Source organism: Roseovarius sp. CAU 1744, assembly GCF_039839345.1.
Taxonomy (GTDB): Bacteria; Pseudomonadota; Alphaproteobacteria; order Rhodobacterales; family Rhodobacteraceae; genus Roseovarius.
Genome location: NZ_JBDOQV010000002.1, coordinates 170037 through 226676, shown reverse-complemented (window position 1 = coordinate 226676; position 56640 = coordinate 170037). Strand labels below are relative to the sequence as shown.

General features: G+C 63.2%; 53 protein-coding genes and 2 pseudogenes (1 of these 55 cut by a window edge). 26 read left to right on the top strand and 29 right to left on the bottom strand.

Translation table 11 applies throughout. From position 1 onward, the window contains the following. The first annotated feature begins 617 nt into the window (after nt 1-617). The 3 genes from AAFO92_RS05010 to tpiA are packed head-to-tail and all read left to right on the top strand — an operon-like array spanning nt 618 to nt 2156. Complete coding sequence (locus AAFO92_RS05010; protein WP_347533559.1) at nt 618-980, top strand: SUF system Fe-S cluster assembly protein; 363 nt, start codon at nt 618-620, stop codon at nt 978-980. A gap of 29 nt (nt 981-1009) precedes the next feature. Further along, nucleotides 1010-1360, top strand: coding sequence for an iron-sulfur cluster assembly accessory protein (locus tag AAFO92_RS05005; protein WP_347533558.1), 351 nt, complete (start codon nt 1010-1012; stop codon nt 1358-1360). Between the two features lie 40 nt (nt 1361-1400). Then, nucleotides 1401-2156, top strand: coding sequence for a triose-phosphate isomerase (gene tpiA, locus AAFO92_RS05000; RefSeq protein WP_347533557.1), 756 nt, complete (start codon nt 1401-1403; stop codon nt 2154-2156). Between the two features lie 120 nt (nt 2157-2276). Here the strand turns inward: tpiA and AAFO92_RS04995 are convergent, their stop codons facing one another. From AAFO92_RS04995 to AAFO92_RS04970, 6 genes are all read right to left on the bottom strand, one after another. Then, nucleotides 2277-3653, bottom strand: a complete 1377-nt coding sequence (locus tag AAFO92_RS04995; protein ID WP_347533556.1) for a TRAP transporter large permease — start codon at nt 3651-3653, stop codon at nt 2277-2279. Further along, nucleotides 3653-4318, bottom strand: coding sequence for a TRAP transporter small permease (locus tag AAFO92_RS04990; RefSeq protein ID WP_347533555.1), 666 nt, complete (start codon nt 4316-4318; stop codon nt 3653-3655). Before AAFO92_RS04990 ends, AAFO92_RS04995 begins: the two co-directional genes overlap by 1 nt. Before the next feature lie 90 nt (nt 4319-4408). Continuing rightward, nucleotides 4409-5410 carry a DctP family TRAP transporter solute-binding subunit gene (locus AAFO92_RS04985; RefSeq protein WP_347533554.1) on the bottom strand — a complete coding sequence of 334 codons (1002 nt, stop codon included), beginning with the start codon at nt 5408-5410 and terminating at the stop codon, nt 4409-4411. A 311-nt stretch (nt 5411-5721) separates the two neighbouring features. Continuing rightward, nucleotides 5722-6951 carry a sigma-54 dependent transcriptional regulator gene (locus tag AAFO92_RS04980; RefSeq protein ID WP_347533553.1) on the bottom strand — a complete coding sequence of 410 codons (1230 nt, stop codon included), beginning with the start codon at nt 6949-6951 and terminating at the stop codon, nt 5722-5724. Further along, nucleotides 6948-8702 carry an ATP-binding protein gene (locus tag AAFO92_RS04975; RefSeq protein ID WP_347533552.1) on the bottom strand — a complete coding sequence of 585 codons (1755 nt, stop codon included), beginning with the start codon at nt 8700-8702 and terminating at the stop codon, nt 6948-6950. Before AAFO92_RS04975 ends, AAFO92_RS04980 begins: the two co-directional genes overlap by 4 nt. 56 nt (nt 8703-8758) lie before the next feature. Further along, entirely contained in the window at nt 8759-9220 is a 462-nt protein-coding gene (locus tag AAFO92_RS04970; RefSeq protein WP_347533551.1) for an Lrp/AsnC family transcriptional regulator, read from the bottom strand. A gap of 193 nt (nt 9221-9413) precedes the next feature. On the opposite strand from AAFO92_RS04970, the pseudogene cobA reads away from it, so the two are divergent. The 6 genes and pseudogenes from cobA to AAFO92_RS04940 all read left to right on the top strand — a co-directional run. Continuing rightward, a pseudogene (gene cobA / locus AAFO92_RS04965) lies at nt 9414-10163 on the top strand (uroporphyrinogen-III C-methyltransferase); the annotation flags it as partial. 1 nt (nt 10164) lies between these two features. Continuing rightward, nucleotides 10165-10467 carry a DUF2849 domain-containing protein gene (locus AAFO92_RS04960; protein ID WP_347533550.1) on the top strand — a complete coding sequence of 101 codons (303 nt, stop codon included), beginning with the start codon at nt 10165-10167 and terminating at the stop codon, nt 10465-10467. Continuing rightward, nucleotides 10467-12134, top strand: coding sequence for a nitrite/sulfite reductase (locus tag AAFO92_RS04955; RefSeq protein ID WP_347533549.1), 1668 nt, complete (start codon nt 10467-10469; stop codon nt 12132-12134). Before AAFO92_RS04960 ends, AAFO92_RS04955 begins: the two co-directional genes overlap by 1 nt. Then, nucleotides 12121-12855, top strand: a complete 735-nt coding sequence (locus tag AAFO92_RS04950; protein ID WP_347533548.1) for a phosphoadenylyl-sulfate reductase — start codon at nt 12121-12123, stop codon at nt 12853-12855. Before AAFO92_RS04955 ends, AAFO92_RS04950 begins: the two co-directional genes overlap by 14 nt. Then, nucleotides 12852-13256, top strand: a complete 405-nt coding sequence (locus AAFO92_RS04945; protein WP_347533547.1) for a DUF934 domain-containing protein — start codon at nt 12852-12854, stop codon at nt 13254-13256. Before AAFO92_RS04950 ends, AAFO92_RS04945 begins: the two co-directional genes overlap by 4 nt. Nucleotides 13257-13324: 68 nt before the next feature. Then, nucleotides 13325-14173 carry a ferredoxin--NADP reductase gene (locus AAFO92_RS04940; RefSeq protein WP_347533546.1) on the top strand — a complete coding sequence of 283 codons (849 nt, stop codon included), beginning with the start codon at nt 13325-13327 and terminating at the stop codon, nt 14171-14173. Nucleotides 14174-14245: 72 nt separating this feature from the next. On the opposite strand, the gene AAFO92_RS04935 is transcribed toward AAFO92_RS04940, so the two are convergent. After that, nucleotides 14246-15064 carry a translation initiation factor 3 gene (locus AAFO92_RS04935; protein ID WP_347533545.1) on the bottom strand — a complete coding sequence of 273 codons (819 nt, stop codon included), beginning with the start codon at nt 15062-15064 and terminating at the stop codon, nt 14246-14248. Nucleotides 15065-15266: 202 nt separating this feature from the next. Here AAFO92_RS04935 and infC point away from each other — a divergent pair, with 202 nt between their 5' ends. Beyond that, complete coding sequence (infC, locus tag AAFO92_RS04930) at nt 15267-15812, top strand: translation initiation factor IF-3 (protein WP_347533869.1); 546 nt, start codon at nt 15267-15269, stop codon at nt 15810-15812. A gap of 212 nt (nt 15813-16024) precedes the next feature. Continuing rightward, nucleotides 16025-16351, top strand: a complete 327-nt coding sequence (locus AAFO92_RS04925) for an excinuclease ABC subunit A (protein ID WP_347533544.1) — start codon at nt 16025-16027, stop codon at nt 16349-16351. A gap of 51 nt (nt 16352-16402) precedes the next feature. Here AAFO92_RS04925 and uvrA read toward each other — a convergent pair whose 3' ends face one another. From uvrA to lpdA, 3 genes are all read right to left on the bottom strand, one after another. Next, nucleotides 16403-19261 (bottom strand): excinuclease ABC subunit UvrA, encoded by a 2859-nt coding sequence (gene uvrA / locus AAFO92_RS04920; protein ID WP_347533543.1) that lies wholly within the window; start codon nt 19259-19261, stop codon nt 16403-16405. A gap of 162 nt (nt 19262-19423) precedes the next feature. Beyond that, nucleotides 19424-20020 (bottom strand): outer membrane beta-barrel protein, encoded by a 597-nt coding sequence (locus AAFO92_RS04915; RefSeq protein ID WP_347533542.1) that lies wholly within the window; start codon nt 20018-20020, stop codon nt 19424-19426. Between the two features lie 221 nt (nt 20021-20241). After that, complete coding sequence (lpdA, locus tag AAFO92_RS04910) at nt 20242-21615, bottom strand: dihydrolipoyl dehydrogenase (protein ID WP_347533867.1); 1374 nt, start codon at nt 21613-21615, stop codon at nt 20242-20244. A gap of 268 nt (nt 21616-21883) precedes the next feature. Between lpdA and AAFO92_RS04905 the strand changes: the two genes are divergently transcribed. After that, on the top strand, nt 21884-22555 hold the full coding sequence (locus tag AAFO92_RS04905) for a PRC-barrel domain-containing protein (protein ID WP_347533541.1): 672 nt from the start codon (nt 21884-21886) through the stop codon (nt 22553-22555). Between the two features lie 78 nt (nt 22556-22633). On the opposite strand, the gene AAFO92_RS04900 is transcribed toward AAFO92_RS04905, so the two are convergent. The 4 genes from AAFO92_RS04900 to AAFO92_RS04885 form a co-directional block, all read right to left on the bottom strand. Continuing rightward, nucleotides 22634-23218, bottom strand: a complete 585-nt coding sequence (locus AAFO92_RS04900) for a DUF924 family protein (RefSeq protein WP_347533540.1) — start codon at nt 23216-23218, stop codon at nt 22634-22636. Between the two features lie 109 nt (nt 23219-23327). Beyond that, a complete protein-coding gene (locus AAFO92_RS04895) occupies nt 23328-24614 on the bottom strand; it encodes an MFS transporter (RefSeq protein WP_347533539.1) in 1287 nt (428 codons plus the stop codon). 66 nt (nt 24615-24680) lie between these two features. After that, nucleotides 24681-25769, bottom strand: coding sequence for a tRNA preQ1(34) S-adenosylmethionine ribosyltransferase-isomerase QueA (queA, locus tag AAFO92_RS04890; protein WP_347533538.1), 1089 nt, complete (start codon nt 25767-25769; stop codon nt 24681-24683). A 9-nt stretch (nt 25770-25778) separates the two neighbouring features. Continuing rightward, nucleotides 25779-29153 (bottom strand): AsmA-like C-terminal region-containing protein, encoded by a 3375-nt coding sequence (locus AAFO92_RS04885; protein WP_347533537.1) that lies wholly within the window; start codon nt 29151-29153, stop codon nt 25779-25781. A gap of 108 nt (nt 29154-29261) precedes the next feature. On the opposite strand from AAFO92_RS04885, the gene bcp reads away from it, so the two are divergent. The 4 genes from bcp to AAFO92_RS04865 all read left to right on the top strand — a co-directional run bounded on the left by bcp (nt 29262) and on the right by AAFO92_RS04865 (nt 32671). After that, entirely contained in the window at nt 29262-29723 is a 462-nt protein-coding gene (bcp, locus tag AAFO92_RS04880) for a thioredoxin-dependent thiol peroxidase (RefSeq protein WP_347533536.1), read from the top strand. Further along, complete coding sequence (locus AAFO92_RS04875; RefSeq protein ID WP_347533535.1) at nt 29720-30547, top strand: ferritin-like domain-containing protein; 828 nt, start codon at nt 29720-29722, stop codon at nt 30545-30547. Before bcp ends, AAFO92_RS04875 begins: the two co-directional genes overlap by 4 nt. 281 nt (nt 30548-30828) lie before the next feature. Further along, on the top strand, nt 30829-32151 hold the full coding sequence (locus tag AAFO92_RS04870) for a M23 family metallopeptidase (RefSeq protein WP_347533534.1): 1323 nt from the start codon (nt 30829-30831) through the stop codon (nt 32149-32151). Then, on the top strand, nt 32141-32671 hold the full coding sequence (locus AAFO92_RS04865) for a polymer-forming cytoskeletal protein (protein WP_347533533.1): 531 nt from the start codon (nt 32141-32143) through the stop codon (nt 32669-32671). The genes AAFO92_RS04870 and AAFO92_RS04865 overlap by 11 nt, the downstream gene beginning before the upstream one ends. 98 nt (nt 32672-32769) lie before the next feature. Here AAFO92_RS04865 and AAFO92_RS04860 read toward each other — a convergent pair whose 3' ends face one another. Further along, a complete protein-coding gene (locus AAFO92_RS04860; RefSeq protein WP_347533532.1) occupies nt 32770-33015 on the bottom strand; it encodes a hypothetical protein in 246 nt (81 codons plus the stop codon). Between the two features lie 74 nt (nt 33016-33089). Here AAFO92_RS04860 and AAFO92_RS04855 point away from each other — a divergent pair, with 74 nt between their 5' ends. After that, nucleotides 33090-34502, top strand: a complete 1413-nt coding sequence (locus AAFO92_RS04855) for an MBOAT family protein (protein ID WP_347533531.1) — start codon at nt 33090-33092, stop codon at nt 34500-34502. 5 nt (nt 34503-34507) lie between these two features. After that, on the top strand, nt 34508-35566 hold the full coding sequence (locus tag AAFO92_RS04850) for a hypothetical protein (protein ID WP_347533530.1): 1059 nt from the start codon (nt 34508-34510) through the stop codon (nt 35564-35566). A 6-nt stretch (nt 35567-35572) separates the two neighbouring features. Here AAFO92_RS04850 and AAFO92_RS04845 read toward each other — a convergent pair whose 3' ends face one another. Beyond that, nucleotides 35573-36157, bottom strand: a complete 585-nt coding sequence (locus tag AAFO92_RS04845) for an HNH endonuclease (RefSeq protein ID WP_347533529.1) — start codon at nt 36155-36157, stop codon at nt 35573-35575. A gap of 167 nt (nt 36158-36324) precedes the next feature. On the opposite strand from AAFO92_RS04845, the gene AAFO92_RS04840 reads away from it, so the two are divergent. Further along, entirely contained in the window at nt 36325-36756 is a 432-nt protein-coding gene (locus tag AAFO92_RS04840; protein WP_347533528.1) for a VOC family protein, read from the top strand. Nucleotides 36757-36880: 124 nt separating this feature from the next. On the opposite strand, the gene AAFO92_RS04835 is transcribed toward AAFO92_RS04840, so the two are convergent. From AAFO92_RS04835 to AAFO92_RS04825, 3 genes are read right to left on the bottom strand one after another with little or no spacing between them, the layout of a single operon-like run. Further along, complete coding sequence (locus AAFO92_RS04835) at nt 36881-37546, bottom strand: alpha/beta fold hydrolase (protein WP_347533527.1); 666 nt, start codon at nt 37544-37546, stop codon at nt 36881-36883. Next, on the bottom strand, nt 37543-38172 hold the full coding sequence (locus tag AAFO92_RS04830; RefSeq protein WP_347533526.1) for a DNA-3-methyladenine glycosylase 2 family protein: 630 nt from the start codon (nt 38170-38172) through the stop codon (nt 37543-37545). The genes AAFO92_RS04835 and AAFO92_RS04830 overlap by 4 nt, the downstream gene beginning before the upstream one ends. Then, entirely contained in the window at nt 38169-38900 is a 732-nt protein-coding gene (locus AAFO92_RS04825; protein ID WP_347533525.1) for a cobalt-precorrin-6A reductase, read from the bottom strand. The genes AAFO92_RS04830 and AAFO92_RS04825 overlap by 4 nt, the downstream gene beginning before the upstream one ends. A 166-nt stretch (nt 38901-39066) precedes the next feature. Between AAFO92_RS04825 and AAFO92_RS04820 the strand changes: the two genes are divergently transcribed. Beyond that, nucleotides 39067-40278 (top strand): MFS transporter, encoded by a 1212-nt coding sequence (locus AAFO92_RS04820; protein WP_347533865.1) that lies wholly within the window; start codon nt 39067-39069, stop codon nt 40276-40278. 119 nt (nt 40279-40397) lie between these two features. Here AAFO92_RS04820 and AAFO92_RS04815 read toward each other — a convergent pair whose 3' ends face one another. From AAFO92_RS04815 to AAFO92_RS04795, 5 genes are all read right to left on the bottom strand, one after another. Continuing rightward, nucleotides 40398-41171: a squalene/phytoene synthase family protein gene (locus AAFO92_RS04815; RefSeq protein WP_347533524.1), complete on the bottom strand. Its 774-nt coding sequence runs from the start codon at nt 41169-41171 to the stop codon at nt 40398-40400. Next, nucleotides 41158-42771 (bottom strand): citramalate synthase, encoded by a 1614-nt coding sequence (gene cimA / locus AAFO92_RS04810; protein ID WP_347533523.1) that lies wholly within the window; start codon nt 42769-42771, stop codon nt 41158-41160. Before cimA ends, AAFO92_RS04815 begins: the two co-directional genes overlap by 14 nt. 229 nt (nt 42772-43000) lie before the next feature. Next, nucleotides 43001-44446, bottom strand: coding sequence for a cysteine--tRNA ligase (gene cysS / locus AAFO92_RS04805; RefSeq protein ID WP_347533863.1), 1446 nt, complete (start codon nt 44444-44446; stop codon nt 43001-43003). Nucleotides 44447-44681: 235 nt separating this feature from the next. After that, the gene (locus AAFO92_RS04800) at nt 44682-45596 is read right to left on the bottom strand and encodes a DMT family transporter (protein ID WP_347533522.1); all 915 of its coding nucleotides are present in this window, start codon (nt 45594-45596) and stop codon (nt 44682-44684) included. After that, nucleotides 45589-45963, bottom strand: a complete 375-nt coding sequence (locus AAFO92_RS04795) for a VOC family protein (RefSeq protein ID WP_347533521.1) — start codon at nt 45961-45963, stop codon at nt 45589-45591. Before AAFO92_RS04795 ends, AAFO92_RS04800 begins: the two co-directional genes overlap by 8 nt. An 82-nt stretch (nt 45964-46045) precedes the next feature. Here AAFO92_RS04795 and soxR point away from each other — a divergent pair, with 82 nt between their 5' ends. From soxR to AAFO92_RS04780, 3 genes are all read left to right on the top strand, one after another. Next, on the top strand, nt 46046-46516 hold the full coding sequence (gene soxR / locus AAFO92_RS04790) for a redox-sensitive transcriptional activator SoxR (protein WP_347533520.1): 471 nt from the start codon (nt 46046-46048) through the stop codon (nt 46514-46516). Between the two features lie 51 nt (nt 46517-46567). Further along, the gene (locus AAFO92_RS04785) at nt 46568-47740 is read left to right on the top strand and encodes an aminotransferase class I/II-fold pyridoxal phosphate-dependent enzyme (RefSeq protein WP_347533519.1); all 1173 of its coding nucleotides are present in this window, start codon (nt 46568-46570) and stop codon (nt 47738-47740) included. A 246-nt stretch (nt 47741-47986) separates the two neighbouring features. After that, a complete protein-coding gene (locus tag AAFO92_RS04780; protein ID WP_347533518.1) occupies nt 47987-49525 on the top strand; it encodes a trimethylamine methyltransferase family protein in 1539 nt (512 codons plus the stop codon). A gap of 62 nt (nt 49526-49587) precedes the next feature. Here the strand turns inward: AAFO92_RS04780 and AAFO92_RS04775 are convergent. From AAFO92_RS04775 to AAFO92_RS04755, 5 genes and pseudogenes are all read right to left on the bottom strand, one after another. Beyond that, nucleotides 49588-50241: pseudogene (locus tag AAFO92_RS04775) on the bottom strand (DUF1194 domain-containing protein); the annotation flags it as partial. A gap of 50 nt (nt 50242-50291) precedes the next feature. Then, nucleotides 50292-51260 (bottom strand): DUF3179 domain-containing protein, encoded by a 969-nt coding sequence (locus tag AAFO92_RS04770; RefSeq protein ID WP_347533517.1) that lies wholly within the window; start codon nt 51258-51260, stop codon nt 50292-50294. Nucleotides 51261-51416: 156 nt separating this feature from the next. Beyond that, the gene (locus tag AAFO92_RS04765; protein ID WP_347533516.1) at nt 51417-52166 is read right to left on the bottom strand and encodes a DUF4336 domain-containing protein; all 750 of its coding nucleotides are present in this window, start codon (nt 52164-52166) and stop codon (nt 51417-51419) included. A gap of 13 nt (nt 52167-52179) precedes the next feature. After that, complete coding sequence (locus AAFO92_RS04760; RefSeq protein ID WP_347533515.1) at nt 52180-52725, bottom strand: peptidylprolyl isomerase; 546 nt, start codon at nt 52723-52725, stop codon at nt 52180-52182. Then, nucleotides 52718-53224 (bottom strand): peptidylprolyl isomerase, encoded by a 507-nt coding sequence (locus AAFO92_RS04755; RefSeq protein ID WP_347533514.1) that lies wholly within the window; start codon nt 53222-53224, stop codon nt 52718-52720. The genes AAFO92_RS04760 and AAFO92_RS04755 overlap by 8 nt, the downstream gene beginning before the upstream one ends. A gap of 130 nt (nt 53225-53354) precedes the next feature. Here AAFO92_RS04755 and AAFO92_RS04750 point away from each other — a divergent pair, with 130 nt between their 5' ends. The 3 genes from AAFO92_RS04750 to AAFO92_RS04740 all read left to right on the top strand — a co-directional run. Next, nucleotides 53355-54542 (top strand): phosphoglycerate kinase, encoded by a 1188-nt coding sequence (locus AAFO92_RS04750; protein ID WP_347533513.1) that lies wholly within the window; start codon nt 53355-53357, stop codon nt 54540-54542. 254 nt (nt 54543-54796) lie between these two features. Further along, nucleotides 54797-54904 carry a pyrroloquinoline quinone precursor peptide PqqA gene (gene pqqA / locus AAFO92_RS04745; RefSeq protein WP_347533512.1) on the top strand — a complete coding sequence of 36 codons (108 nt, stop codon included), beginning with the start codon at nt 54797-54799 and terminating at the stop codon, nt 54902-54904. Nucleotides 54905-55367: 463 nt separating this feature from the next. Next, nucleotides 55368-56640, top strand: partial view of an aldehyde dehydrogenase family protein gene (locus tag AAFO92_RS04740; RefSeq protein WP_347533511.1) — the 5' portion only. 275 nt of this gene lie beyond the right edge of the window; only the first 1273 of its 1548 coding nucleotides appear in the window; it begins with the start codon at nt 55368-55370; the stop codon falls past the right edge of the window.

The window sequence follows — 56640 nt, the reverse complement described above, 5'->3', positions numbered from 1 at the left end:
GGCGCCGCGCGATCGCCAGACCGCCCGCAAGGGCTGGCGATTTCAAGACGCCTGCGCCATGCAACAAGGTTTTCCTGATTGGGCTGCCATAAACTGCACATCACCGATGGCGGGTCGCCACCCCGCGGTCTGGCAACCGCACGGCTTGAACGACGGATCATGAACGGCCGTTTCGTCCGCAAAGCGTCTCACCAACCGTCCCCTCCAAAACATAAGCGCCCCTGCCATCGGTCCGCACGCGGCCATAACGCCGCCGGTTTCCCGCCCCGCAATACGGCGCAAAACCATACGTAAGCCATACCCAAGCCAGATATGAAATTCCGTGATATCTCAGGGCATTAACCCTGGTTCTCCGTGATTGGGCGGAAAACCGGCATTCTCGGGCACCCGAGCGTCGCGATGGCCGGGACCGGAGGCCTGGGAAGTGGACTTTGCAGAAACGTCCGGAAAGCGCCCAAGCCGGGAAACTCCACAAGGTAACTCCCGCTGGAAAAGCGTACCCCGGAGACGCCTGAGCTATCTCCACCACCCCGCAAACCGTCAAAGACCTCCGGGCTCTGGACGCAGCCGCAGATAATTCCTATATGTTTGGTCAGGATATTCTGCAGGACCAAGAGATGACCCACAGCCCCGAACCCCTCGAAGGTGCCCCGCTGATCGCGCCTTCCAGCACCGAACACGCGCTCTACGATCAGGTGGTCGAGGCGTGCCGCTCGGTCTATGACCCCGAAATTCCCGTCAATATCTACGATCTTGGTCTGATCTACACCATCGAGATAGATGATGAGAATGCTGTCCGGATCATCATGAGCCTGACCGCGCCGGGCTGCCCCGTCGCCGGTGAGATGCCCGGCTGGGTCGCCGAAGCCATTGAACCACTGCCCGGTGTGAAACAGGTCGATGTCCAACTCACCTGGGAACCACCCTGGGGAATGGACATGATGAGCGACGAAGCGCGACTTGAACTTGGCTTCATGTAGCGAATTCATTGGGTTGAGAGGTGAAGTTGATGTTTGGCATCCCCGGAAAACAGGCCGTCACGATGACCAGCGCCGCAGCGGCGCAGATCGCCAGGCTCATGGCCAAGGACGGCCATGAAGGGCTGCGTATCGGCGTCAAGAAAGGCGGCTGCGCGGGCATGGAATACACGATGGAATATGTCACCCAGGTCGACCCCCATGACGAGGTGGTCGAGCAGGATGGCGCTCGGGTGATGATTGCCCCGATGGCACAGATGTTCCTGTTCGGAACCGAGATCGACTATAAGGTGTCATTGCTGGAATCCGGGTTTCACTTCATCAACCCTAACGTGACCGAGGCCTGCGGTTGCGGTGAATCCATCAAGTTCGAAGGCATGTAAGTTCTGCTTGCAAGGTACTGAAACCAGGAAAGAAACCCACGTGAGCAGACGCAAACTTGCCGCCGGAAACTGGAAAATGAACGGCACCGGCGCGGCCCTCGCCGAGCTGGAGACGCTGATCGCAGGCCATGCCGACCCGGATGTCGAGATCCTGATCTGCCCCCCCGCCACGCTTCTTTACAGAGCCGCGCAACTGGCGGCGAACGCCCCGCTGCAGATCGGCGCTCAGGACTGCCACCCCGAGGATGCGGGTGCCCATACCGGCGACATCTCCGCCGCGATGCTTGCCGATGCAGGGGCCACGCATGTGATCCTCGGCCATTCGGAGCGCCGTGAGAACCACGATGAATCCAGCGAACTGACCCGCGCCAAGGCAAAAACCGCCATTTCAACGGGCCTGACCGCGATCATCTGCCTTGGCGAAAGCCTGACCCAACGCGAGGCCGCGAACACGCTGGACATCATCGCCGGCCAGCTTTCCATCTCGGTGCCCGATGCCAGCACGGCCGAAAACACCGTTATCGCCTACGAGCCGATCTGGGCCATCGGCACCGGTCTGACACCATCGGTCGCGCAGATCGACGAAGTGCATGATTTCATCCGCACCCGTCTTGTGGCGCGTTTCGGCCCACAGATCGGCAACGGCATCCGCCTGCTCTATGGCGGTTCGGTCAAACCCGGCAATGCCGCCGAAATCTTCGCGACGGATAATGTCGACGGTGCCCTGGTCGGCGGCGCCAGCCTCAAGGCCGCGGATTTCTCGCCCATCATCGCGGCGCTTGAAGCCAGCGCCTGAGCTTCACTGTTCCCGAAATACTCCCCTGCACCACATCAGGAAAAGGCGACGCACCGGACGTGATGCGTCGCCTTTCCAATTTTCAAACAAAGCGCGCGGAAGCGCTCAATTGGATCACCGCTAATTGGTGATGATCTCCGGCCCCATGAAGGTGTTCGGCAGGATCGTCGACAGCCACGGAATGTAGGTCACCATGATCAGGAAGACGAACAGCACCGCCAGGAACGGCAGCGCCGCGCGAACCACCGCCATCATCGGCATGCCGGCCACGCCCGACGTCACGAACAGGTTCAGACCCACAGGCGGGGTGATCATCCCGATTTCCATGTTGACGACCATGATGATGCCAAGGTGAATCGGGTCGATCCCCAGCTCGATGGCAATCGGAAACACCAGCGGCGCCACGATCACCAGCAGGCCCGACGGTTCCATGAACTGCCCGCCGATCAGCAGGATGACGTTGACCACGATCAGGAACATGACCGGCCCGAAACCCGCGCTCAGCATCGCGTTGGCGATGGTCTGCGGCACCTGCTCATCGGTCAGCACGTGCTTCAGGATCAAGGCGTTGGCGATCACGAACAGAAGCGTGACCGTCAGCTTGCCCGCCTCAAGCAGCGTGTGCTTGGTGTCACCGTGGAACATCGCTGTCAGCAGGGCGTGGGGTTTGCGGAAGAGGCTGATCTTGCCGCCCTGCCCGTCATCGGCCAGCGGCCCCATATCCTTGTAGACGAAGCAGGCGATCAGGAAGGCATAGACCGCCGCCACCGCCGCCGCCTCGGTCGGCGTGAAGATCCCGCCATAGATGCCGCCCAGGATGATGACGATCAGGAACAGGCCCCAGGCCGCATCCCGGCCGGATGTGAAGATTTCGCCCCAGCCCAGCCAGTCGCCTTTGGGCAGGTTCTTGACCTTGGCCATCACGTAGATCGTGACCATCAGCATGAAGCCCGCCAGAAGCCCCGGAATGACGCCCGCCAGGAACATCCGGCCCACCGACACTTCGACCGCGGCGGCATAGACCACCATCACGATCGAGGGCGGAATGAGGATGCCAAGCGTGCCCGCGTTACAGATCACGCCGGCGGCGAATTCCTTGGTGTAGCCCACCTGCCGCATCCCCGAGATCACGATCGTGCCGATGGCAACCACCGTCGCCGGGGACGATCCCGACAGCGCCGCAAAGAGCATACAGGCAAAGACGCCCGCAATTGCCAGCCCGCCGGGCAGATGGCCGACGCAGGCGATGGAGAACCGGATGATCCGCTGCGCCACGCCGCCCGTGGTCATGAAACTGGAGGCCAGGATGAAGAACGGAATGGCCAGCAGGGTGAAATGCCCCTCGAACGCCTCGAACAGCGTGCCGGCAACCGAGGCCAGCGAGCTTTCGGAATAGATCAGCAGGAACAGGGTTGACGACAGACCCAGCGAAACCGCGATCGGCACACCGATCAGCAAAAGGCCGATCACCATGCCAAAGAGAATGACAACTTCCATCAGACATCCCCCTCGTTCTTGGCACGTGCCGCTTCCAGTTCATCCTCGACCTCGTGGCTGGCCACCAGCCGGTCGATATCACCGCGCCAGATCTGCATCGCCGCCTGGGCGAAACGAAGCACCAGCAGCAGCATCGACACCGGCAGCACGATATAGGGGATGACCTTGGGCAGTTTCTCGTAGCTTTCGCCGTAATTGATCAGGTCCTCGAGAAAGCCGAAGAGGCCGATCATCGGCACATCCTGCACCTCGTAGAAGCTCTGGCTGCGGGCGGTGGTATCGAAACCCGTCGGGAACCAGCGGCCCGAGGTGGGCGGCAGATCGGCGAACACGGCCCAGTAGTCATACGCGCCCTTCAGCAGCAGCAACGAGAACAACAGACAGCAGGCGACCGAGATCAATCCCATGATCCGCGCCGTGGCTGGCGATACCATGTTGATGATCGCATCCACCCCCAGGTGTGCGTGTTTCTTGACCGCGTAGGACGCCCCCAGAAGAACGAGCCAGCCGAACATGAAAACGGTAAGCTCGAGCGCCCAGAGAATATTGGAATTGAACATGAACCGGGCAATCACATTGGCGAAGGTGATGACGGTCATCAGGCCGATCAGAACGGCAATCGCCGTCTCTTCGATCCTGTCGGTGAATGACTGGTTGGTCTGCATGCTCCCCTCCCGCAGATCGGCTTTGAAAAAGGGCGGACCGTCGGGTGATGGTCCGCCCTTAAAACCTGGCGCTGTCAGCGCCGGTCTGTCTTACATGCTGGCGTTGATCGCCTGGGCCGCGTCGATGTTTTCCTGGCCGACATCGTCCTTGAACTGCTCCCACACGGGTTTCATCGCTTCGACCCACATGGCGCGCTGTTCCGGCGTCAGCTGGCGCACTTCGCCGCCGGCATCAACAATGGCCTGCTTGGCCTCTTCGTTCACCTTGGTCGATTCCTTGTTCCGGGTTTCCGTCACCTCGCTGAGGATGGTCAGGAACTGCTCGCGCACATCCGCGTCGAGGCTGTTCAGCCAGTCCACGTTGGTCACGACCAGATAGTCGATGATACCGTGGTTGGTTTCGGTGATCCCGTCCTGAACCTCGAAGAACTTCTTGCCGAAGATGTTGGACCAGGTGTTCTCCTGTCCGTCCACGGTACCCTGCTGCAGGCCGCCATAGACTTCGGAAAAGGCCATCTTCTGCGGGTTGCCGCCGATCGCCTCCATCTGCGCCACCAGCACGTCCGAGGACTGGACCCGGAACTTCAGCCCGTTGGCGTCGGAAGGTTCCAGCAACGGCTTGTTGGCCGACATCTGCTTCATCCCGTTATGCCAGTAGGCCAACCCCTGAAGGCCACGGCGTTGCATGCTGTCCAGCAGCGCCTGACCGTTATCCGATGCCTGGAAAGCCTCGACCGCTTTGATGTCGTTGAACATGAAGGGCAGGTCGAAAATGCGGAACTGCTTGGTGAACTTCTCGAATTTCGACAGGCTGGGCGCGGCCAGCTGCACGTCGCCCTGAAGCATCGCCTCAAGCACCTTGTTGTCGTTGTAGAGGGTCGAGTTCGGATAGACCTCGAGGCACATCTTGCCGTTCATCTCATCGTTGATGCGCTGTTCCAGCAGCGAGGCGGCAATCCCCTTGGGGTGCTTGTCGGTATTGGTCACATGGCTAAATTTGACGACAACTTCACCATCGTCACAGGCTGCGCTTGCGACATTCGCGGTCACTGTCAGAGCCAACGCCGTTGCGGCGGCAGTCACGAATTTCATCTGTAGTCTCCTCCCATTATTGAGACATTACAATATTCCCCACTCACGAGGACGTGCCCGGCTATGTTTCCGCAGTCATCCCCCTGAGACAAGCAAGAGTTCCCGACCTTGGACATAAACTGGGTTTATTGTTTGTATTCAACGTTCTAGCGCGTCGCTTTTGGTTTTCAAGCGGTGCGGAAAGGCAAAACTGTGCGAAAAACCGCACATGATGCGCGGCTCTCGTGCGAAAAACCGCACGGTCGCCTAACCCCACAGGGCTGCATCAAATCCCGGGCCCGGGCCTGATCTGAATGGGCTCAGAGCCGCCGTCAGCGCCGGTAATCTTCCGCCTTGATCGCATGGCGTGCCAGTTTGTCGTAGAACGTCTTGCGCGGCAGGCGCAGCGCCTCGGCGGTATCGGTGGCGTTACCTGCGTGACGCTGCAGTGCCGCGATCAGCAATGAGCGCTCGACCCGCGCCATCTGATCCGCCAAGCCCAGATCCGCAGGATCCGCGGCCTCGTCCGACATGCCAAGGACAAAGCGCATCGCCGCGCTCATCAACGACCGCGCATTCCCGGGCCAGTCCCGCGCCATCAGCGCCGCCTGATGGTCGGGCGTGATCTCAGGCGCCGGCAACCCCGCCTGTTCCGCCGCCTGCGCCACGTAGTGCCGGAAGAGGATCGGTATATCCTCGGGGCGTTCCGACAGCGCGGGAATGCGCACCGTCATCACCTCCAGCCGGTAATAGAGGTCCGCATTGAACCGCCCGGCCCCGACCTGCGCCGGGATGTCGGCGGTCGATCCCGCGATGATCCGGGGGCCGTCGCCATGTTCGATACGCTCAAGCAGTTCGAACTGGCAATCGGCAGGCAAGGCCAGCACCTCGTCCAGAAAAAGGCTGCCGCCCTGCGCATTGTCGCAGGCGGCGCGAAACTCGGCCGGACTCAGGGCGCTTGCCGGCTTCTTGACGAAGGGCCCGGTGGCGCTGTCGGACAACAGATGCAGCACCTCGGCCACTTTTGAGACGCCCGCCCCCGGCGGGCCGGTGACCAGAATCTCGGTCAGGCTGCGGGCAGCGACACGCACCTTCTGGCGCAACTCATGCGCCAGTTCCGAGCTGCCGAACAGCATCCGCGCCGCCGGGTCGCCAGTTTCCAGCTGCTTCTTCAGCCGGCGGTTTTCCAGAACCAGACGCCGGGCGCCCAATGCCCGGTGCAGAACCGGCACAAGCGCGGCGGGCGCACAGGGTTTTTCCAGAAAGTCAAACGCGCCCTGCGACATGGCGGCAACTGCCATCGGCACATCGCCCTCGCCGGTAAGCAGGATCACCGGCAGGTCGGGATCGACCTCCTGCGCGTACCCCAGCAGGTGAAACCCGTCGCGCCCGGGCATCCGGATATCCGACAGCACCACCCCGTCGAAGACCGCTGAAATATGATCCTTGGCCTCGATGAACGACCCAACCGACAACGCGGAAAAATCATGCAGGTCAAGGGTTTGTGTCAGGGCTTCGCGCACTTCCCTGTCATCATCCACCACCAGAACCCTGTGCGTCATGCCGCCTGCTCCTCGTGCCAGTGCTCCAGCTCGACCGTGAAAATCGCGCCGCCATCCGCGCAATTCCGGCCCTGTATCGCGCCGCCGAAGCTTTGCACCAGACCGTAGGAGATTGACAAGCCCAGTCCCATCCCCTCTTCGCCCGTCACTTCCTTGGTGGAATAAAACGGCTCGAAGATCTTTTCGGGATCGGCAATGCCGGGGCCGGTGTCGCGGATGGTCGCGCTCAACCGCGGGCCGGGGTTGATGCGGATGCTGATCCGTTTCTCGCCCGCCGTCGACATGGCATCAGCGGCGTTGTTGATCAGGTTGACAAAGACCTGCGCCAGCCGCACCTCGCCGCCCCAGGCAAAAACCGGACCGTCGTAATCCTCTGCCCGCCAGTCCAGCGCCACGGCATCCCGGCGCAGGCGCGCCTCGGTCAGCTCGACCGCGCTGGTGATGACCTTGACCAGATCGACCTTGCCCATCGGTTCGCTTTCATTGCGGGCGAAGGCGCGCAGGTTCCTGATGATCCGCGCCGCACGCGCTGCCAGCTGCGTGATGCGCGACAGGTTTTCGCCCGCCTGGTCGGATTTACCCCTGTGCAGAAAGGCCAGGCCATTGTCGGCGAATTGCTGGATCGCCATCAGCGGCTGGTTCAGTTCGTGGCTGATCCCCGCGCTCATCTGGCCCAGGGCGCTCAACTTGCCCGCCTGAACCAGCTCGGCCTGTGCCTTCTTCAGGGCGGCTTCGGCCTCCTGCCGCTCGGCGACCTCGTGGCGCAGCGCCCGGTTGGTGCCCGACAGCTCGGCCGTCCGCTCGGCCACGCGCGCCTCAAGCAGCGCGTTCGCCCGGGCCAGGGTCCGGCGCCGCTCGGTGGTCTGCAGCAGGACCGCCCCGAAAACCAGGCAGATCAGGGCAAAAACCGACGCCTGCAGCAAGGCCAGCCGGCGCGCCGTGTCGACCTCGAGAAGCGCATGACCGGTCATGTCGATCACCGGGACGGGCTGCATCAGATGCAGCGCCCGCGCCGGCAGATATGACCCCCAGTTCATCGACCAGATATCATGCCGGCCGACCCGGAATTTTCTGAAATCCCCTGCCGGTCCCCCGGCAGGCTGCAAACCGGTATCGCCCGACCCGGCCCGCCAGAACAGAAGCTCTGAGCGGTTGGACAGGAACACCTCGTCCTCCGGGGTCGCAAAGAACACCACCGGGCGCCCGCCGATCCAGTCCCATTCCAGCTCGGCCAGATCCACCAGAACGGTCAGGACGCCAATGACGTTCGCCGCGTTGTCGAATGACGGGGCGGCGACGATGTAGACCCGCTTGCGAACTTCGCCATAGGTCAGATGCGCCGCCCCCAGCGACCCGTTCAGGGCGCGCTGGAAATACGCGCTGTCATAAAGCGGCATCACGTCGTCACCGGTTTTCGCCAGCAGGTTGCCTTCGGGGTCCGAGTAATACATCGCAAAGGCACCGGTCTTGTCCGCAGCCTCTCGCATGACCCGCTCGGCGGCGGCCGCGCCGTCATCCTCCGAAAACCGGTTCAGAACCGGGTGCTCGGCCATGAAGACCGCAAGCTCTCGATAGCGGCGCAGCTGCCCGGCAAGGCGGTCGGCGGCCAGCGTGAGGTCCGCATTTCCCTGCTTCTCCAGCTGGTTCAGCGCCTGCTGATACCCGTATCGCCAGATCCCTGCGGCGCACAGCAGGACCACGCACAGGAACCCCGCGATGATCAGCAGTCTGGATCGGTATTCACCTGTCATTTCCACAATTTACCAATCAACCACGGGCATTGGCCAGAGGGGTGGCCATTTTGACGTCAGAGCGGCAGCATCGTCGTCGACTTGATCTCTTCCATCGACAAGAGCGCGGTGACGTTGTGGACCTTCACCTCTGAGATCAGCGCCTGGTAGAACACGTCATAGGCGCGCGCATTCGCCACCCGCACCTTGAGGATATAATCGATATCGCCGGCCAGTCGGTGAGCCTCCTGCACCTCGGGTCGGTCACGCAGCGCCTTCAGGAAGGCCTTTTGCCAGCCCGCGTCATGCTCGGACGTCCGGATCAGCACAAAGAAACAGGCTTCGAAGCCAAGCGCCTCGGGATCCAGCAAAAAGGTCTGCTGCTTAATGATCCCGGCCTCGCGCATCTTGCGAATCCGGTTCCAGACCGGGGTCTTGGAACTGCCGACAATCTTGGCGATATCGTCCAGTGACTGACCGCCATCCTGCTGCAGTTGCACGAGGATTTTTCGATCCAGTTCGTCCATGCGGACAGACATTCCATTTTCCTCCCAACGCTGGAACAAATCCGCCCGTCAGCGCGACAATCAGAACATATGTTCTTATTGATCGCAGTATGTGGCGCAATACCGGGAATATTTCCTATATAGGAGCAAGTCAATCGCTTCTGGAACCGTTCTGATGAATCCACATGGCACCACACATGGTTATGCAACCGCCGGATCCGCCCGCGGCCATGTTGCCTTTGTGGGTGCCGGGCCGGGTGACCCCGACCTGTTGACGGTGCGGGCGCTGCGGGCGATCGAAACGGCCGACGTCATCATTCATGACCGGCTGGTGACGCCCCAGATACTGGCTTTCGCCAAACCCGGGGCGCAGATGCTTGACGTAGGCAAACAGGGCTTCGGCCCCTCGACCGCCCAGAAGGAAATCACCGCATTGATCGTCGCGCACGGCCTGAACGGTTCTGACGTGGTGCGCCTCAAGGGCGGCGATGCAACAATCTTCGGGCGGCTCGACGAAGAAATCGAAGCGGTACAAGCCGCCGGGCTGGACTGGTCCGTGGTGCCGGGTATCACCGCCGCTTCGGCCAGCGTCGCGGCCATCGGCCAGAGCCTGACCAGACGCGGGCGCAACTCTTCGGTCCGGCTGCTGACGGGCCACGACACCAAAGGGTTTGCAGATCACGACTGGACCGCGCTGGCGCGCCCGGGCGAGGTTGCCGCGATCTACATGGGCAAGAAATCCGCCCGGTTCATCCAGGGCCGCCTGATCATGCACGGTGCTGACCGCGCCACGCCCGTCACCATCGTCGAGAACGCCAGCCGCCCGGATCAGCGCATCCTGGCCTCGACGCTGGAAACCCTGCCCACGGATCTTGCCGCCGCCGATATCGACGGCCCCGCACTGACCCTTTACGGCCTCGCCCCGCGCGCGGCCGCCCTGACCCTTGCCGAGACCTCTCAACAGGAGCTTGCCTGACATGCCCCGTGAATTCACGCCCAAAGTCGTGACCGCCAATGCCCTGATCGAAGGCGATGTCGTGTACCTGACATCCCAGGACACCTGGACGCGCCACCTGTCCGAGGCCGACGTGTTGACCGAAGAAGACTATGCGCAGCTGCGCCTGCTGCAGGCCGAGGGTCAGGCCGAGCTGGTTGTCGGCGCCTATCTGGCCGATGTCTCCGTTGGCGCGGAAGGCCCCGAACCCACCCATTTCCGCGAGGATTTCCGCCGTACCGGCCCCTCGAACTACTTCCACGGCAAGCAAGCGGAGCTAAGCTGATGTATTCCTACAACGAATTCGACACCGCCTTCGTGGCCGAGCGCAACAAGCAATTCCGCGCCCAGGTCGAGCGCCGCATCGACGGTTCGCTGACCGAGGACGAATTCAAGCCGCTGCGGCTGATGAACGGCCTCTACCTGCAACTGCACGCCTACATGCTGCGCGTGGCGATCCCCTATGGCACGCTGGACAGCGCCAAGATGCGCAAACTGGCCGATATCGCCGACCGGTGGGACAAGGGCTATGGCCATTTCACGACCCGCCAAAACATCCAGTATAACTGGCCCAAGCTGAACGACGTGCCGGACATGCTCGATGCCCTGGCCGAGGTCGAGATGCACGCCATCCAGACCAGCGGCAACACCATCCGCAACGTTACCGCCGATCATTTCGCCGGGGCCGCGGCGGATGAAATCGCCGATCCGCGCCCGGTGGCCGAACTGATCCGGCAATGGTCCACCGACCACCCGGAATTCCAGTTCCTGCCGCGCAAGTTCAAGGTCGCCGTCACCGGCAGCCCGAATGACCGCGCCGTGATCAAGGCCCATGACATCGGCATCCAGATCGTCGAACAGGCCGGCGAAACCGGTTACCGGGTCATCGTGGGCGGCGGCCTGGGCCGTACGCCGATGATCGGCAAGGTGCTGCGCGATTTCGTCAGCCAGCAAGACCTGCTGCCCTATCTCGAAGCCACGGTCAGCGTCTGGAACCAGATCGGCCGGCGCGACAACAAGTACAAGGCCCGGATCAAGATCACCGTGCACGAACACGGTATCGACGAGATCCGCGCACGCGTCGAAGAACGGTTTGCCACGATCCGCCCCAGCTTTGGTGGCGTCGATCTGGAGCTCTTCGACCGGATCAAGGACGCCTTTGCCGAGCCGGCCTATCGTGACGCGCCAGTGGCCGAGTACGAGACCGCCTACAAGCACGATCCGATCTTCCGGTCCTGGGCAGATACCAACCTGGCCGATCATCGCGCGCCGGGCTATGCCATCGTGCAGATCAGCCTCAAGACCCATGGCGCGACACCGGGCGATGCCAGCTCGGAACAGATGCGCGTGATGGCCGACCTGGCCGAAAAATTCGGCCATGACGAGCTGCGCATCAGCCATGAGCAGAACGTGATCCTGCCGCATGTGCACAAATCCGACCTGCCGGTGATCCACGCGATGCTCAAGAAACACGGGTTGGCCACCGCCAATATCGGCCTGATCAGCGATATCATCGCCTGCCCCGGCATGGATTACTGCGCGCTGGCCACGGCCCGCTCTATCCCGATCGCGCAGGAAATTGCCACGCGGTTCGACGAGCTGAAGCTGGAGCATGAGATCGGCGACCTGAAGATCAAGATCTCGGGCTGCATCAACGCCTGCGGACACCACCATGTCGGCCATATCGGCATTCTGGGGCTGGATCGCGCCGGGGTCGAGAATTACCAGATCACCCTGGGCGGCGACGCAACCGAAAACGCACGCGTGGGCGACCGCACCGGGCCGGGATTTTCCGCTGACGAGATCCTCGGGGCGATCGAACGGATCGTCTATGCCTATCTCGACCTGCGCAGCGACGCGTCCGAGACCTTCGCCCAGACCTATGCGCGGGTTGGCCTCGACCCGTTCAAGACGGCGCTTTACGAACAGGACAAGGCCTATGCCGCAGAATGATCTGACCACACGGGTCGCGGCGCTGAACGAACGGTATCGCCACCATTCGGCGACTTCGGTTCTGCATCACGCGCTCAAGGATCCCGACGCCGGCAAGCTGGCGCTGGTTTCGAGTTTCGGGGCCGAATCCGTCGTGCTACTGCACATGGTTTCGGTTCTCGATCGCAAGACACCCGTCATTTTCATCGACACCGAGATGCTGTTCACCGAAACGCTGGTCTATCAGCAGGAGGTGGCCGAGCGGCTGGGGCTGAGCGATCTGCGCATCCTTCATGCGTCGAAAAACAGCCTGTGGCTGCAGGATCCCGACAATGATCTGCACAAGCGCGATACCGACGCCTGCTGCACCCTGCGCAAGACCCTGCCCCTGCAGGCCGCGCTGCACAGTTTCGATGGCTGGATCACCGGGCGCAAACGCTATCAGGGCGCGACCCGCGCGGCGCTGGAATTCTTCGAGGTCGAAGAGGGCACGCACCGGATCAAGGTCAACCCGCTGGCCCATTGGACCCCGGATGACATCCGCACCTATATCGAAGAAAACAACCTGCCGCGCCATCCGCTTGTGGCCAAGGGCTACCCCTCGATCGGCTGTGCGCCCTGCACCTCGCCGGTCGCCCCCGGCGAAGACCCCCGCGCCGGACGCTGGCGCGATTCCGACAAGACCGAATGTGGCATCCATTTCGTGGGTGGCAAACTGATCCGAAAAGGAGTGAACGCATGAGCGTGATTGTAACCGACGAGGGGTTTGGCCCCGACACCTGGACCACCCCGATCAGCGCCTTCGACTATCTGCGTGACGGTCACGGCGTCGACCTGCCCGCCAGCGCCGATCCCAATGAATTGCTGGGCCGCCTGCCCGAGATCGAGATGATCCGGGTGGATTTCCCAAGCTTTTCCGATGGGCGCGGCTTCACCATTGCCCGCCAGCTGCGGCTGATGGGGTACAAGGGCCGCCTGCGTGCACGGGGTCATGTGATCGCCGATCAATATGCGATGGCGCGTCGCGCCGGCTTCGACGAGGTGGAAATCAGCGAAGAACTGGCCGCCCGGCAGCCCGAAGATCAGTGGCTGTTCCGCGCGGACTGGCAGAAACACGATTATCAGGCCCGTCTGCGCGGCTGATTGCCCCTTCCCCTGACCTGGATCAAAGACTAATGAAAGGTGCCGGTTCAAAAGACCGGCAAAATGCAATGAACGAGATTACCGCCGTGACCGAAGCCAAGGCTGTCAAACTGCCCACCCTGCCCGATTCCCAGACGGTGACCGAGGTCAAGCACTGGACCGACCGGCTGTTTTCCTTCCGGGTGACGCGGCCTGCGTCCCTGCGGTTCCGCTCGGGCGAATTCGTGATGATCGGCCTGATGGGTGACGCTGACCCCAAGACCGGCAAGCAAAAGCCGCTCTTGCGGGCCTATTCCATCGCCTCGCCCTCCTGGGATGACGAGCTGGAATTCTATTCGATCAAGGTGCAGGACGGCCCGCTGACCTCGCGGCTGCAGCATATCCAGCCCGGCGACGAGATCATCCTGCGCCCCAAGCCCGTGGGCACGCTGGTGCATGACGCGCTCCTGCCCGGCAAACGGATCTGGTTCTTTGCCACCGGCACCGGTTTTGCGCCCTTTGCGTCGCTGCTGCGCGATCCGCAGACCTACGAGGATTATGACGAGGTCATCATCACCCATACCTGCCGCGAAGCGGGCGAACTGACCTACGGCGCCGAACTGATCGACAGCATCCGGGGTGACGAGATGCTGCAGGAGCTGATCGGCGAAGAGAACCTGAAGAAGCTGCGCTATTACCCGACCACCACCCGCGAGGAGAGCCCCAAGATGGGCCGGATCACCGATCTGATGCGTTCGGGCGAGGTGTTCGACGATCTGGGCGTTGCGCCGCTCAGCCCGGAGACCGACCGCGCGATGGTCTGCGGCAACCTGGCCTTCAACCTGGAACTGAAAGAAATGCTCGAGGGGTATGGCCTGCGCGAGGGCGCCAATTCCGACCCCAAGGAATATGTCGTGGAAAAGGCCTTCCTCGACTGAGTCAGGCAATTCAGACGAAAAAACCCGCACCGTTTTGCCGGCGCGGGTTTCTTTTTGCCCTGTGGTTCGGCGTCAGAGGCCAAGCGCCTCCCGAACGGCATCAAGCGCCGCTTTCAGCGCGTCGGGATTGTCCTGTGCGGCTTTGAGCGATTGCTCGAGAACGGTTTTCTGAACGTCACCGATGTCGGAATTCGCGATCATCTCACTGACCTTTTCCATGTTGAAGTTTTCAACGGTCAGCGCCTCCTCGGCACTTTCGGTGGCATCTGTTGCAGCGTCCGCAGTTTCGCCGGCGGCGTCTGTCCCGGCATCGGTTGCCTCGGTGGCGGCGTCAGCGGCATCGCCGGCCGGCTCCGCGGTCGCGGCTTCGGCGCCGGCTTCTTCGGCAGCGGCAGCCTCTTCAGCCTCCTGGGCGGCGGTCTCTGCCGCTTCCTCGGCCGCGTTCTGAGCTGCCTCCGCGGCTTCGTTGACCTCATCCATGGCGCTGTCGACGGCCTCTGCGGCGTCGCCGGCGGCGTCGGCTGCGGCATCGGCCGCGCCTTCGGTTACGTCAGTCGCGGTCGCCGCACCCTCTTCAGCCAGGTTCGCCGCACCCTCTGTTGCGTCGTCAACCGCATCCGAAACGGCCTCACCGGCAGATTCAGCCGCCTCGGTCGCGGTATCGGCGGCCTCTTGCGCCGTATCGGCCGCGGCATCTGCTGCTTCACCCACCGCATCGGCCGCCCCTTCCGCCGCTTCGCCGACCGCATCCGCGGCATTATCCAGCGCTTCGGGCGCGTCGACACCTTCGCTGACAGAATCGGTGATCTCTTCGACGGACTTGCCGGTAAACAACATGTATCCACCAACCAGAACGACCGCCGCAACAATGATCCAAAGAAGATTTCTCATCAATGTTCCCCTTTATTTTCAGGCCTTTCGCAAAAGTGCAGGCCGCATGTAACGTGTCACATCAGATGCAGGCCAAAAAGGAAAGGCGCAAGGGGGAAACTGGCCGATTTCGGCTCAGATCAGCCTATTTATACGCTTGAAACGCCGTGCAGGCAGGGATAGTTTGCAGCTTCATAACCAATGCTATCGAAGGATCAAAACCATAGCTCGCAGACCCCACAACGCGCCGCCCACGCGCGACACCGGCCCCCGCGTCAATGAAAACATCCGTGCCGCCGAAATCCGCCTGATCGGCGCCGACGGCGAAAATGCCGGAGTGGTGTCACCCGAGCAAGCCCTTGATATGGCAGAAGAAGCCGGGCTCGACCTGGTCGAAATCTCGCCCAATGCCAATCCGCCGGTCGCCAAGATCATGGATTACGGCAAATACAAATACGAACAGCAAAAGCGTGAATCCGAGGCCCGCAAGAAACAGAAGGTCATCGAGGTCAAAGAGGTCAAGTTCCGGCCCAATACCGACACGCATGACTATGACGTCAAGATGCGCAACGTCACCAAGTTCCTTGAAAACGGCGACAAGGTGAAGATCACCCTGCGTTTCCGGGGCCGCGAAATGGCGCACCAGGAACTGGGACGCGACCTGCTGGAACGCGTCGCCGAGGACACCAAGGAAATCGGCAAGGTCGAAAACATGCCCAAGATGGAAGGGCGCCAGATGATCATGGTGATCGGACCCGTCAAGCACTGACCTTTCGTTGACCGAATCCGCGCCGGCCGCCAAGAGCCTTAGATCGTTGAAATCTCTGCATTGCCTCCGGTTTCGCGGAGCATTGATTGCGGCGCCAATGGTGCCGATCCGACCATTCCGACCGGCAATGAACCGCCGAGTGTCATCCGGCATGGACTGGCCGTTTCCGAATGGGATATTACATTACACACGCGACCGAAGGAGTGTGATTGATGCGTAATCTCGTAATGACGGCCCTCGCCGCGACCATGCTGTTCGCGCTGCCTGCAAGCGACGCGCTGGCCGGTAACGCCGGCAAGCACTGCCCGCCCGGGCTGGCAAAGAAGCATAACGGCTGCAATCCTCCCGGGCAGGTCAAGCACCGGTATCGCGTGGGCGACCGCATCAACGATAATTTCATCCGTATCCGGCGGCCCGGCCGCTATGGCCTGGACCCGTACGAGAGCTATTACCGCGTGGGTGACTACGTTTACCGGGTTGATCGTGAAACCCGCGAAATACTGGACCTGGTCGGCGCGATTGCGGCGGTGCTGGACTAAACCCGGACTGCAGAGCACAGATCCCGAGCGTGCCGGTCTACCGGGCCTGTGCTATTCCGCGGCCACCTTGCGATCGGCCAGCATGTCCTTCAGATAGCGGCCCGTATGGCTTTCGGGCACTTCTGCAACCGACTCGGGCGTGCCCGTGGCCACGATCCGGCCGCCGCCGTCGCCACCTTCGGGACCGATGTCGATGATCCAGTCGGCCGTTTTGACAACGTCCAGATTATGCTCGATCACGATCACCGTGTTGCCGGTTTCCACAAGCTCGTGAAGCACTTGCAGCAGTTTCTTGACGTCCTCGAAATGCAGGCCGGTGGTTGGTTCGTCAAGAATATAGAGCGTACGCCCGGTAGAGCGTTTCGCCAGTTCCTTTGATAGTTTCACCCGCTGCGCCTCGCCGCCCGACAGGGTCGTCGCCTGCTGGCCCACCTTGATGTAACCCAGACCGACCCGGGCCAGCGCATCCATCTTCTCGCGAATGGACGGGACCGCCTTGAAAAACTCCTGCGCGTCCTCGACCGTCATGTCCAGCACATCGGCAATGGATTTGCCCTTGAACCGGATCTCCAGAGTCTCGCGGTTGTAGCGCTTGCCCTGGCAGGTCTCGCAGGTGACGTAGACATCCGGCAGGAAGTGCATCTCGATCTTGATCAGGCCATCACCCTGGCACGCCTCGCACCGGCCGCCCTTGACGTTGAAGCTGAACCGCCCGGGCTTGTAGCCACGCGCCTTGGCCTCGGGCAGCCCGGCGAACCAGTCGCGGATCGGCGTAAAGGCCCCGGTATAGGTGGCGGGGTTGGACCGCGGCGTGCGCCCGATCGGGCGCTGGTCGATGTCGATCACCTTGTCGAGATGTTCAAGCCCCTTGATCGTCTCGCAGGGCGCCGGGGTTTGCCGCGCGCCGTTCAGGCGCATCGAGGCGGTCTTGAACAGGGTTTCGATCGTCAGCGTGGACTTTCCACCGCCGGAAACCCCGGTGACGCAGACAAATTTGCCCAGAGGAAACTCCGCGTCGACAGCCTTAAGATTGTTCCCTGTCGCCTTGACAACCTTGAGTTTCTTACCGTTTCCCTTTCGCCGGTCATCGGAAAACTCGATCTTGCGCTGACCGGACAGGTACTGCCCGGTGATCGACGCCGGGTCGGCGGCGATATGATCGGGCGTGCCGTGGCTGACCACCCGCCCGCCATGCACACCGGCGCCGGGCCCGATATCAAACACGTAATCGGCGGTGCGGATCGCCTCTTCGTCATGTTCGACGACGATCACCGTGTTGCCCTGATCGCGCAGGTTCTTCAGGGTTTCCAGCAGGCGGCCATTGTCACGCTGATGCAGCCCGATCGAGGGTTCGTCCAGCACGTAGAGAACGCCGGTCAGGCCCGAGCCGATCTGGCTGGCCAAACGGATCCGCTGGCTTTCACCACCGGAAAGCGTCCCGGCATTGCGCGACAGGGTCAGGTACTCAAGGCCGACATTGTTCAGGAAGCCCAGCCTTTCGCGGATTTCCTTGAGGATGGCATGGGCGATCTCGTTCTTCTGCTTGCTCAGATGTTCCGGCACGGTCTGGCACCAGTCGAAGGCCTCGCGGATCGACATCTGCACGACCTCGCCCACATGCAGCGCCGCGATCTTCACCGCCAGCGCCTCTTCGCGCAGACGGAACCCGCCACAGGCACCGCAGGGGCGATTATTCTGATAACGCTCGAACTCCTCGCGAATCCAGTTGCTGTCGGTCTCGCGATAGCGGCGCTCCATGTTCGGGATCACACCTTCGAACACGCGCGAGACCTGATAGACGCGACCACCCTCGTCATAGCGGAACTGGATTTCTTCGTCGCCCGAGCCATAGAGGAATACCTGCTGGATATGCGCGGGCAGATCCTTCCAGCGGGTGTTCTTGTCGAATTCGTAGTGTTTCGCGATCGCCTCGATCGTCTGCAGAAAATAGGGCGATTTGCCCTTGCGCCAGGGCGCCAGCGCGCCATCGTAGATCTTCAGGTTCTGGTCCGGAACGACAAGGCGTTCGTCGAAAAACAGCTCGGCCCCCAGCCCGTCGCATTCCGGGCAGGCGCCGAACGGCGCGTTGAAGGAAAACAGCCGCGGCTCGATCTCGGGGATGGTGAAGCCGCTGACCGGGCAGGCAAAATTCTCGCTGAAGGTCACGCGCTCGGGCTCACCCTCCTTGGGCGCGGTTTCAAGCACGGCAATGCCGTCGGCCAGGTCAAGTGCGGTGCGGAAACTGTCGGCCAGCCGGGTTTCCAGGCCCGGTTTGACGACGATCCTGTCCACGACAACGTCGATGTTATGGCGGAATTTCTTGTCAAGCGTCGGTGGTTCATCCAGGTCATGAAACTCACCATCGACCTTGATCCGCTGGAAGCCCTGCTTGCGCAGTTCCAGGAATTCCTTGCGGTATTCGCCCTTGCGGTCGCGCACGATGGGGGCAAGCAGATAGGCGCGCAGCCCCTCTTCCATCGCCATCACGCGATCGACCATATCCTGCACCTGCTGCGCCTCGATCGGCTTGCCGGTGGTCGGGGAATAGGGCGTGCCCGCGCGGGCAAACAACAGCCGCAGATAATCGTAGATCTCCGTCACCGTGCCGACGGTCGAACGCGGGTTCTTGGAGGTGGTCTTCTGCTCGATGGAAATGGCCGGGGAAAGCCCGCTGATATGGTCTACGTCCGGCTTTTCCATCATGTTCAGGAACTGGCGTGCATAGGCGCTGAGGCTTTCGACATAGCGCCGCTGCCCTTCGGCATAGATCGTGTCGAACGCCAGGCTGGATTTGCCCGAGCCGGAAAGCCCGGTGATCACCACCAGTTCGTCGCGCGGGATGTCCACGTCGATCGACGCCAGGTTATGCTCGCGCGCGCCGCGCACCTCGATTTTCTTGAGATCGGCCATCTGCCCCCCCCGGTATCGGTGGGTTAGAGATAGTTGAGAGTGCTGATACTTCCAAGTCAAAAAAGCGAACAATGCGTGAACATGCGAAGTTTGGCGCAAGAAATGCCTGCGCTCTATGCAATGATGAAAGGTCCTGTCAGCAGGGGCCGTATCCAACCGGTCTCAGAAATGCAGGCTGAGCCCTGCGCGAAAGACGACGTTCTGCGACCCGTTCGCCGTGGGCGTTGCGCCGATGACCCGGGTATCCGCCGGGGCGTCGACGAAATAGGCCTCAACCCGGCCCGTGACATTTTCCCCCAAGAAACGTTCAGCGCCCGCGCCCATCATCAATCCGGGCTCGAAATCCGTTGACGATCCGACGCCCGTCAGCGTTGTCTGCTGTTCGGTCCAGGCCACGCCGAGCGTACCGAATACCAGCGTGTCGCCCGTCGCCACGCCCGCCCGAAACCGCAGCGAGGTCATCATGTCTTCTTCGAAATGGCCGCCCGGAAAATCATCGCTGATATCGGCGAAGGACAGGTCCGCCTCGGCGCCCAGAACGGAATTGCCGCGTTGCCAGTTATATCCGACTTGCAGGCCGCCAACCATGCCGCGCCCCTCTCCGGATGCGCCGGGGGCCAGTCCCGACGGCCCGGAGAAATCCGCCACAGCACCCCCCAGATGAAGCCCCACATAAGGACCGCGCCACCCTTCGGCCAGAACCGGAGACGCCATCAGCAGCAGGATGACAAGAACCCACTTCATTGCTTGTGCCGACATTGGCTCCTCCAGACGGAATCGATCAGCGTTGACCGAACTCCAGAATGACCGAAACAGGTAAAATATTGGTTTCCAGTATCTTAATCCGTCGGCCATCCCGGCAGGTGTCCACAGAACACGGGCAGTAGGGCGAAATTAAGACAAACCCCGCGGGCCAGAGCGGACACCGCGGGGTCAAAGAGGAAATAGCACGGGCCGGCGGCTGTACCGGCCGCGGAAATCTAGATGTGGATCACCTGGCCATAGGCATCCAGCACACTTTCATGCATCATTTCCGACAGGGTCGGGTGTGGGAAGACCGTGTTCATCAGATCTTCTTCGGTGGTCTCCAGCTGGCGGCCCACGATATAACCCTGGATCAGTTCGGTCACCTCGGCCCCGACCATGTGGGCGCCCAGAAGCTCTCCGGTTTTCTTGTCGAATACGGTCTTGATCATCCCCTCGGGTTCGCCAAGCGCAATCGCCTTGCCGTTGCCGATGAAGGGGAAACGGCCGACCTTGATGTCATAGCCCGCCTCCTTGGCCTTGGCTTCGGTCAGGCCGACCGAGGCCACCTGCGGATGGCAATAGGTGCAGCCTGCGATGCTGTCGGGCTTGACCGGATGGGCGTGCTTGCCCGCCACCAGATCGGCCACCATGACCCCCTCGTGGCTGGCCTTGTGCGCCAGCCAGGGCGCCCCGGCGATGTCGCCAATCGCGTATAGACCGTCAACCCCGGTGCGGCAGAACTCATCGGTGACCACATGGGTGCGGTCGACCTTGACGCCCAGATCCTCCAGCCCCAGCCCCTCGACATTGCCGACGATGCCGACCGCGGAAATCACCGTGTCGAATTCGTGTTTCTCGGTCTTGCCGCCGGTTTCGATATGCGCCGTCACCTTGCCCTTGGCGCGGTCAAGCTTGGTGACCGTCGCCTTCTGCATGATCTTCATACCCTGCTTTTCGAACGCCTTCTTGGCAAAGGCGCTGATCTCGGCATCCTCGACCGGCAGCACCCGGTCCATCACCTCGACCACCGTGGTATCGGCCCCCAGCGTGTTGTAGAAACTGGCGAATTCGATCCCGATCGCGCCCGAACCGATCACCAGCAGTTTCTTGGGCATCCGTGGCGGCAACAGGGCGTGCTTGTATGTCCAGACCAGATCGCCATCGGCCTCGAGCCCCGGCAGTTCGCGGGCGCGCGCACCGGTGGCCAGAACGATGTTCTTGGCGGTCAGTTCCTCGGTGCCCTTCTCTGTCTTGACGCTGACCTTGCCCTTGCCGGTCAGGGTCGCCTCGCCCATCAGCGCCGTCACCTTGTTCTTCTTCAGCAGGTGGCCGACGCCGCCATTGAGCTGCTTGGCCACCGCCCGCGAGCGTTTCACCACGGCGTCCAGATCGTAATCGATCCCGTCGGCCTTCAGGCCGAATTCCTTGGCGCGGTGCATCAGGTGAAACACTTCGGACGACCGCAGCAGCGCCTTGGTCGGAATGCAGCCCCAGTTCAGGCAGATACCACCCATGTGTTCGCGCTCGACAATCGCGACGTTCAACCCGTTCTGCGCCCCGCGAATGGCCGAAACATAGCCGCCGGGACCCGCCCCGATTACAATCATGTCAAAAGATTTGGACACCGCTGAACCCTCCGGTTATCTGAAATTAGTTTGACATTAAACTATCCCTACAACCGCAGCAACGCGGCAATTCGCGTGGCCCTGATGCCGGGGGCGGAACCGTATCAGAAATCAGCGGATCAGCGGTTTTCCGCAGAGACCGTCATGGCACAGGAACCTCCCCTTGGCCGCCGCGTTCCCTCCTCATGATCGAGAACGCCTTTCCAGTGATGAAACGGCGCTTCTCGAATATAGACAGAAGGAGAAAACCATGACCCGTTACAAAGACACTGTAAGTTCGCTGGCACTTGTCGCCGCATTGCTCGTGGCGCCGATGACAGCCTATGCCACCAGCGAGGAAACGAGCGTCGAAGGCAGTGCCACGGCACAGTCTGACGCCAACGCAGAGGCGGAAACCACCGCGGAAGGCGGCGCCAACATCGAGACCGAAACCACCATGGAAGGTGAAGCTGCCGTGGAAGGTGACACCAACAAGGAAGCCGAAACCACCATGGAGGGCGAAGTTGCCGTGGAGGGCGATTCTGCCACGGTCAAGGCAGAGCCTGCCGGCGATGTCGACGGAACGATCATGATGCAGGGTGAGAACACCGTTCTCGCGGCCGATCTGATCGGTTCGACCGTCTATAACATGAACGACGAGTCGATCGGTGACATCAACGACATTATCGTCACGTTCGACGGCCAGGTCGAGGGTGTCGTGATCGGCGTTGGCGGTTTCCTGGGGATGGGGGAAAAGAAAGTTGCCATCGAACTGTCCGCGATCGAGCTACAATCAAACGAAGGCGCGAACCCGAGATTGTATCTGGACACGACAGCCGAGGAGCTGGAGGCGGCCGAAGAATTTGTGACCGCGCGCGAGCGACTGCAGCTTGAACAGCTTCAAGAGGCCCAGGAACAGGCCGAACAAGGCACCTCGAACTAACCGACAGGTTTTAGCAGACCAGGAACGGCGGCCGAAAGGTCGCCGTTTTTGCGTTGCTGGCGGAACCGGAACCGCCGGTCAGGCGGCGTCATCCGCCTGCAGGTCGCGCACCGTCATGCCATAGCCGCCCTCGTCGATATAGGCGCGCTCGGCTGCGGTGCATTCGCGGTCCAATGCCTCGTTCCGATACGGGAAGCGGCCGAACATGCGGATAACCTCACGATGCGCGCGGGCATGCAACAGGTTTCCGGGGCCGGTCTTGGGCATCCGCTCGCAGATCAGCCGGATGCAGCGATCCTGATCGCAGAGGTTTTCCGAATGCATCATCGGCAGGTAAAAGAACTGCCGTGCCGGTTCGTCGATCCGCATGTCCCATTTGCGGTGAATCGCCGCCTTGGCCGCCGCCGAAGCATGGCGGTCGGTGGCAAAGGCGCGTTCATCATCGCGGAACATGTTCCGGGGAAACTGATCCATGAGAATGATATAGGCCAGCGTTCCAGAGGGATATGTCAGCCAAAGACCATAGCGGCCTTCGCGTGCCTCGTGCCAGGCTTCTTCGAAACGGTCCCGGATTTTCTGGTCCAGTTCGGGTGAGGTTTCGTACCAACCCGCCGGTCCCACATCATCCAACCAAAAACTCAATACGTCGTCCGGGGTGACCATAGGTGTCTCCTTGGGTGTCCTATGATTTACGTTTTTACGTTACCTAACTGTTACCAAACCGGGTAGTAAAGAAATGCTACGGGGCGACATATGGAGGTGAGTGTTACACTTATGCCTCTGGTCGATCTGCCCCGGACGCGGCCTCCGCTTCTGCCTCGGCCTCGGCCGCCTCGATGTCATATTCCTGGGCAAAGGCCACCGCCATCGGCGAGGCAGAGGGCGCGACCCAGGTATAGCTGTCGGTATCCTCGACAGATGGCGCGGCGCGCTGTGTCATCCGATATGCCGCATAGGCGGCCATGGTGAACATCAACAGCCCGATGAACAGGAAATACCCGTGCGCGCCGATGGCGCCCATCATCCACGCGGTGACGAGCGGCCCCGCGACCGCGCCCAGCCCGTTGATGAACACCATCCCGCCGGCCGCGGCGGCCATGTCATCCTGTTCAAGGAAATCGTTGGTATAGGCGATCAGCAGCGAATAGAGCGGGTTCGATGTGCCCCCGATCAGGAACGCGCCCAGCAACAGCATCGAGAAATAGCCGCCCAGCACCATGGCGATGAACGCCCCGGCCCCGGTCACCAACGCCGCCCCCATGATCAACACCCGCCGGTCCATCCGGTCGGACAGATAACCAAGCGGATACTGCACCACCAGCGCGCCGATATAGAACGTGGCCACAAAGGTCGAAATCTGGCCAACGCTCAACCCGGCCTCTGCGCCATAGACCGCGGCCATGCCGAACTGGGCCGAAAACACCCCGCCCAGCAGCAACATCCCGACACAGCCCAGCGGGGAAATGCGCATGATCTCACGCAGGCTCATGGGTTTGGTCGTGTCATAGGCCGGTGTCGGGCTGACCGACAGCAGGATCGGCGCAAAGGACACGGACACGCAAACCGAGGCGATGATGAACAGAACGTAGCCCGAGGCATCCGCCATCACCATGATGCCCTGCGCCGACACGATCCCCAGCATCTGCATGATCATGTAAAGCGACAGCGCCTGGCCACGGGTTTCATTCGACGAAGAGTTGTTGAGCCAGCTTTCCGCCGTCACGTAAACACCCGAGAAACAGAACCCGATCAGGATGCGCCCCAGCATCCAGACCCAGGGGTTGGTCATCGCAGGGTAGAGGATCAGCACCGCCGAGATCAACGATCCGAGCGCCGCGAACACCCGAACATGGCCCACGCGGTGAATCAGTTCCGGCGCCATCTTGGAACCAAAGAGAAAGCCCGCGAAATAGCCTGACATGACCAGCGACATCGAAAAGGTCGAAAACCCCTCGATCTCGCCCCGGACGCCAAGCAACGTGCCCTGAAGGCCATTGCCCACCTGCAACAACATCATGCCAAACAGAAGGGCCCAAGCGCTGGACAGCACCTTTATCATGAAAAAGCTCCTGATTTCCCAATCATCCTAGTCATCGGCGCTATCCTATCACCTACCGGGAACGACTCAGTCCGTGTCGCTTTTCGCCCCCGTGACAGTGTTTTGTTCCGGGATCAATAACGAAGCGTCGCCATAGGAAAAAAACCGGTACTCGCGCGCCACGGCATGGGCGTAAACCTGCCGGATGACATCCTGCCCCATCAGCGCCGAGACCAGCATCATCAGCGTAGACCGCGGCAAGTGGAAATTTGTCATCAAGGCATCCGTGACCCGGAACCCGAACCCCGGATAAATGAAAATGTCAGTCTCACCCTCCCACGGGGCGATCTGCCCGGTGGCTGCGGCGGCGCTTTCGATCAGGCGCAGCGCGGTGGTGCCCACCGGGATCACCCGGTTCCCGGCAGCGCGGGTTGCTGCGATCTCGTCCGCCGCCTGCGCACTGACCTGCCCCCATTCGGCATGCATCTTGTGGGTGGTCACATCCTCCACCTTCACCGGCAGGAAGGTGCCCGCCCCGACATGCAGGGTGACATGCGAAAACGCGACGCCCCTGCGGCGCAGCGCGTGCAGCAATGGCTGATCGAAATGCAGCGATGCCGTGGGCGCGGCCACGGCGCCCGAATTGCGCGCAAAGACGGTCTGGTAATCGGTCTTGTCCTGCTCATCCGCCGCCCGCCTGGCCGCGATATAGGGCGGCAGCGGCATGGCGCCGGCCTCGGCCAGCGCCGCGTCGAAATCATCCCCCGTCAGATTGAAGTGCAGCAGCGCCTGCCCGTTCCGCCTGCCGACAAGTTCCGCCGAAAGCGACTCTGAAAAGACGATCACCTCGCCCTCGCGGATTTTCTTCAGCGGTTTGACCAGCGCGCTCCAGCTGCCGTCGCTACCGGGTTCCAGCAGCGTCGCCTCGATCCGCGCGGCGGTCTTTCCGGCCTCGCCCGAGCGGTGGCGCAACCCGCTGAGTCGCGCAGGGATCACCTTGGTGTCGTTCAGCACGAGCCGGTCACCGGGCCTGAGCCAGCCCGGCAGATCACCCACATGGGCATCGGTGATCCCCTCACCCTCGGCCACCAGCAGGCGCGCGGCACTGCGGGGTCTGACCGGGCGTGTGGCGATCAGGCTCTCTGGCAGGTCGAAATCGAAATCGCTGAGCTTCATGGATTGATCCTAACGATCGCGGCCGCTGTCGCCGGGTTGGTTCCTTGGGGGCGCGCGCTCCGGCGTGATAGCCGGGTTGGCCTCCTGCCCTGCAACCGGCGGCGCCTCGTCACGTTCGATCCGTGGCGGATCGCGCCGAAAAAGCTCCCGGAACATGCCGGGCGTCAGCGCGGATAACGGATTGACCGACACCCTCGGCTGCGCCGCCGGCCCCTTGATCGTGTAGGTAAAGCCAAACAACCCCTCGCCCCGGCGGGTGAAGATGCCGCCAAGCGCATTGACCAGATAGACCGGTGAAAACACCCCCTGCATATCCATCTGCTTGCTGGCCATGTAATAATACCCATCCATCGAGATCCCCAGTGACGCCCCCGTGGCGCTGCCTTCGATCAGGGCGACGCGGTCCGGACTGAGGTGAAACCGCGCATCGACCCGGTTGAAATGCAGCCCGTCGCTCTGCAGCTGTTCAAGGATGCCGATCACGCTGACGGCGTTCAGAAGCGCCGCCATCGACGGGATGTCCCGAATCCGGAAATCGTCAATCCCCAGTTGGCCGTCATAGCTGCCCTTTTCCGGGGCCGGGGTCAGGACCAGGTCCATCTTGCCGTCACGCGCATTCTGCAGCAGCCCCGCGGAAACCATGACCGCACCGGCATTCTCGGACTGGATGCGAAAGGCGCTGCGCCCCCCCTGCGGCACGACCCGGCCAGTGATCAGCGCACCGCCATTGATCTTGCCGGTAAACGTGCCATCGGTGCCGCGCGACGTGTCCAGCTGGGCGCGCATGTCCCACAGCGCGATACCGTCGGAAATCTGCAAGCGGTCCAGCGCCAGCGTTACCGGTCCCCCGCCGCCTGCGCTCCTCCCGGCCTGTTCGCCGAACGTCGTATGACGCATGTCGATCCGTCCGCCACGCACCTGAACCGCCGGCGCCACGCCGGCCCCGCGTCCGATCAGGTCGACCGGCGCGTCCAGCCAGCGCCCCAGCCTGACCCGCGAAAACGAGGCCCGCTCCAATGCGCCGCTGTCATAAAGGTTGACCGACCCTTCCGCACTCAACCCGCCCGCATCCAGGCTGACGGTTTCGATCCGGGGCGGGGTGCCCAGTTGCCCGGCCACGATCAGCGCGCCGGTCGTTGCCTGCGGCAAAGACCAGTCGAGCTGTCTGAGCGCCAGGCCAACCCCCGCCAGGTCGGATGACAGGGAAAACCGGCCCGGGGTGTTGCGCGCCATCTCGATCGTGATGTCGGCCTGGCCCGCGCCCGAGATGGCGCCGGGCGGCAGGCCGATCCGAAACGCATCCGCGAACCGTTCCGAAAGCTCGATCTGCCCTGTAAAACGGCTGGTACCGTCCCCGTCGCTGCCCAGTCCCGCCTGCCATTCACCGCTGAAGGGTACGTTGCTGATCTGGCCCGATCCGCCGATCCTGAGATCGTCGTTATTGGCGCGAACCCTCAGCCTGTTCGAGGTGATGACCCTGCCCTGCGCCAGCTTCTCGCTGCGGACCGCGGTCAGGTCCCCGGTCACGTCGAACGACACGTCGGAGGTCTTGAGACCCTTCGCCAGCAACAGCTCCAGCAGGCCGGACAGTTCTGCCCGGCCATCGGCCAGCGTGACCGGCTGCTCTGCCTTTGTCATGATCCGGAACGGCTCTTCGTCCAGCAGGGACAGGGCCGCCGTTATGGTACTGGAGGTGCGCAGCCGCACCTGCGCCGGCGGAGGGTTTGAGCGCACGTCGGTGACGATGAAACTGGTGCCCGACACGTCGATCCTGCCACCTTGCGGGGCATCAACATGACCACTGTCGGCGGTAATGACGAACCGGTTGTCAATCAGCGAGGCACGGCCCTTCGCCCCGATGATCGGCGGCAGCTTCTTCATGAACCGGGTTGTCAGCCCCTCGAAATCGAACCCCAGGAAATAGTCCAGACCGTTCTCGGGATGCAGCCGCAGCGCCACCTGGATGTTGCGCAAATCGGCCTCGGCGACGTTCTCGTCGATCCATGTCCGTGTGCCGCGCGCCAGCATGGGCGGCCAGAGCGCTACCAGCCGGTCCGGCGCCAGCGCATCCAGCTGCCCGTCCAGCGCAACGTCCCAGCCTGCGGCGGCGGCCCTGGCACGGCCGCTCGCAACGAACGTATTGCCCCGATCGGTCAGCGTCAGCTGGCCAAGCGACAGCAGGAACGGCTCGATCTGCAGGCGCACATCCATACTGGCCCCTTCCAGTTCGATCGGCTCCGGGTAGGTGCCGTTCGGGTTGGCACTGATCTGCGTCAGCTGCATCCGCCCCTGGATCTCGCGCGGGAACCCGTTTTCGATGCCCACCAGGCTGGCCCGACCCGACGCGCTGGCGCTGACCCAGTTGCTGATCACCGAAAGCTCGTCGAACTGCATGACCTGCCGGGCCGGATCATAGGTGAAATAGCTGCGGGCCGAGGTAAACGCGATCGGATCGGTGGCATCGGTCGGCTGCAGCACCCCTTCACCGATCTGAAGCGTCGCATTCAGGGGGCCAAGCGCGCCCTGCCCGTCGACGCTAAGCCGGAGCGCGCCCGAGATGGGCGCATCGAGCGCGCCCAGCCAGGACAGAGCCGGCGATTGCCCGGCAATGTCGTCCGTCGCCATGTCCTCGAAGCTCAGCCCGAGTTCGGCGGCGGTATCGCCGATGCGGCCGGCATAGTTCGCCGCAAGCGTGGTGGCCGTGTCGCGCCCGCCCAACAGGGCAAAATCGCCACGAATGGTCAGATCGTCGTCGTCACGGGTCAGCTCGATACGCCCGCCATCCACCGTCCAGGCCCGCTTCGCCCGCAGATCTTCGTATTGCACGGTCAGGTTTTCCGCGCTGATCTGTCTCAGCGCCTGGAAATTGGGCCGCATCAGCAGCGTGTCCAGGTCGTCGATCAACTCGGCGATGTTGGCGGCCCGGTCCACGGTCGATCCCGTTTCCCCCAGCGAGAAGTCAAAACTGCCGTCAGCCGCGCGGCGCAGGACCACGCGCGCCCCCGACAACTGGATAGAGGCCGGTTGCAGCCGCCCCTGAATCAGCGGCCTCAGCGCCACGGTCCCGGCGATGTCCGACAGGTTGAGCAATGGCGTGCCGCCCGAATCGTTCACCTGCAGGTCGCGCAGCAGCAGCCGGGGCTTCCACCCCTCCTGCATGACAAACGCGGCGCCACCCACCTCGACATTGATATCCGACTGCTGGGCATTGATCCGCTCGACCAGCCGCGAGCGCACCCATTCCGGCGCGGCGATCTGCGTCCCCACCAGCGATAACGCGTAGATTCCACCGACAAACAGCAATACACCAAACACCAGCACCAGCCGCGCCAGCAGGCGGCGCTTGCGCCCCTTGGGTTTATTCTGGTCGTTCTTGTCGCTCATCTTTGCTGGGTCACCGGACACTGCCGGACGTTACTGCCTCTTGGCTTTATTCTTGCCGCTTGCGGCCTAATATGAAACTCACTTTTTTGCACGCCAAAAGGAGAGATCATGCCCGACCCCCAAGACACCGCCCCGGATTTCACCCTGCCCCGCGATGGGGGCGGTGATATCAGCCTTTCGGCGCTCCGTCCCGGCAAGGTGGTTTTGTTCTTCTACCCGCGCGATGATACGCCGGGCTGTACCAAGGAGGCGATAGCCTTTACCGGCCTGGCGGATGATTTTGCCGCCGCCGGCGTGACCGTGCTGGGCATTTCCAAGGACAGTGTCGCCAAGCATGACAGGTTCCGCGACAAACACGCCCTGGGCGTGGCGCTTCTGTCAGATGCCGAGGCGGATGTGTGCGCGCAATACGGCGTCTGGAAGGAAAAGAGCATGTACGGCAAGAAATTCATGGGGATCGAACGCTCGACCTTCCTGATCGACGGTGACGGGCGGATCGCGCAGGTTTGGCGCAAGGTCAAGGTGCCCGGCCATGCCGAGGCGGTGCTGGAAGCAGCGCAAAACCTATGAACGCCGAGACGCTGAGCGAGATGGCCGTGGAGGTGCTGACCACCGCCGATGGCCGCGCCAAGACCGCGCTGTCGCGCGCCCATGCGGCGACCTGGTTCGCCGCACGGCAGGCGGGCACGGAGATTCCCGTCGGGACCGCCCAGCCACCCCTGCGCCCCGCGCGCCCCGATCGCCCCGCGCTTCTGGACCCGCGCGATGTTCCCCGGCGCCGCCCCGGCAGCGAAAAGGGGCGCATCGCCATTCTGCACGCCGTTGCCCATATCGAGCTGAACGCCGTCGACCTGCACTGGGACATCATCGCGCGTTTCGCCGATGTCAAAATGCCGCCCGGATATTACGACGACTGGGTACGGGCGGCCGATGAGGAATCGAAACATTTCAACCTGATATGCGACTGTCTTGAAGCACTTGGCAGCCATTACGGCGCGCTTCCGGCCCATGCGGGTATGTGGCGTGCCGCCGAGGATACGGCGCAGGATTTCATGGGCCGGCTGGCGGTGGTGCCAATGGTGCTGGAGGCGCGAGGCCTGGACGTGACGCCGGGCATGATCGAGATATTCGAGCGCGCCGGCGACGAAAAATCGGTGGCCGCGATGAAAGTGATCTATGCCGAGGAGGTGGGCCACGTCGCCTATGGCTCGAAATGGTTTCATTTCCTGTGCGGGCGGCATGACATCGACCCCAGGGATGCTTTTCACGATCTGGTCCGGCGGTATTTTCACGGCCCGCTCAAACCGCCCTTCAACGAAGAGAAGCGCGCCGAGGCCGGGTTGCCGCCGGATTTCTACTGGCCGCTGGCGGCGTCTTCTTCCGTCAGGGACTGACCGACGCTGACGGAACACCGATACGGCAACAGCCACAACTGTCGGTTGCGGCCAGCACTTTTACCGCGAAACACGGGGGCCGTACGGTCAGAGTGTCGCACCCAACTCATTGCTTATCGGCGATATTTTGCCGCCGGGGCAACAAACGGCCCAATTATCGTCTAGCATCGGTCAAAATTCTTGCCCATCCGGAATGCTGTGGTTAAGCAATTCGCCAAGGCGCACAGACTACCAAGGATCGCGCCGCCAGAGGGTTGGGACACTAAATAGGGACGGTATCTTTGCGGACAAGGATCGCGATAAAATTCCACGCGCTGCTCGAGCGCCATTTCCCGGAACGCCGGGTCTTTCTCCGCTCGGACACAGACACCAGGTTCATCCGCCTCCGCCCCGAATCCCAACTGCTTGCCTTTGCCGGCGCCACGGCCATCGTATCCTGGGCAATCATCGCCACGGCGATCCTGCTGATGGACAGCATCGGCTCGGGCAATTTCCGCGAACAGGCCAAACGCGATCAGCGCACCTACGAGGCCCGGCTGAACGCCCTGTCGTCGGAGCGCGACAAACGCGCCGAAGAGGCGCTTGCCGCGCAGGAACGGTTCAACTCGGCGCTGGCCCAGATCTCTGTCATGCAATCCGAGCTGCTCGCCTCGGAGATCCGGCGCACCGAACTGGAAACCGGGATCGACGTGATCCAGTCCACCCTGCGCCGCACGATGAAAGAGCGCGAAGCCGCCCGCCAGGAGGCGATGCAACTGGCCGAGGCAATGAGCGATGAAACGGTCAATGAAACCAAAGACGGCGCCCTGGACGACGATGGCAGCGGCGCGCTGAATTTCCTGACCGCCGCTCTCGAAGAGACTGCGCAGGAGCGTGACAAGATCATCGCCGATGCGCAGGATGCGCTGATCGAGGCCGACCGGATGGCCGAAGAAATCGCGCTGATGAAGGACAAGAACGACCAGATTTTCCGCCAGTTGGAAGAGGCGATGACAATCTCGGTTGAACCGCTGGACAAGATGTTCAGGGCCGCCGGCATGGATACGGACAACCTGCTGGCGCAGGTGCGGCGCGGCTATTCGGGCCAGGGCGGGCCACTGACGCCGCTGACATTCTCGACCCGGGGCGAGGAGCTGTCGCCCGACACGTTACGCGCGAACCGGCTGCTGAAGCATATGGATGATCTCAACCTCTACCGGATCGCCGCACAAAAGGCGCCCTTCGCGATTCCGGTCAAGGATGCGTTCCGCTTTACCTCGGGTTTCGGGATGCGGTGGGGCCGGATGCACAAGGGCACGGATTTTGCCGCCTCGCACGGCACGCCGATCTATGCCACCGCCGATGGCGTCGTGACCCACGCGACCTGGCAGTCGGGCTATGGCCTGATGGTCAAGATCCAGCACGAGTTCGGGATCGAGACCCGTTATGCCCATAACTCCAAGATCTACGTGAAAAAGGGGCAAAGGGTCTCGCGCGGCGACAAGATTGCTGCTATGGGGAACACTGGACGTTCCACTGGCACGCATCTACACTACGAAATCCGTGTCGGCGGCAAGGCCGTCAACCCCATGATCTATATCAAGGCTGCAAGAGATGTTTTCTAAGAGCAAAATCAACGAACCCGGCGCCAAGGCTGACGAAGCCAGTAAACCCGCGGCACCGGAGCGCAAGCCCGACACCTTCAAGTCCGAAGCCCCATCGGGTGGCGACTACAAGGCCAGCACACCCAAGGCGAAACCGCCTGCGTCTGTCCTGTCGACCGATCTGCACATGACCGGCAACATCAAGACCACCGGCGACGTTCAGGTCGAAGGCACGGTCGAGGGTGACATCCGCGCCCATCTGCTGACCATCGGCGAAGGCGCCACGATCAAAGGCGAGGTGATCGCCGATGACGTTGTCATCAACGGCCGCATCGTGGGCCGTGTGCGCGGCCTCAAGGTCCGCCTGACCTCGACCGCGCGTGTCGAAGGCGACATCATCCACAAGACGATCGCCATCGAATCCGGCGCCCATTTCGAAGGTTCCGTACAACGTCAGGATGATCCGCTGAACGCCAAATCCGGTGCCCCGGCCGCGAAGCCGCAACAACAGCACGCCGCGAGCGCACCGCAAAAGGGCTGACCCCCGCCGATCCCGAAACCAGAAGGCGCCCTGCCCCGCAGTGGCGCCTTTTTGCTGCCTGCTCCAGGGTTGGGGAATGTCACCAGGGTCCCGTTTTATCAGAGCGCCCAACGCTTGCGGCGCAGACGATGTTGTGATTGGCGGATACGGAATTTTCGAAAATTCCGTATGGGAAAATTGCAATTTTCCCTCCCGGTTTCTTCGAAGAAACCGGTTCCCGCATCAGCCATCCGGGTGGCAGAGAAGGGCTGACGCCCGTCGTTCGGGCACAGCCACCAGCCTGCGAAATCACCATTACGCTTGTCTTCCACACAGATCGCCGGGCGAAATATCTGATTGGCCAATTGTCTCCGGCGTGTTGCCCCGGTAAGACATTGCATGCGATCCCGAACCCCTCGTTCCAAGCGGCACTCCTGACGTGACATTCGCCTCGATCCCCTTCCTGTTCTATTTCCTGCCCGTCTTTCTGGCGCTCTATTTCCTGCTGCCGTTCCGCAATCTGGTGTTCCTGGCGGGATCGCTGGTTTTCTACGCCTGGGGCGAGCCGGTCTTTATCCTGCTGCTGGTGGCGTCGATCAGTGTAAATCATGTGATCGCGCGCCTGCTGGCGAAGAACCGGACCCTGCCGGTACTGGCGCTTGGGGTCGCGGCGAACCTGCTGGCCCTTGGTGTGTTCAAATATGCCGGTTTCCTGTCCGAGGTGCTGCTGAGCGCGGTTGCAGGGACAGACAGCGACATTGCCCCGCTTGATCTGCACCTGCCGCTTGGCATTTCCTTCTACACGTTCCAGGCCATCAGCTTTCTGGTCGATATCTACCGCCGCGATGCCGAGGCGCCGCTGCGCTGGCTTGACACGGCGCTGTTCATCTCGATGTTTCCGCAGCTGATCGCCGGGCCGATCGTGCGGTTTCATACCCTGGCCGAGCAGATCACCAGCCGTACGCACAGCCTCGATCGCTTTGCCTCGGGGGCGCGCCAATTCACCCGCGGGCTGGCGCAGAAGATCCTGCTGGCCAACGCCTTCGGTCAAACGGCGGATGCGGCATTCGGCGCCGATCTGGCACAGCTTGGACCCGGCGCCGCCTGGCTGGGACTGGCCTGTTATACGCTGCAGATCTATTTCGATTTCGCAGGCTATTCCAACATGGCGCTTGGGCTGGGGCGGATGATGGGCTTTGACTTCCCCGAGAATTTCAACTTTCCCTACATGTCCCGCTCGGTCACCGAATTCTGGCGCCGCTGGCACATGTCGCTGTCGCGCTGGTTCCGCGAATACCTCTACATCCCGCTGGGCGGCAACCGCCACGGGCCTCTGCGCACCTATCTCAATCTCTGCATTGTCTTTCTGCTCTGCGGTTTCTGGCACGGGGCGGAATGGGCCTTTGTCATCTGGGGGGCATGGCACGGCGCCTTCCTGGTGCTGGAGCGCAGCCCGCTCGGCCGCCTGCTCACCGGCCTGCCGCTGCTCTTGCGCCACGCCTACCTGCTGCTGGTCGTCATGCTCGCCTGGGTGCCGTTCCGCACCGAGGATTGGGGCGATGCGCTGATCTATTTCGCGGCCCTCACGGGCCAGGGTGCCGGCGGGGTGACGCTGGATCAGATCTATGCTCCGCAGTTGGCCTTCCTGCTGCCCCTCGGGGCCGTCATCGCGGTCTGGCCGCTGATCGCCGAAAGCCGCCCCGCCGCCTGGATCGCCCGCCGGGGGGCGACGCTTGCGCATCCGGCACCGCGCGTTCTGCTGGAACCCGCCTGGGTCGCGGCGCTGCTGGTGCTCTGCGCGGCTGACCTGGCGACCGGCTCCTACAACCCGTTCATCTATTTCAGGTTCTGAACGCCATGTCGGATCGCCTGCACTCGGCCAAGAACCTTCTGACCGCGCTGAGCTTCGTGGCGCTGGTGGCCCTGCCCGTCCTGCTGCACCTGGCGCGGCAGAACCCGGTGGATGCCGGCGCCGAAAACCGACGACTTGCCCCGCCGCCCTCACTGGCCGGGATGCGTGCCGACTGGGCCGCATTCCCCGATACCGTCAATGCCTGGATGCGCGATCATTTCGGGATGCGCCGCACCTATCTGCAAATCGGGTTCGAGATGGACAAGGTGCTGCGCTCTTCCGCTGCGTTCAAGGCGGTGCGCGGCGATGACGGCTGGCTGTTCAACACGCTGAACGGCGCGCTGGCCCTGCACCGTGGCCTGCTGCCCTTTGCCGCCGGTGAGGCCGGCGCCTGGCTTGACGGGTTGGATCAGATCCAGGTCCGGGCCGAGGCCGCCGGCGCGGTCTTCATCGCCGCCATCGCCCCCAACAAGCACACCATCTACCCCGAATACCTGAGCGCCTATCCCCGCCGCGTCGCCGGCGAAACCCGGCTGGACGAGGTGCAGCGCCTCGCCCGGGCGCGCGGCCTGCCGCTGATCGATCTGCGCCCGGCGCTGTTGGCCGCGAAATCCGATACGAAAGTCTATTACCAGACCGACAGCCACTGGACCGACCTCGGGGCCTACCACGGTTTCCGGGAGCTGCGCCGCGCCCTGACCGACCGGGGCATCGCGGTGCCCGACATTCCGCAGGGCGCGCTGCGCCTGCGGCTCAAAGACGATTTCCGCGGGGATCTCTATGGCCTACTGGGTGAAGAAAACGGCGCGCCGGAAACCGTCACCCTGGTCAAACGCCCAGACCTGGCCGGCCCCAAGGCCGGCCGCATCCTCATTATCGGCGATTCCTTCACCGCGCAGATCAGGAAATATTTCGCGGCCACGTTCGAAACGGTCGACGTGATCGACAATGCCGCCGGCGCACCCGACCTCAGCCATCTGCGGCCCGGCGCCTATGATGTGGTGCTGTTCGAAATCGTCGAGCGGTATCTGAGCCGCCCGCTGACGCCCCGGAGCGGCAACTGACCAGTCTCAGGCCTGCAGCTCGGCATCCCAGTAGAGGAAATCCAGCCAGCTTTCATGCAGGTGGTTGGGCGGGAACTTACGCCCCTGGTTGCGCAGCTGCTCCGCCCCCGGCGCGCGCGGCGGCTTGCGCAGGCTCATCCCCGCACGCCGCAGGCTCTTCGCCCCCTTCTTCAGGTTGCACGGGCTGCACGCCGCCACCACGTTTTCCCAGCTGGTCACACCGCCATCGGCCCGCGGCACCACGTGGTCAAAGGTCAGATCCCCGCGTGCGCCGCAATACTGGCATTGGAATTCGTCCCGCAGAAATAAATTAAAGCGCGTGAAGGCCACGCGCTTTTGGGGTTTTACGTAATCTTTCAGAACGATCACCGACGGTATTCGGATCACCGTACTGGGGCTGCGAACGCAATGGTCATACTCGGCCACGATATCCACCCGGTCCAGATAGGCCGCCTTGACCGCCTCCTGCCAGGTCCACAGCGACAGGGGGTAATAGGATAGAGGCCTGTAATCGGCATTCAGGACCAGCGCCGGATGCTGTTTCAGCGCTGCAGGTTCCCTTACAAATTCGGTTCTGAATTCACCGTCCATTGACCGCTCCGTACCGATATTGAGACCACTATATCTCGTGTTTCGGGTCTGGCAACCCCAAGATAAGCCGTGCCTGTTGATGCATTGCTACGCAGCGATTGTGAGGATTCGGTGACAGTTATCCACAAGGGATGACACCGGCCCGCCCTAGCGCATAGAGTGAGGCCATGACATCTGACCCCCTGCACCGACCGCGCGCACCTTCCGCCGCCCTCGAAGCGGCGCTTTACGTGGACGATCTGGCCGCCGCCGAGCATTTCTACGGAACCATACTGGGCCTCGAAACCGTGGCCCGCGTCGCCGAGCGGCACATCTTCTACCGCGTCGGCAACACGATCCTGCTGATTTTCGACCCAACCGTCACCATCATTGGATCGGACAACCCGCAACTGCCGGTACCGGGACATGGCGCCCACGGCCCCGGACATTTCTGTTTCGCCGCCGACGCCGCCGAGATCACAGCCTGGCACGACTGGCTGATCGCGGCCCGAATACCGATCGAGGCTGATTTCCACTGGCCCAACGGCGCGCGGTCGATCTATTTCCGCGATCCGGCCGGCAACAGCCTGGAGATCGCCGAACCCCGGCTGTGGGAATGACACCGCAGACCGCCGCCCGGACATGACCTGTCACGGCGGCCCATGGCCCCGAGGAGGAGATCGGAGATCGACGACGAGACATGCGGCGTGCGCGGAACGCGCACTCAATCCGGCAGCGGCGCGGTCAGAGACCCAGCTTGTCGGTCATGAAGGCCAGTGCCACCTGCAGCCCGTCGGGCGCGATCCCGTGGCCGGTGCCCTTCATGATATGCGCATAGACATCCTGCCATCCGGCCTCCTGCAGGGCCTCCGCCGCCTGGGGCAGCGATTGCGGCGGCACCACGTCATCGGCATCGCCATGCACCAGCAGAACCGGCGGCCGGCTCAGCGTCTCGTCCTTCAACAGTTCAGGTGCCAGCAGCCTGCCGGAAAACGCGACGATCCCGGCAACCTCGTCCTCGCGCCGCGGCGCCACATGCAGCGCCATCATCGTGCCCTGGCTGAACCCGAACAACACCACCTGTTCCGGCAGCAGGTCCTCGTCGACCATCAGCGCATCGAGAAAGGCGTTCAGGTCTTCGGCGGCCGCGTTCAGCCCGCGCTCGGCCTCTTCCTCGCTGGACCCGTCGATCCAGGGGATCGGAAACCACTGCAATCCGAACGGCATTCCGGGGATGCTCTCGGGCGCATCCGGCGCCACGAACAGCGTATCGGGCATATGCTCGCCCAACGGGTCCGCAAGCCCCAGCAGATCGGCGCCGTTGGCGCCATATCCATGCAGGAAGACCACCACCGATTTCGTGGTTCCCGATAGTGGCTCGCGCCGCTCCGATTGCAATACCCGCGTCATCTGATCCCTTCCCTGTCCTTTGCCACCCGGTAGTAGGCCCAAAGTATCCGGGCGGCAACCGATCTCCATGGCTGCCACGCCTCGGCCATCCGGCGCAATTCCTTCTCGCGCGGCCTTTCCGGCAGATCGTAGAGGATCCGCGCGGCCTCCTGCAGCGCCAGATCCCCCGGCGCGAACACATCCGCCCGACCCAGCGAGAACATCGCGTAGATCTCGGCAGTCCAGACACCAATCCCGGGAACGCGGGTCAGCGTTGCAATGACATCTGCATCAGGCGCGTCCCGCAACCCCTTGAAATCAATACGTGCCCTGGCAAGCTCCCTGGCATAGCGGATTTTCTGCCGGCTCAGCCCGACAGCACGCAACTCGTCGTCGCCGGCGCGCGCGATCTGGCGCGGCCCGGTCAGGCGCGCGGCCTTCATCCGCCCCCAGATCGCGCTGGCCGAGGCCACGCTGACCTGCTGGCTGACAATCGCGCTCAGAAGCTCCGCAAACCCGTCCGGGCGGCGCCTGAGCGGCAGCTTGCCGGTCAGATCACAGGCATGGGACAGGCGCGGACATACCCGGCGCAATGCCTCAACCCCTTCGGCCACGCAGGCATCGGTTTCGATGATCCGGCCCGTCACTGGCCCGCCACCCAGTCCAGCGCCGCCTCGGCATCGTGCACAACCGGCGCGTCAGGCAAGGCAGGCCGGTTTATCATCGCGACCCGAAGCCCCAGTTCACGCGCCGCCGTCAGCTTGGTGGCCGACGCCCTGCCGCCCGCGTTTTTCACCACCAGCCAATCAACCCCAAGCGCCGCGAAAAGGTCTTGCTCCTGGGCCACCGAAAACGGCGGCGTCCCCACCAGAAATCGCCCGTTCTCAAAGGGAAACTCCCTGTCCGGCGGCTCGATCTGGCGGCAGATCAGATGGCAGCTCCGCAGGTTGGCGAACCGGTCCAGCGTCGGTCGCCCCGTGGCCAGAAACACCGTGCTGCCCGGTGCGATGTGGTGCGCCGCCTCCTCCTCGCGGTCGATCAGATGCCATCGATCCCCGGGCCGGGCCTGCCAGGGTGGCCGCTGCGCCAGGCAATAGGCAATTCCCGCCTCGGCACAGATCCGGGCCGACCGGGCCGAAATGCGCGCGGCAAACGGGTGGGTGGCATCCAGAACCGCCGTGATCGCCTGCGATGCCAGAAAGGCACGAAACCCCGCGTCACCGCCAAATCCGCCGACACGGCACGGCAGCCCGCCAGCCACGTCCGGCGTCCGCGTGCCCCCGGCCAGCGAGACAATCACATCGATGTTTCGGCCGTCCAGCCGGCGGGCAATTTCCTGCGCCAGCCCGGTTCCGGCAAGCAAGAGCAATGTCATGCCCCTTCATGTCCGTCCGGGCGCCGAATCGCAAGCCATTGTCGGGCCACGGTTTTGCCGCCGATTGTGCTTGCAGCGGCCCGGCCATCCGCATAGCTCTGGGCGCATGACTTCGCCCGATCCCATCCAGACACCGATCGAGTCACCCTCGCCGATGGCGGGACGCATGCGCGGCAAGCGCACGGACGATCAGCGCGCCTGGCGCAACGTCCGGGTTCTGGTTCTGGCGCAGGCTTTACTCGGTGCGCAAATGGCGATGATGTTCGTCGTGGGCGGGCTGGCAGGCCAGACCCTGGCCAGCAATGTCTGCTTCGCCACACTGCCGATATCGCTGATCGTCCTGGGGTCGATGGTCGCGGCCACGCCGCTATCGTCGATCATGCAGAAATGGGGCCGCAAGGCCGGGTTCTTCATCGGCACGGGCGCCGGCGCGCTTGGCGGGGCGATCGGCGCCTACGGGCTGCTGCTCTCGTCTTTCCCGGTCTTCCTGCTGGGCAGTTTCATCAGCGGCATCTACATGTCGGCGCAGGCCTTCTACCGCTTTGCCGCCGCCGACACCGCCAGCGATGCGTTCCGGCCCAAGGCGATCTCCTACGTGATGGCCGGCGGACTGGCCAGCGCGGTGATCGGGCCGCAACTGGTCAAGCTCACCTCGCAGGCGATGGTCATTCCCTTCATGGGCACCTATGTGGCGATCGTGGCACTGAATATTCTGGGCGCGCTGCTGTTTTTCTTCCTCGACATTCCCAAACCGACCCCGCCCGACGCCAACGGCCCCAAGGGCCGAAGCCGGATGGAGCTTCTGAAAACGCCGCGCATCGCGGTGGCCGTGATCTGCGCCACGGTATCCTACGCGCTGATGAACCTGGTGATGACCTCGACCCCGCTGGCGGTTGTGGGCTGCGGATTTACCGAAGGCAACGCTGCCGACATCGTTACCGGCCACGTCCTGGCAATGTTCGCGCCCTCGTTCTTCACCGGTCACCTGATCGCGCGGTTCGGCGTCGAGAAGATCGTCGCCCTGGGCCTGCTGATCCTTGCCGGGGCCGGTTTCGTCGCCCTGCAGGGGGTCGCGCTGGAAAACTTCTTCATCGCGCTGATCCTGCTGGGGCTGGGCTGGAATTTCGGGTTCATCGGCGCCACCACGATGCTGGCCGCGGCCCATGAACCGCACGAACGCGGCCGCATGCAGGGGCTCAATGACCTGCTGGTATTCGGCGGGGTGACGCTGGCGTCACTGTCCTCGGGCGGGCTGATGAACTGCTCGGGCGGGGATGCCCAGACCGGCTGGATGTCGGTCAACCTGGCGATGGCGCCGTTTCTGGTTCTGGCCGGCGGCGCACTGATCTGGCTGGCGCTGCGGCCCAAGGAGGCCTGACGCGGCCGCCCATGCAAAGGGCTCTGCCGCAAGATCGGCCAAGAGCGGCCCGAGGAGGAAGCCGGAGGCTGACGACGAGAGATGATGCGTGCGCGCAAGCGCACTCCTTTTGACCGCCGTTACCAGCGGCCGCTGCCCGCCCGCACCATCAGCATCAGCCGCGACAGAAACGGCGCGGGCTCCAGCGCGCCCTGTGCCACCCGGCCCGGCCGCGCCGCCGCGCGCGACAGGATGCCACCGCTCTGCCAGAGCGGCAGCAGCGCCGGGCGCGCTGCGGCCGACACGCCAGCGCGGGACGCGCGGGCGCGGCGCAGGCGCGCCAAACCCTCCGCGGCCAGCACCCTGACCGCATCGGGCCGGCCATCGGGTAACGGCACCCTGCCGGCCTGTTCCAGCGCGGGAATGGCGCGCAGCCAGTTGGCCAGCCCCTGTGCAAAACCGGCATCCCGGATCACCGCCTCCTCGGCATCGCCAAGCGCGCGGGCGGCGGCCAGCATCAGGTTGCCCGCCGTCTTGTCCAGGTAATCGCGGAAATGCGCCTCGTCCTCGAACGGATCGCGATAGATGTCCCACCGGCGCGCCGCCACCAGCGCGTCCAGCAGCCCGGCACCCTCGGCATCAAGCACCTCAGCCAGCGGCGTCACCACCTCGTGCCGCCGCACCGTGCCGCCCTTGCGGATTTCCTCCAGCGCGTCGCGCCACCATTGCAGACGCATCTCGGCAATCATCGGCTCCTGCGTCACCCAGGGCGCGCGCGCGACCTCGACGTTGAAGGCATAGACCGGGAACAGCACCGCCCGTGCCGCCACCGGCGCGGCCATCGCCGCCATGAACCGCTCTGGATCGGCGCGCCGGACCAGATCGGCGCAGGCGTGGAGGTCAGCCGTCTGCACGCAGCAGCTTCCAGTTGATCGCGTCCAGCAGCGCCTCGAACGAGGCATCGACGATGTTCGGGCTGACCCCCACGGTCGACCAGCGACGCCCCTGCCCGTCCTCGCTGTCGATGATGACGCGGGTCACCGCCTCGGTGCCGCCTTGCGTGATCCGTACCTTGAAATCCACCAGCCGCATGTCCTCGATCTGGTCCTGGTACCGGCCCAGATCCTTGGCCAGCGCCTTGGCCAGCGCGTTCACCGGGCCGCGGTCGCTGCCTTCGACATCCATCGACTCGGAAACCGACAGCTTCTTTTCGCCATCGATCTTGACCACGACCACCGCCTCGGACAGCGATATCATGTTGTTATACTTGTTCTTTCGCCGCTCAACCGTGACCTTGTAGCGCTTGACCTCGAAAAACTCCGGCATCATGCCCAACTCGGCCCGCGCCAGCAGTTCGAAAGACGCCTGCGCGCTGTCATAGGTGTATCCCCGCGCCTCGCGCACCTTGATCCGGTCCAGGATGCGCGGCAGCGCCGGGTTGTCCTTGTCCACCTCCAGCCCGGCCTCGGCCAGCCGCTTGCGCAGGTTCGACTGGCCGGCCTGGTTCGACATCGGGATGATCCGCGCATTGCCCACGGCCTGCGGGTCGATATGTTCATAGGTCGTGGGATCCTTGAGGATCGCGCTGGCATGCAGGCCGGCCTTGTGGGCAAAAGCCGAGGCACCGACATAGGCCGCCTGCCTGAGCGGCACGCGGTTGAGGATGTCATCCAGTTGCCGACTGGCATGGGTGAGCCCGGTCAGCGCCTCCTGGCTGATGCCGGTTTCGAACCGGCTGGCATAGGGTTCTTTCAGCAAGAGCGTCGGAATGAGGGCGGTCAGGTTGGCATTGCCGCAGCGTTCGCCCAGCCCGTTCAGCGTGCCCTGCACCTGTCGCGCACCGGCGTCGATGGCGGCAAGGCTGCCCGCCACCGCGTTCTCGGTATCGTTGTGGGTGTGGATGCCCAGGTGATCTCCCGGAATGCCCGCGCCGATGACCGCGCGGGTGATCTGCCGGATTTCATCGGGCAACGTGCCGCCATTTGTATCGCACAGCACGACCCAGCGGGCACCGGCCGCATGTGCGGCTTTTACCGCCTCGATCGCGTAACCGGGATTGGACTTGTAGCCGTCAAAGAAATGCTCGGCATCAAACAGCGCCTCGCGGCCCATGCCCACGATATGTTCGACCGAGCGGGCGATATTCTCGATGTTTTCCTCAAGCGAGATGCCAAGCGCGGTTTCGACGTGGAAATCATGGGTCTTGCCCACCAGGCAGACCGCCTGCGTCCCCGCATTCATCACCGCGGCCAGCACCTCGTCATTGGCGGCGGAGCGCCCGGCGCGCTTGGTCATGCCAAACGCGGTCAGGCGTGCGCGGGTCGCGGGGGCGGCATCGAAGAACTCGCTGTCGGTCGGGTTCGCCCCGGGCCAACCGCCCTCGATGTAATCCACGCCAAGCGCATCGAGCGCCCTTGCGATCTGGTGTTTTTCAGGGGTCGAGAACTGCACGCTTTGCGTCTGCTGCCCGTCCCGCAGGGTGGTGTCGTAGAGGTAGAGGCGTTCGAGGGTCATCTATTCGCCTCGCGACAGAGGGCCGCGCCCAACCCTGGGTGGGCGCATACAACATTCAATCGTGGTAAACCGGCGTCACGCTGCACAATACAGCTTCGGCGCGGAACCGCATCCATGCGCCCTCCCGTCACGCCAGAGGCGTGCCAATGGTGAGCGGCGCACCTCCGGTGCGACGGGAGGGTCGGGCGCGGCCCGGCGATGCCGGGCAGAACGGTAGCAACCGGTAGCATCATTTCAACGCCTCCAGTTTCGACGGATCGAAATTGACGCTTGGCCTTAACTCAACGCGGTCTTTGCTCATTCGAACTTCTAACCCGGCGTCAACGAGAGCAGCCTTTAGATTGTCCACTGTCGAGAAGTCTTTGGTTTCCAACGCGCGGACTCGTTCCTCCGCCAAACGCGTCGTCAATTGCTCCAAATTTGCGGTCGCGGGTTTCGCGCGCACTAGCTTACCCAATTCGAGTAAGTCAATCCCAAGTAACGACGTGCTTGCAACAAACTTCTGTCTTTCCTCAAGTTGTTCATCATCCGTCAGCCGGAGAAATTCAGAACTGTCATCTACATAGCGCGCAAACGACTTGAGACGCGTGATAGCTAGCGACGTATTGAGATCATCTGCCAATGCTTTGACTACATCGTCATCTGGATTTGCGTTTCGATTAGCGCCATCCAGAAGTTCATGATCGACTGAGATAGTGGTAGCCCAATAGTCCAGCTCACGAGCTGCTTCTCGCCTTTTTTGTTCGGTCCAGTCCATCGGCTTGCGGTAATGCGTACTCAAGAAAACAAATCGGATTACCTCGCCCGGGATCCCCTGGTCCAGCAGATCCCGCACGGTAAAGAAATTGCCCAAGCTCTTGGACATCTTCTTGCCCTCGACCTGCAGCATCTCGTTATGCATCCAGACCTGTGCGAAGCCGCCCTCGGGATGGGCGCAGCAGCTTTGCGCGATCTCGTTTTCGTGGTGCGGGAACATCAGGTCGTTGCCGCCGCCGTGGATGTCGAAGGACTCGCCCAGCAATTCATAGGCCATGGCCGAGCACTCGATATGCCAGCCCGGCCGCCCGCGGCCCCAGGGACTGTCCCAACCCGGCAGATCGTCCGAGGACGGCTTCCACAGCACAAAATCCATCGGGTCTTCCTTGTAGGGCGCCACCTCGACTCGGGCACCGGCGATCATGTCGTCGACCGACCGGCCCGAGAGGGCGCCATACGCCTCGTATGACCGCACCCGAAAGAGCACATGGCCTTCCGCCGCATAGGCATGACCGTCGGCGATCAGCTTTTCGATCATCTTGACCATCTGCGGAATGAACTCGGTCGCGCGCGGCATCGCATCGGGCTCCAGCGCGCCCAGTTCGCCCATGTCATCCAGGAACCACTGCGTCGTCTCGGCGGTGATGTCGCCGATCGGCCGCCCGGTCTCGGCCGCCCGCGCATTGATCTTGTCATCCACATCGGTGAAGTTGCGGGCATAGGTCACCTGCTCCGCCCCGTAGACATGGCGCAAGAGCCGGTAGAGCACGTCGAACACCACCACGGGCCGCGCATTGCCCAGATGCGCCCGGTCATAGACGGTCGGGCCACAGACATACATCCGCACATTCTTGTCATCGAGGGGCGTGAACGCCTCTTTCTTGCGGGTCTTGGTGTTGTGCAGTCTGATCGTCGTCATGGCGTCCTCACACGCAGGCAGTTGCGGCGGGCTTACCAACTTCGATCATGGATTTGAATGAGAAAGAACGGCCCGCCTGAGTTATCTCAGCAGGGAATGCAGCAAATGATGCAGATGGTCCGTGTCATGGCCCTGTCTTAGCGCAGGAAGGTCACACGGGGCAAGCACGGAAATCGCCGCCCGATCGCGCCCGGGTGGGTGGGTGGGGGCGCGTGAGGGCGGCGATCCCGTCTGGTCAGGCGGGACAATCAGCTCGTTTGACCGCCGGTTGCAGTTGCGCCCGCACGGTCAAAGCGATGCCAATGGCGATGATCGCCGCACCGGCCCATGTGGCGGCGCCATAGACCTCGCCCAGCAACAGCGTGCCGCTGGCCAGCCCCACCGCCGCGGCGACATACCCGATCTGGCTGAGCAGGACCGGCCCACCCAGTTTCTGCAGCCGGAAATAGGCCGGGAACATCAGGCCCGCGGCAACGGCCTGCACGATCGTGGCCAGCGGCAGTTCGCGCAGCGGCGCCAGCGGCAGATCGCCCGACAGGCCAAACTGCAGCGCGACATAGGCCAGGATCGCCCAGCTGTGGCTCCAGAAGGCCAGCGCCGCCGGATGCGCCCCCTCGGGCCAGTCAAGGGTGCGATAGACATTGCCCAGGGCCAGTGCAACGGGGATGCCAAAGGCCAGCAGGCTCCAGACGATCGCGCCTTCGATACTGCCCCGGCCCAACGCCACCAGCGCCGCGCCAGCCAGCCCCAGGCCAATTCCATAGAGGCCCAACCGGCCGGGGATCTTCAGCCCCGCAAGCGCCGTCAGCCCCAGCGTGACGACGGGCGACAGGGCAAACATCAGCCCGGCATAGCCCGCCCCGACACGCGGGATCAGGAAGAACACCAACGCGTTGACCAGCGCAAAGGACAGCAACCCCGAGATCACCGTGTAGCGCAGCATCTGCCCGCGCGGCAGACGCAGGCGCCGCTGCAGGATCAGCCCCGGCAACAGCAGCCCCGCCGCCCCCAGCGACACAACCAGCGCCCAGATCAGTGGCGACACACCGGCGCCCGCCGCCAGCTTGCCCAGCGGAAAATTCAGCCCGAACAGCCCGCCGGTATAGAGTAACAGCAGCACGCCCTGCCTGTTCGATCCTGCCTCAGTCATAATGCACCACCTCGAATTCGATCCCGTCGGGGCCGTCGAAATAGAACCGCACGCCCGGTTCGTAGTCACCGTGGTTATGCGGCGTGTACCCCGCCGCCTTGACCCGCGCCTCGGTCGCGTCGATGTCGTCGACAACCACGCCGACATGGTTGAGCCCGGCCACACGGGTATAACGCGTGCCTTCGGGGTTGAGCTCGTAGGCCGGCGCGTAAAGTGCCAGATAGCTGTCATCGTCCCCGACATGCACGGTGTAGCCATCATTCATCGCGGCCCCCTCCCATCGGATATGCCAGCCGAACAGCTCACACAGGATGGCTGAACTGGCCTTGGGGTCCGGGACGGTGATGTTCACGTGTTCAAGTTTCATGGATCATTCCTTTCGTTGTTGATTCTTCTTGAAAACCAACCTAATTCTTCAAGTTAACTTTAACTCAATAGAGAAAATTCATATGCCTGACAGGCACTTGGCGAAACGCGGTTTGACGATCGGCTACGTGTCTGACCGAACCGGCCTGCCGCAATCCGCCATTCGCTACTATGAGGATGAAGGGCTGGTCGCGCCCGACCGCAACGAAAGCGGCCACCGGCGCTATGCCCGCGCAGATATCAGGCGGCTCAGTTTCGTGATGATCTCGCAGGGCCTGGGCTTTTCGATTGCCGAGATCCGAGAGGCGCTCAGCGCCCTGCCCGAACACCGCACCCCCAACAAGTCGGACTGGGCGCGGATATCGCGCCGTTTCGGCGCCGTACTGGACGCCCGTATTGCGCAGATGCAACTGCTCAGGGCGCGGCTGGACGGCTGCATCGGCTGCGGCTGCCTCTCGCTCAAGACCTGCGCGCTCTATAACCGCCGCGACCGCGTGGCGCGCAAGGGGGCCGGCCCGCGTTATCTGATGGGCGATCCGGTCGAATTGGATTGACAAACCTGCCCTTGGCTGGCTCGGTGCGCGCCAGTGCTACGGAGGGTTTTCATGCAGTTGTCAAAGCGGATTACCGGCCTGACCGGCGGCGGTTCGGACGGGTGGGATGTCTATTATCGCGCCAAACAGATGCACAGGGATGGCAAGGACATCACCCATCTGACCATCGGCGAACATGACATCGGCACGGACCGGTCGATCCTGGACGCCATGCACGCGGCCGCCCTGGCCGGCCATACCGGATATGCGATGTTCAACGGCAATACCAACCTGCGTGAACGGGTCGCGGCACGGGTGACCGAACGCACCGGCGTCAGGACCACGCCCGACAACGTGCTGATCACGCCCGGCGGCCAATCGGGGCTGTTTGCCACCCACAGCGCCACCTGCGACGAGGGTGACAAGGCGCTCTTCATCGACCCCTTCTATGCCACCTATCCCGGCACCATCCGCGGCGTCGGGGCCGCGCCGGTCGCCATCCAGGCCAGGGCCGACAGGCTGTTTCAACCCGATCCCGCGGATATTGCCGCCCGCGCGGACGGGGCAAAGAGCCTGCTCGTCAATTCGCCCAACAACCCCACCGGGGTGATCTATTCACGGGAAACGATGGAAGGCATCGCGCGGGTCTGCCGGGACCATGCGCTCTGGCTGATCTCGGACGAGGTCTATGACACCCAGGTCTGGCATGGTGAACATCTGAGCCCGCGGATGCTGCCCGGGATCGAGGCACAGACGCTGGTGATCGGGTCGCTGTCGAAAAGCCATGCCATGACCGGCAGCCGGCTGGGCTGGGTGATCGGCCCGGAAGAGGCGATTGCGCATATCGGCAACTTGGCGACCCACACAACCTACGGCGTGCCGGGTTTCATCCAGGAGGCCGCCTGTTTCGCCCTGGATCAGGGGCCCGCGTTCGAGGCCGCGGTGGCCGCGCCGTTCCGCCGCCGTCGCGACCTGGTCTTGCAGCTGGTCGAGGGGCAGAACACCGTTCGCGCCATACCGGCGGAGGGGGCGATGTATGTCATGCTCGACATCCGCGCCACCGGTCTGAGCGGAGAGGCGTTTGCCAACCGGCTTCTTGATGCGCATCACGTGGCGGTCATGCCCGGCGAAAGCTTTGGCACGGCGGCCGCAGGTCATGTGCGCGTGGCACTGACCGTGGCCGACGACCGCCTGGCCGAAGCGGTCGGGCATATCCTGTCGCTGGCGGCCAGCCTGGCCGGGTGATTCTCCGGCATTTCGGGGATTTCGAGGTCCGTTTGCGACATTGGTCGCTATTGGCATAGACTGAAGCCACGGAATCGTGCCGTTTGCACGTGTCAGGGCTTAGGGAGGATCTGGCGATGGACCCAAGCTGCAAGATTGCAGTGGTCATTCGCACCATCGGCGCATGCCGTGGGCGCGCGGCGCGCGGCAGGCCGTCGCGGGGCTGATTTTCACCCCAACGACAACCTGCCACAGGAATCAAAGACCATGACAGCCCCCGTTTCCCGCCGCGCCGGCGGCCGCGCCGCCCGTAAAGCCAGCCGCGAAGCCCCCTTGTCCGATGCCGAACGCCCGATTCAGCCGGGCATGTCGGGCGGCGCCTACAAACCGCTCAGCCCAGAGCAGATCGAGAATATCCACGAGGCCGCGCTCAGGGCGCTTGAGACCATCGGCCTTGCCGACGCACCCGAAAGCGGTGTGGCGCACCTGACCGGTGCCGGTGCCATCCAGGGCGATGACGGGCGCATACGCTTTCCCCGCACGGTGGTCGAGGACGCGCTGAAGAAAGCCTGCAAGAAGATCACCCTGCATGGCCGCGACCCGCGCCATGACATGCAGCTCTGGGGTACGCGCGTGCATTACGGCACCGCCGGCGCCGCGGTGCACATGGTCGATGTCCGTGGCCGCGAATACCGCGACAGCACGGTGCAGGACCTGCACGATGCCGCGCGCATCTGCGACCGGCTGGACAATATCCATTTCGTGCAACGCCCGATGGTCTGCCGCGACATCGCCGATAACCGCGAGATGGACCTGAACACGATCTACGCCTGCTGTTCGGGCACCACCAAGCATATCGGCACCTCCTTCACCGAGCCCGGTTTCGTGGCCCCGGCGCTGGAGTTGCTGCACATGATCGCGGGCGGCGAAGACGCCTGGCGCGCGCGGCCCTTCGTGTCGAACTCGAACTGTTTCGTCGTGCCGCCGATGAAATTCGCCACCGAGGCCTGCGAGGTCATGGAACGCTGCATCGAGGGCGGCATGCCGGTGCTGCTGCTGAGCGCGGGCATGGCCGGGGCCACGGCACCGTCGACCATCGCGGGCGCCATCGTGCAGGCCACCGCGGAATGCCTGGCCGGGCTGGTCTATGTCAATGCCGTCAGGCCCGGCCACCCGGCGATCTTCGGCACCTGGCCCTTCGGCCTCGACCTGCGCAGCGGCGCGATGACCGGCGGCTCGGGCGAACAGGCGCTGCTCAGCGCGGGCTGCGCCCAGATGCACCAGTATTACGGCCTGCCCGGCGGTGCGGTGGGCGGGATCACCGATGCCAAGCTGCCCGACATGCAGGCCGGGTGGGAGGCGATGTGCTCGAACGTGATGGCGGGCCTGGCGGGGCTCAACATGGTGTACGAGGCCGCGGGAATGCACGCTTCGCTGTTGGGGTTCTGTCATGAATCGCTCATTCTGGGCGATGACCTGATCGGCCATGCCATGCGCTGCGTGCGGGGGATCGAGGTCAATGACGTGACGATGGCGCTCGATCAGATTGCCGAGGTCTGCATGGGTGGTCCGGGCCATTACCTGGGCACCGACCAGACCCTGCTGCGGATGCAGTCGGATTATGTCTACCCGGCGCTTGGCAACCGGATGAGCCCCAAGGAATGGGGTGAAAGTGACAAGCCCGACCTGATCGAAAACGCGATCGCCCGCAAGGAACGCATCCTGTCGGAACCGTCTGCCGCCCGGTTCGACCCGATGCTGGATGCCGAAATCCGCAAGGCCTTCAACATCCACCTGCCCGCCTGACGGGTGACATCATGCGGCTGATCGGCCTTTGGGGGCCGGTCAGCGGCAACGGGCGCCAGTTCGCGCGCCAGCTTGCGCCGCATCGCGCGGGCAAAATCACCGTGCCGGGCAACGCTCATTACAAAGGCTCCCGGCCCGCCGGCCACATGGGCCCGGTAATAGCCGGCCAGGCCGCGGTCCCCATCTTCGATCACGAGGCCGTTGATCGTGATCCCCGCCAGCACCGCCAGATCGCGCGCCGCGCCGGGAGACGGCCCAGAATTGTGCCGCGAATCCCCCGATATGTCGATTTTCAGCTGCTGCCCTGCAAAGGTGTTTTGTGCGAAAAGGCGGGTGGAATAGGTGATGGCGTCGCTGATCGACGTGCCTCGGCCGGCGCCCCGCCGGGGTGCAGCGGCCACCTTATCGGCGAAAGCCATTACATCCGCCGCATCGCGCAGCCGGTGCCAGCCCACCGCCTGACGGTTGCGGCTACCTAGGCTCCAATGCACCAGCGTGACGGCCACGCCGCCGGGCTGGTCCTGAACCGCGCGCAGAATGTCGGGATGCCGCAGGGCCCGGGCGATGCCCTGCATCTGCAAATGGTATTCAGCGTCACTGACGCTGATCGAGCTGTCCACCGCCAGAACCAGTTCGACACCGACCGGCACGCGCGTCTGCGCCCAGCAGGTGTTGGCGGTGCCGATGATCAGCAGTAAGAGTGCCCGAACGAACATGGCCAAGTTGGGACATGACCGGAGCAACAGGTCAAGGATTGCCGGCCCGCCTAACGCCCCACCATCCAGATCCCGTCCGGCCAGAAGGCGTGGAACGCGAAGGCGAACATCACGTCATGCACAACGTCGCGCCCCCGGCTGTCACGCACCCGCACGGTGCCCACGTCGCGGCCCCTGGCGATCACCGCGTTGTCCAGTGCCGAAGCCTGCCCGGCCTCCCAACTGATGCTGACACCGGCCTCTTGCAGACCGCCCTGCACCCTGATCCGGCTGAGCGGCCAGGCGCGCCTGCCCACCCGGACCACCCGTGCCAGCGGCGAGATCCCATGCGGCGGCATCTCGCCGCTGAAGAACATCGGCCGGTTGCGGCTGTCATACCCGGCATAGGGGTTGCGCCCGTAGTGGCGCGAGAATCCCGGTTGTGCCATCACCAGCCCGTCGGGGTTGCGGGCCCTGAACTGTCCCCAGCTTTCCATCCAGCCGGGCAACATCCTGAGCCTGGCGCCGGTCAGGTCGCCCACGATCGCCTCGCCGGTGGCCTGCTGCCACCAGCTTTCGGTCTCTCGGTCATACATCACCATGTCCGAGTGCCGGAGCTTGCCCGACACCCCGAAGCTGAGCGTGCCCTTTGCCGTCCGCCGGTCGAAGGTGATGCCCGAGTTGCACAAGGGACAGAAGGTGACCGCGATGGGGATACCGCCCACAATATCATTGATGATCTCGTGATAGGTCAGGTATCGGATCGGATAGGCGCGCGGCGTGGCCTTGCCGATCTCGACCGTCATGACGGGCTCCGCCTCGTTGATCCGGGTCTCGTTGCGGGCGCGCAGGAACCGCGGATCGCTGATCGCAGGGATGCCATCCCGCGGTGGCCCGCCATCAAGGATTTCCGACCAGTTGTCGACGCTGTTGATCGCGAAATTCGTCCTGGGCCATTCGTTTCGCCAGATATCCGGCCCGGCCTGGGCCAGCCCGGTGAGAAACGCCAGAAAAACCGCCACAAGTGTCAGGAAACGCATTCGCATATCTCCCGCTTTGAAGGACGGTGCAATGATGCGCGAACGCGCCATTCCTGCCTAGCAGGACCACGCGATTGTGAGAAATCGTGCAGTGATGGCAATGTGCTTGGGCGCGCACCCCGCCTGCAGCGAAGACATCAGCCGGACTGCAAAACCTCAGGCCCGCCCGTCCATGTCGTCCAATGCGCGGCTCCACTGGCGTTCATGCAGAAGCTTCTTGAACACCCGCTCCAGTTCCTTCACGGCGCCGCTTTCATAGCAGCGCCCATGCGACAGGATGATGCGGCGCGGGCGCCAGTCGATCATGTGTTCGACCGAGGGCGCCAGCCCCGCATTGCTGTAGCGGCGGCGCATCAGGTAGGGCATGTTGCCGGCGCTGTCATCGGTGCCCGCCAGCCAGATCAGCGGACGCATCCAGGCGGGCAACCGCGCGGTCTCGAAATTCTGGATCAGGTCGGCAACAATCAGCGTGGCCGAGGCGCGATGGTGAAACACCGCCTCGCGATAGGCCCGGCTGCCACCGACGATCAGATGTGCGATTTCATGCTGCCAGGGCGTGTCGCCACCCAGGTCGTGGTCATGTTCGATCACGTTGCCGCGCGCGCCGTCGGGCGGCACACCCCAGACCTGCGCATTCGGATAGGCGCTGCGCCATTCGTTCAGGAAAACACCGTGTTCCCAATTGGGTATGACCAGATGTTCAACCGGCCCAAGCGCCTCCAGCTCGGCTTTCAACGCATCGCACAGCCCGGTGGGCGACTGCACCCAGAGCGTCCCGTCCGCCAGCTGCACCACCGTGGCCCGGGTCGAGATCGGCATCCGGCGGCAGATCACCGCCGGGCCGTCCACGATCCAGATCCCCTCGTCCACGGGCTTGAGCGTGCCGAGGGGGGGATAGGTGGTCATGCAGGTGCGCCCGTCACTCGACCACGGTCACGGATGTCATCACGTCGGGCTGGCCCGGCACGGCCCCGGATTGCCCCTGCCCGCGCTTGATGGCATCGACCACCTCCATGCCCTCGGTCACCTGGCCGACCACGGTATATTGACCGTTCAGGAAATGGCCGGGGGCAAACATGATGAAGAACTGGCTGTTGGCGCTGTCGGGGTTCTGCGCCCGCGCCATGCCGACCACCCCGCGGTCAAAGGGGATAGCCGAGAATTCGGCCTTCAGATCGGGCCTCTCGCTGCCGCCGGTGCCGGCGCGGCCCGAGGTGTCACCCTGCTTGCCGAACTGCACATCGCCGGTCTGGGCCATGAACCCCTCGATCACGCGGTGGAATACAACGCCGTCATAGGCGCCTTCGCTGGTCAGCGCGGTAATCTGCGCAACATGGTCCGGCGCCACGTCCTCGAAGAGGTCGATCTTGACGGTGCCGTTCGCCTCGCCCGCGATCTGGATCTCAAGCCCGGTGGCAAACGCGGGCCCGGCCATCAGCGACATCAGAATGGCAAGCTTACGCATCGGCGGCCACCTTCACGCTGATCATCCGGTCAGGGTTCATCGGCGGCTCACCCCGGGTGATGGCATCCACATGTTCCATCCCCGAGGTCACGCGGCCATAGACCGTGTATTGGCGGTTCAGGAAATGGTTGTCGGAGAAGTTGATGAAGAACTGGCTGTTGGCGCTGTCGGGGTTCTGGCTGCGGGCGGCGCCCAGCGTGCCCCGGTCATGCGGCACGCCGCTGAACTCGGCCTTGAGGTTGGGCAGGTCGCTGCCCCCGGTGCCGGCGGCGCGCAGGTTGAAATCCTTTTCCATGTTGCCATTGGCAACATCGCCCGTCTGCGCCATGAACCCGTCGATCACCCGGTGAAAGGCCACGTTGTCATAGGCACCCGCACGGGCCAGTTCCTTCATCCGGTCACAATGGCCGGGGGCCACGTCGGGCAACAGTTCGATGGTAACGGTGCCGTCCTTCAGTTCCATCAGGATGGTGTTTTCCGGGTCTTTGATCTCGGCCATCTGGCTCTCCTTCGTCGCTAGGTTGCCCCGATACCTAGGCGTTAACACCACGATTGCCAAGCGCAGAGCTTGACCCTTGGTGGGCTTCGCGCCAATAGGGGCGCGAATTACGGTACGGAGGCCCGGTGGCATGAGTTGGAAAACCCTGGACGACATCGAACTTGAGGGGAAACGGGTGCTGACCCGGGTCGACATCAACGTGCCGGTCGAAAACGGTATCGTCAGCGACACCACCCGGATCGACCGGATCGTGCCGACCATCCATGACATCCTGGCCCGCGGTGGCAAACCGATGCTGATCGCGCATTTCGGCCGCCCCAAGGGCAAGGTCGTGCTGGACATGTCGTTGCGCCTTGTCGTGCCCGCGCTGCAGGCGGCGATTGGCCGGTCGGTCACGCTGATCGAAACACTGGAGGGGGCCGAGAACCTGACGGACGAGGCCCGCGCCGCCGACGTGCTGCTGCTTGAGAACATCCGCTTTCACCCCGGCGAAGAGGCGAATGACCCCGACTTCGCCAAACGTCTGGCCGGGCTGGGCGATGTCTATTGCAACGATGCGTTTTCCGCCGCGCACCGGGCCCATGCCAGCACCGAGGGGATCGCGCATCACCTGCCCTCCTGCGCGGGCCGGCTGATGCAGGCCGAGCTCGAGGCGCTGGAGGCCGCCCTGGGTGCACCGCAGCGCCCGGTCGTGGCCGTGGTGGGCGGCGCCAAGGTGTCGACCAAGCTGGAACTGCTGGGCAACCTGGTCGACAAGGTCGATCATCTGGTGATCGGTGGCGGCATGGCCAACACGTTCCTGGCGGCGCAGGGCCTGAACGTGGGCAAATCGCTTTGCGAACACGACATGGCCGATACCGCCCGCGCGATCATGACCAAGGCCGCGACCACCGGCTGCGAGATCATCCTGCCCGCCGATATCGTCGTGGCGCGTGAATTCGCCGCCTGCGCCGAGAACGCCGTCTTTGCCGCGCATCTGTGCCCCGATGACGCGATGATCCTGGATGCGGGGCCACAATCGGTCACCCGCGTGGCCGCCGCGCTGGATAAGGCCAAGACGCTGATCTGGAACGGCCCGCTGGGTGCCTTCGAGATCGAGCCTTTCGATGCGGCCACCAACGCCGCTGCACGCCACGCCGCGGCGCTCAGCCGCGCGGGCAAGCTGATTTCGGTCGCCGGTGGCGGTGATACCGTGGCCGCGCTCAACCAGGCCGGCGCGGCGGGGGATTTCACCTATATCTCCACCGCCGGGGGGGCGTTCCTGGAATGGATGGAGGGCAAGGATCTGCCCGGCGTGGCGGCATTGCAGCGCGCATAGCGGGCCAATCTGAGGAAAATCCGGGCTGTCGAAACCGCTGCAAAAGCAGGTGCAGCAAGGCCAAGACGAGCTTTGCTGCCGCAGACCTGATATCTGGCAGCGCACCGGAAACCCCGATGGCAGCGGTTGACGGCAGGGCATCCTCGAACGCCGAATTTGGTACCCGTCTCCACCTACGACCAAAGGATCATACCCCCCTGGCCGGCCTGTGCGCTACACTCGCAGCAACAGACCGTCTAATAGTGGAGGATGAAATGGCCTGGCGTGCACCTGAGATTCGCGAAATCGACTGCGGCATGGAAATCAACATGTATTCCCCGTCCGAGTATGAGGACCGCGAATACGAACCCGACCTGTTCTGATCCCAACCTGAATTGAATCCCGAACTGCGGATCCTCGCCCTGGCCACAGATGCCGGGGCGGGGTTGCGCAATTGCGCTGCCCGGGCCGCGAGTGCCGGGATTTTTCAAGTCGACCTCGACCTGAGGGTGATGCAACTTTAGGGTGAATTCGGAACGGCCGCGTTACAGCGCGGACAGTCACCCGATCACGGGCGTGCCGGGCGCGTTTTGTGCCCGGCTGACCGAGCGGACCTACCCAGCGACATTCGTGATCGCGCCCTCGACGGGCGTGGCGCGAATTTTTTATTCGTACCAATATAATCCGTTAGATAACAATATGTTACCAGACATTCACGGACATAAAACGACGCTGCGACTAAAGTGCAATTTCGCAATGCGGACAAAACCCCGACTATCCGGATACTGAATCGCGGCGTCGGCCTGAGCGGGTTGGCGTATCGGCTAAATCTCCGGGAGGAACCCTATGAACGTCCAAAACCAACTCAACCTCAGCGCATCGCTGGACACGTCCCATCTGGGCGTCCAGACGCCGTTCAAGACGCGCTACGGCAATTTCATCAACGGCGAGTTCACCGAGCCCAAATCGGGCCTGTATTTCGAGAACACCACCCCGATCACCGGCGAGGTCGTCTGCGAGGTTGCGCGCTCGAACGCCGATGATGTCGAGGCGGCGCTGGATGCCGCCCATGCGGCGTTCCCGGCCTGGGGCAAGACCTCGCTGGCGGAACGCTCCAACATGCTGATGAAGGTCGCTGACGTGATCGAGGCGAACACCAATCTTCTGGCCGCCGCGGAAACCATCGACAACGGCAAGCCGATCCGCGAATCCATCGCCGCCGACATTGCGTTGGCGGTCGATCACTTCCGCTATTTCGGCGGCGTGATCCGGGCCGAAGAAGGCACCGTCGCCGAGATCGACGCCAACACCTACGCCTACCACATCAACGAACCGCTTGGCGTGGTTGGCCAGATCATCCCGTGGAATTTCCCGCTGCTGATGGCGACGTGGAAGATCGCGCCGGCGCTGGCGGCGGGCAACTGCATCGTGCTGAAACCGGCCGAGCAGACCCCGGCCTCGATCATGGTGCTGATGGAACTGATCGGCGACCTGATCCCGCCGGGCGTGCTGAACGTGGTGAATGGTTTTGGCCTTGAGGCGGGCAAACCGCTGGCCTCGTCGAACCGGATCGCCAAGATCGCCTTTACCGGTGAAACCACGACCGGGCGGCTGATCATGCAATATGCCAGCCAGAACATCATTCCGGTGACGCTGGAGCTGGGGGGCAAGTCGCCGAACATCTTCTTCGAAGACATCATGTCGGCCGACGACGCGTTTTTCGACAAGACGCTGGAAGGCTTCACCATGTTCGCGCTGAACCAGGGCGAGGTCTGCACCTGCCCCAGCCGTGCGCTGATACAGGAATCGATCTACGAGGATTTCATCGCACGGGCGATCGAGAGGGTCGGCAAGGTTCAACAGGGCAACCCGCTGTCGATGGACACGATGATCGGCGCGCAGGCTTCGACTGAGCAGATGGAAAAGATCGCGTCCTACCTGCAGCTTGGCAAGGATGAAGGCGCCGACGTGCTGATCGGCGGCAATGTCGCGGCGCTGAACAGCGGGCTTGAGAACGGCAACTATATCCAGCCCACCGTGTTCAAGGGCCACAACAAGATGCGGATCTTCCAGGAGGAAATCTTTGGCCCGGTCCTGTCGGTCACGACCTTCAAGGACG

Coding starts and splice junctions, on each gene's coding strand:
- AAFO92_RS04975 (WP_347533552.1), bottom strand. CDS start 8,702: ATGACAGGTGAATACCGATCCAGACTGCTGATCATCGCGGGGTTCCTG.
- AAFO92_RS04980 (WP_347533553.1), bottom strand. CDS start 6,951: ATGACGCACAGGGTTCTGGTGGTGGATGATGACAGGGAAGTGCGCGAA.
- queA (WP_347533538.1), bottom strand. CDS start 25,769: ATGAAGCTCAGCGATTTCGATTTCGACCTGCCAGAGAGCCTGATCGCC.
- AAFO92_RS04955 (WP_347533549.1), top strand. CDS start 10,467: ATGTATTCCTACAACGAATTCGACACCGCCTTCGTGGCCGAGCGCAAC.
- AAFO92_RS04795 (WP_347533521.1), bottom strand. CDS start 45,963: ATGAAACTTGAACACGTGAACATCACCGTCCCGGACCCCAAGGCCAGT.
- AAFO92_RS04845 (WP_347533529.1), bottom strand. CDS start 36,157: ATGGACGGTGAATTCAGAACCGAATTTGTAAGGGAACCTGCAGCGCTG.
- AAFO92_RS04825 (WP_347533525.1), bottom strand. CDS start 38,900: ATGACATTGCTCTTGCTTGCCGGAACCGGGCTGGCGCAGGAAATTGCC.
- AAFO92_RS04820 (WP_347533865.1), top strand. CDS start 39,067: ATGCGCGGCAAGCGCACGGACGATCAGCGCGCCTGGCGCAACGTCCGG.
- AAFO92_RS04905 (WP_347533541.1), top strand. CDS start 21,884: ATGACCCGTTACAAAGACACTGTAAGTTCGCTGGCACTTGTCGCCGCA.
- AAFO92_RS04960 (WP_347533550.1), top strand. CDS start 10,165: ATGCCCCGTGAATTCACGCCCAAAGTCGTGACCGCCAATGCCCTGATC.
- AAFO92_RS04950 (WP_347533548.1), top strand. CDS start 12,121: ATGCCGCAGAATGATCTGACCACACGGGTCGCGGCGCTGAACGAACGG.
- lpdA (WP_347533867.1), bottom strand. CDS start 21,615: ATGATTGTAATCGGGGCGGGTCCCGGCGGCTATGTTTCGGCCATTCGC.
- AAFO92_RS04990 (WP_347533555.1), bottom strand. CDS start 4,318: ATGCAGACCAACCAGTCATTCACCGACAGGATCGAAGAGACGGCGATT.
- AAFO92_RS04940 (WP_347533546.1), top strand. CDS start 13,325: ATGAACGAGATTACCGCCGTGACCGAAGCCAAGGCTGTCAAACTGCCC.
- AAFO92_RS04785 (WP_347533519.1), top strand. CDS start 46,568: ATGCAGTTGTCAAAGCGGATTACCGGCCTGACCGGCGGCGGTTCGGAC.
- AAFO92_RS04800 (WP_347533522.1), bottom strand. CDS start 45,596: ATGACTGAGGCAGGATCGAACAGGCAGGGCGTGCTGCTGTTACTCTAT.
- AAFO92_RS04850 (WP_347533530.1), top strand. CDS start 34,508: ATGTCGGATCGCCTGCACTCGGCCAAGAACCTTCTGACCGCGCTGAGC.
- AAFO92_RS04895 (WP_347533539.1), bottom strand. CDS start 24,614: ATGATAAAGGTGCTGTCCAGCGCTTGGGCCCTTCTGTTTGGCATGATG.
- AAFO92_RS04750 (WP_347533513.1), top strand. CDS start 53,355: ATGAGTTGGAAAACCCTGGACGACATCGAACTTGAGGGGAAACGGGTG.
- AAFO92_RS04945 (WP_347533547.1), top strand. CDS start 12,852: ATGAGCGTGATTGTAACCGACGAGGGGTTTGGCCCCGACACCTGGACC.
- AAFO92_RS05010 (WP_347533559.1), top strand. CDS start 618: ATGACCCACAGCCCCGAACCCCTCGAAGGTGCCCCGCTGATCGCGCCT.
- AAFO92_RS04885 (WP_347533537.1), bottom strand. CDS start 29,153: ATGAGCGACAAGAACGACCAGAATAAACCCAAGGGGCGCAAGCGCCGC.
- cimA (WP_347533523.1), bottom strand. CDS start 42,771: ATGACCCTCGAACGCCTCTACCTCTACGACACCACCCTGCGGGACGGG.
- AAFO92_RS04995 (WP_347533556.1), bottom strand. CDS start 3,653: ATGGAAGTTGTCATTCTCTTTGGCATGGTGATCGGCCTTTTGCTGATC.
- bcp (WP_347533536.1), top strand. CDS start 29,262: ATGCCCGACCCCCAAGACACCGCCCCGGATTTCACCCTGCCCCGCGAT.
- AAFO92_RS04925 (WP_347533544.1), top strand. CDS start 16,025: ATGCGTAATCTCGTAATGACGGCCCTCGCCGCGACCATGCTGTTCGCG.
- AAFO92_RS04875 (WP_347533535.1), top strand. CDS start 29,720: ATGAACGCCGAGACGCTGAGCGAGATGGCCGTGGAGGTGCTGACCACC.
- AAFO92_RS04970 (WP_347533551.1), bottom strand. CDS start 9,220: ATGTCTGTCCGCATGGACGAACTGGATCGAAAAATCCTCGTGCAACTG.
- AAFO92_RS04835 (WP_347533527.1), bottom strand. CDS start 37,546: ATGACGCGGGTATTGCAATCGGAGCGGCGCGAGCCACTATCGGGAACC.
- AAFO92_RS04780 (WP_347533518.1), top strand. CDS start 47,987: ATGACAGCCCCCGTTTCCCGCCGCGCCGGCGGCCGCGCCGCCCGTAAA.
- AAFO92_RS04765 (WP_347533516.1), bottom strand. CDS start 52,166: ATGACCACCTATCCCCCCCTCGGCACGCTCAAGCCCGTGGACGAGGGG.
- soxR (WP_347533520.1), top strand. CDS start 46,046: ATGCCTGACAGGCACTTGGCGAAACGCGGTTTGACGATCGGCTACGTG.
- AAFO92_RS04760 (WP_347533515.1), bottom strand. CDS start 52,725: ATGCGTAAGCTTGCCATTCTGATGTCGCTGATGGCCGGGCCCGCGTTT.
- AAFO92_RS04900 (WP_347533540.1), bottom strand. CDS start 23,218: ATGGTCACCCCGGACGACGTATTGAGTTTTTGGTTGGATGATGTGGGA.
- AAFO92_RS04935 (WP_347533545.1), bottom strand. CDS start 15,064: ATGAGAAATCTTCTTTGGATCATTGTTGCGGCGGTCGTTCTGGTTGGT.
- AAFO92_RS04840 (WP_347533528.1), top strand. CDS start 36,325: ATGACATCTGACCCCCTGCACCGACCGCGCGCACCTTCCGCCGCCCTC.
- AAFO92_RS04865 (WP_347533533.1), top strand. CDS start 32,141: ATGTTTTCTAAGAGCAAAATCAACGAACCCGGCGCCAAGGCTGACGAA.
- AAFO92_RS04985 (WP_347533554.1), bottom strand. CDS start 5,410: ATGAAATTCGTGACTGCCGCCGCAACGGCGTTGGCTCTGACAGTGACC.
- uvrA (WP_347533543.1), bottom strand. CDS start 19,261: ATGGCCGATCTCAAGAAAATCGAGGTGCGCGGCGCGCGCGAGCATAAC.
- AAFO92_RS04770 (WP_347533517.1), bottom strand. CDS start 51,260: ATGCGTTTCCTGACACTTGTGGCGGTTTTTCTGGCGTTTCTCACCGGG.
- AAFO92_RS04755 (WP_347533514.1), bottom strand. CDS start 53,224: ATGGCCGAGATCAAAGACCCGGAAAACACCATCCTGATGGAACTGAAG.
- pqqA (WP_347533512.1), top strand. CDS start 54,797: ATGGCCTGGCGTGCACCTGAGATTCGCGAAATCGACTGCGGCATGGAA.
- AAFO92_RS04915 (WP_347533542.1), bottom strand. CDS start 20,020: ATGTCGGCACAAGCAATGAAGTGGGTTCTTGTCATCCTGCTGCTGATG.
- AAFO92_RS05005 (WP_347533558.1), top strand. CDS start 1,010: ATGTTTGGCATCCCCGGAAAACAGGCCGTCACGATGACCAGCGCCGCA.
- cysS (WP_347533863.1), bottom strand. CDS start 44,446: ATGACGACGATCAGACTGCACAACACCAAGACCCGCAAGAAAGAGGCG.